We start from the raw sequence: 57671 nt of genomic DNA, 5'->3' as shown, positions 1-57671 counted from the left end.
CCTGTTATTGATAACCAGGCACAGGAACTTGGCCGTATCACCAAAACAATAGCTTTATCAGTTAAAGCCGAGGTGTTGATGACTGCTGCAAGCCCATTGTTTAATGGTAATCCTGACTTTGTTAGCACAAAAAACAAAGATGGCCAACCACTATTTTCTGCAACATACGATCCTGCAAAATGGGTTAGAGCCGCCGCCGCTTGTAAAGAAGCGATTGAGGTTTGTGAAGCAAACGGACTAAAATTATATAGCTTTATACCACCGGCAAGCATTACAGTATTACCAGATTCATTAAGGACAGTTTTAACACTGCAAAATGCAGTAACCGAAAAATGGGACCTAAACACCGAACTGATTTGGGCGCTGAACCCAACATTTGGATGGCAGGGTTATGCTACACCACGTTTAACACAAAAGGGTGTAGTAAACATCTTTTCAAACCCGTCTACGTTTGCAGTACCTCTTTCAACTCAGGAATTATTCTATTCTGATAAAGGTGTGCCGATAAATGAAGATAAAACCTTTGATTATGCAGGCAGGTACAGCATTAAAACAGGTGATGAGGCCAGTCGTTTCTACATTGCTAAAAATTACTCTACCGTAAAAGAACATTTTAACCGTGAGCCTCGCTTTTATGCCAGCCTTGGGTTTGATGGTGGTATTTGGTATGGTAATGGTAAGCTTAACCTTACCGATATGTACCATGTAGAAGCACGTGGTATCGAATCATTTGCGGGCCCTAAGGATATTAATACATTAAATATTACAGGTTACTGGCCAAAAAAACTGGCACATTATCAATCCGTATATGATGATGGCTTTCAAACAATTCAATACCATTTACCTCTTATACGCCTTGCAGGTTTATACCTCTTGTATGCCGAAGCTTTAAATGAAGTTAACGGCCCATCTGCCGAAGCTTATACTTATATTGATAAAGTAAGGACAAGAGCTGGTTTGCCGGGTGTTGTTGAAGCTTGGACAAATTATTCTAAAACCCCGGGTAAGGTTGGTAACAAAGATGGCCTGCGCCAGATTATCCACCAGGAAAGAAGGCTCGAACTTGTTTTTGAAGGGCAAGCCGGCTGGGATTTACGCCGCTGGAAAGAATTGCAAAGTGTATTAAGTTTACCAATGCAGGGATGGAATGTTTATGAATCAGACCCGGCCAACTATTATCAACCGCATACAATATTCACAGCTATTTTTGGGCTGAGGAATTATTTATGGCCAATAAAAGACAACAGCCTTATTGTTAACGGCAATTTGGTGCAGAACCCATATTGGTAGGAATTAGTGTGTGATGAAATTTATAAAAGAAATTGAATTATGAAAAAGATAAATAAATATTTCGCTAAGGCATTGTTTAGCCTGCAGATATTAGCTTTTGTTTGTTTGCTATCAGCTTGTAAAAAGAACGATGGTTACAACACAGAACCCATATCTACCGATAAAACAAAACCGGGTGTAGTTACCAATATAAAAGTTGATAACTATCATGGTGGGGCGTATATAACCTATAGCTTGCCTAACTCTGATAATATTTTGTATGTGCTTGCACAGTATAAAATAAACGACAAAACCTCAAGAGAAACAAAGTCGAGCTACTACACAGATACAGTTAACGTAGAAGGTTTTGCAACCAATAAACCTTATGATGTAACACTTTATACGGTGAGCAGGGCAAACGTGAAATCAGATCCGGTTAAGGTTGTTGTAAACCCAGATGTACCTTACTATAAATTGATAAAACCAACTGTAGCTATCGCCAAAGATTTTGGTGGCGTTAATATACAGGCACTAAATCCTTTTAAAAAGCCTATAGGTATGATATTGATAGCGATGGATAATTCTACCCAGCGGCTTGAAGTAAGCGATCAGCATTATACAAATGTGGATAGCATAAACTATTCGGTAAGGGGTTTCCCATCAGTAGAAAGAAAATTTGGTGTATACGTAACCGATAAATTCGGCAATATATCTGATACAACAATACTTGATCTTACACCGCTTTTTGAAACGCAACTTGATAAAACAAAGTTCTCGGTTTACAAACAACCAAGTGATAGCGAAATAGGCTACGGTTGGGACCTGCCTTACTTATGGGATGGGAAAGTGGACGGTTACTCAAACGGCTGGCACACAAACCCGGGTACAGGCAAGCCAATGCAGTGTACGTTTAACTTGGGCATAAGCGCGCAGTTAAGCCGCCTTAAAATTTACGAGCGCCCGTTAGAGTATGCATTTTTCCACGGTAACCCTAAAAACTTTACCTGGTGGGGCTCAAATGCCGCATCTCCGGTTGATGTTGTTTTGCCACAATCTGCACCGGTTGGTACTGTGGTTGGCGACTGGATCAACCTGGGTAATTACCGTTATCCAAACCCGCCATCGGGCTTAACGCCGGGCTTTACAAATGCAGCTGATGAGGCTTTTGTAAAAGAAGGCGTCGACTTCCTGATATCAGCATCTGCGCCGCCGGTACATTACCTGCGCCTGTTAGTGCATGATACCTGGGGAAAAGGTGACGCTGCCCACTTAATGGAAGTAACCGTTTTTGGAAAGCCGCAATAATATTTGATCAATAATTTAAATAAGAAATTATGAAAAGTCTTTTTCGTATTTGTCTGTTCTCCCTTATTAGTATTGGCTTTTTAAGCTGTGAAAAAAAGGATACAGATTTTAAAAATTTTCTGGGAGATAAAGAGATAACCTATCCGGGTAAAGTTGTAAAGCCACACTCTAAATCTGGTAACTTACGTGCTGCGCTTGTTTGGAACCCAAGCCCCGATCCAAGTATAAGCAAGTATGTTATTTACTGGAATAACAAAGCAGATTCGCTTATTGTAAATTCAACTAACCATAGTACTGCAGATTCTATTACTGCAGTTATACCGGGCCTTAGCGAATATATTTATTCATTCACCATATTTTCGTATGATAATAAGGGTAACAGATCTGTTCCTTTAGATATCAACAACGTTAAAGTTTATGGCCCTATTTATCAAAGCGGTTTACTTAACAGGGTATACAATGCTGCAAATCCCTTTACTGTAACACAAAATGGGAATGTTAAACTTAACTTTTTGCAATCCGATACTGCTTCGTTAAATGTTTCAACCATTATAAAATACACTAACAGGAATGGAGTAGTGGTTGAAAAAAACCTAGACCCTGACAGTATATCCTACACCATTACTGATTATAAATCTGGCGAGCCTGTAAGCTTCCGTTCTGGCTATATACCCGTAAAAGGCGCAATAGATACATTTTATGTGGATAATTTTAGCACTTTCCCGGAAATTACAGGAATAGCAGTGTGTGCTAAGTCATTATTTAAAGAAAATAAATTATCAGGTGATGCTAATACTTACGAACCAGGTACAAGTGTAAGCAAATTATGGGATGGCTCTGTTGGGCCCCAGGGATATCCAAACATTTTCCATGCCGATGGTGGATCAGGTATGCCTCAAACCATAACATTTGATATGGGACGGGTGTACAAAAAGCTTACAAGTGTAGAAGAAACTGGCCGTAATTGTTGTAACAACCCCGACGATTTTGAAATATGGGGGACTGCAGATATTACCAATGCTGCAACAAATCTGTCACCTACCAATTCGGGATGGACTGCCGAAATGCAATCAAAAGGCTGGACGCTATTGAAACATGTGACCAGAAATGATGATGGACAGGCTGCATTGAAAGTTAATTTTGATGCAGATGTACCTCCCATAAGATATATACGTGTCAGAATTAAACATGTTACCACCGGCGACGGTAATTACAGTAACATGAGCGAGATAACTTTCTGGAATGATGTGCTTAACTAACGCTTCCAAATAATCAATAATCAATAAACCATCCTTGCAAAAGGATGGTTTATTGATTATAAAGAGTTTAAATTTGTTGAATATGGCCGTTTGGCCACCACTATTACTATGTTAAAATACCTATTTACACTTGTAGTTTATATATGTTTTCTGTTGCCTGCAACTGCGCAGGTAGTTACTCAGCCTGCAGAAAATATTCTGCCCTATAATAATTATTATACTGTAAGGGGAGGGGTAAATAATTTTCTATCTGTAATTAAGAAAGAAAAATCAGCAACAGTTGCTTTTTTAGGTGGTTCTATCACGTTTAACCCCGGCTGGCGCGATAAAGTTTCTAACTATTTGAAAGTACGTTTCCCAAAAACAAAGTTCAGGTTCATACAAGCAGGTATACCCTCATTAGGTAGTTTACCCCATGCCTTCCGCTTTAAGCAGGATGTGCTGGATTCTGGCAAAGTTGATCTGCTGTTTATAGAAGCTGCTGTAAATGACAGGGTAAACGGAACTGACAGTCTAACGCAAGTGCGTGATCTGGAGGGGATAGTTAGGTACGCTAAACGCAATAATCCCTTAATGGATATTATTCTGATGTCATTTGCCGATCCGGACAAAAACAACGACTATGCAAAGAGCAAGACACCTACAGAGGTGGCTAATCATGAATTAATAGCACAACATTATTATTTACCATCTATAAACCTGGCAAAAGAGGTTTATGATAAAATACAAAACAAGGAGTTTAGCTGGGATCATGATTTTAAAGACCTGCACCCTGCTCCGTTTGGGCAGGAACTCTACTTCGCGACTATAAAAAACCTGTTAGAAACATGTATAGATAAGCCGGTTAACAGGTTAATAGTAAAACCCATCCCCAAGCCATTGAACAAAGCGAATTTTGAACATGGCAGTTATTATAGTATAACTAATGCTTATCATGACAAAAACTGGGTGCTGGATAATAACTGGGCACCCAAAGACAATTTAGGTACCCGTCCTGGATTTGTAAATATCCCTGTATTAGCTGCTGATAAACCCGGTGCCGAAATAACCCTGCCCTTCAATGGGACGGCTATTGGTATGGGCATTGTATCCGGCGCCGATGCTGGTATAGTTTCTTATTCAGTTGATAATAGTGCATATAAAGATATTGACCTTTATACAGCCTGGAGCAATATGTTGCATTTACCATGGTATGTGCTGTTTAATGGTAATTTAAATAAAGGCAGCCATGTTTTAAGGCTCAAAATAGCTAACCATCATAATGTCAACAGCAAAGGTAACGCCTGCCGTATAGTTTATTTTTTAAGGAACGAATAATCCATTTATTTGCGGGATTTGTCCATTTTAAAGCAGGATACAAGCATATATTTTTATCCAGCCAATTAATATTTACCAATTGTTAAACGCACCCTTTTTAAACCGGTGCATTTAACCGCCCGTTGGGGCAAATGCTTATAGATAATGAAAAGATACTTCTACCTGTTTCTCCTCGCTAATTTTATAATTACAGTTGCTTACGCGCAAAATAAACCGCTAAAACTTTGGTATGATAAGCCCGCGTCGCAGTGGGAAGAAACCCTGCCTTTGGGTAATGGCCGTTTAGGTATGACACCTGATGGAGGCATAAAGGAAGAGCACATTGTATTGAACGATATCACCCTATGGTCTGGCGCGCCACAGGATGCAAACAATTATGAAGCATACAAAAGCTTGCCCGAAATAAGAAGGTTATTAGCAGAAGGAAAAAACAATGAGGCGCAGGAGCTGGTAGATAAAAACTTCATTTGTAAAGGAGTAGGTTCGGGTAGTGAACCATTTGGCAAATATCAGGTGCTTGGCGATCTGAAAATCAAATTCAGTTACGCTAACCCGGATAAGGAGTCTGTAAACTACAAGCGGGAACTATCTTTAAATAATGCTATTGCCAATTGTACTTATGTAGTTGACGGCGTTACTTATAAACGCGAATACTTTACCAGTTTTGGTAATGATGTAAGCATTATCAAACTATCTGCAGATAAACCGGGGAGGTTAAATCTTACCATCGCCTTATCCCGCCCGGAAAGATCGGTTACCGTTGAAAAAAACGGTGAACTTCAAATGTCTGGGCAGTTAAAAAGCGGTACCGATAATGGTGGCATGCAGTACTTAACCAAAGTAAAAACGCAATTAAAAGGCGGTAGTTTAAGTAACGATGGCAATCAGTTAGTGATTAAAAACGCTACTGAAGTTATCATCTATGTATCTGCCGGAACAGACTTTAGAAGTGCCGATTATAAAAAGAATGTAGATACGAAGCTGGCTTCGGCCTTAAAAACCAGTTACGCGGTTGAGCGGGCACAACATATTGCCAAATATCAAAAGCTGTTTAAACGTGTCACCGTAAATTTAGGTGCAGGTACCGCAGCTGAAGAAACTACTGATAAAAGGCTGATCAGTTTTCATAAAAATCCTAATGCCGATAAGTTTTTACCAGTGTTATTTTACCAGTTTGGGCGTTACCTTAGCATCAGTAGCACGCGTGTTGGCTTGTTGCCGCCAAACTTACAAGGCTTATGGGCAAATCAAATAAATACGCCATGGAATGGTGATTACCACCTTGATGTGAACGTGCAAATGAACCACTGGCCGGTAGAAGTATCCAACCTGTCAGAACTTAACCTGCCTTTGGCCGAACTGGTAAAAGGAATGGTAAAGCCTGGTGAACGCACAGCAAAAGCTTATTATAATGCCAATGGATGGGTTGCCCACGTAATAACCAATGTGTGGGGGTTTACGGAACCAGGTGAAAGTGCGTCCTGGGGGGTAACCAAATCCGGCTCGGGCTGGTTGTGTAATAATCTTTGGGAGCACTATGCTTTCTCAGAGGATAAGAATTATCTGCGCGATATATATCCGATATTAAAAGGCTCGGCTCAGTTTTATAGTAGCATGCTTACTCCGGATGCTAAAACTGGTTGGTTGGTTACGTCGCCATCATCATCACCAGAGAATACTTTTTACCTGCCAAATGGCAAAACAGCCAGCATATGCGTAGCGCCAACTATTGATAATCAAATAATAAGGGAATTATTTAATAATGTAATTACAGCGGCCAAACTTTTGGGTAAAGATGAAGCATTATGTAAAGACCTTGCCGCCAAACTAAAAAAACTCCCACCTGCCGGCCAAATTGCTAAAGATGGCCGCCTGATGGAATGGCTGGAAGATTATAAAGAAACCGACCCGCAACATAGGCATATCTCGCATTTATATGGCCTGTATCCCGCATCACTAATTACACCCGAAGCTACCCCTGCACTGGCCGAGGCCTGTAAAAAAACATTAGAGGTTAGGGGAGATGATGGGCCAAGCTGGTCAATAGCATATAAATTGTTGTTTTGGGCACGCCTGCACGATGGTAACCGTGCATACAAATTATTTACCGAGATAATGAAACCAACCCTTAAAACCAATATGAATTACGGTGCAGGCGGTGGTATATATCCAAATTTACTATCGGCAGGGCCACCATTTCAAATTGATGGTAATTTTGGTACCACAGCCGGTATCGCAGAAATGCTGATACAAAGCCATGCCGGTTTTATTGAACTATTGCCGGCAGTGCCTGATAGCTGGAAAGCGTCAGGAGAAGTTAAAGGTGTAAAAGCCCGGGGGAATTATACAGTAGATTTTAGTTGGAAAAATGGGAAGGTGATTAATTGTCGGATAATCTCTTCCCGCCCCCGAAAAGTGAAAGTAAAGATTAATGGTTTGCTAAAAATGCTTAATACGGTAAAAGCGTAATATTATATTTTCGCAGTTATATAAACTATACATTATGTTTAAAATTTATACCCGGTGCTTTATCTGCCTTCTATTTTCCCTTGTTTTTATTAAAGCAGATGCTGCTATCAAGCCGCCTGAAAAGATTGAAGTGGTGATCCCTTTTGGGAACGATGGCAAAATAAACTATAACCTAAAAACCGGTACATTCAATGTGTATCAAAACGGTTATGGCATTTTCTCTAATATTTATTCGATTGCTAAGGTTAATGCCGATACCATCAGCTCAAAAAATTATCAGGTAAGAAAGTATACTAAACTGCCCATACAAAATGGTTTTGGCAAGGGCTTTAAACATACTATAGTATTAACGGCCAAAGGCCTGCCGCAAATGAAGCAGGTGTTTTATACCTACCCAGGCAAAAACTATTTTTTAACAGAGATATCCTTCACCGGTACATCACTTAAAACTAATTACATGTCGCCGGTTAACGGGCAGTTCGGTACTGTAAAAGGCGATGACGTGCGTACGCTGTTTGTGCCTTTTGATAATGATACTTTTATCAGTTATAATTCAAAGCCATTTTCTAATAATAACGGCATAAGTTCGGAAGTAGGCACAGTTTTTTCAAACCAGACCAGAGCAGGTATAGTAGCCGGTTCGGTAGAACACGAGGTTTGGAAAACTGGTGTGGATATGGAAGCGGCACAGCCATCAAACCAAATTAAGGTTTGGGGCGGTTACACAGCAGAAGCAGTAACCCGCGATAAGATTGCACATGGTACTATCAGCGGCAATACCATTACATCGCCAAAAATATTTGTAGGTTACTTTAACGATTGGCGCACTGGCATGGAAGAATATGGCAGTGCTAATCGTATTGCCGAGCCACCTTATGTGTTTAACTGGGATAAACCTACCCCGATAGGATGGAACAGCTGGGGTGTTATACAGGAAAAAATCACCTACGATAAGGCTATTAAGACAGCCAATTTCTTTGCAGACAGTATCCCTGCATTCCGTACAGGTAATACCGCGTATATCGACCTGGATTCGTATTGGGACAAATTGGTTTCACATGGCGATTACACTCAACTAAAGCAGTTTGCTGATTATTGTAAATCAAAAAGATTAGAGCCCGGTGTTTACTGGGCGCCATTTACTGATTGGGGCCACGGCGGCGGCCCCGGCAGAAAAGCAGAGGGTAGTGATTATACCTTTGGCGACTTATGGACAAAAATAGGCGATGGCTATAACGATATTGATGGTGCAAGGGCTATAGACCCAACGCACCCCGGCACGCAAAAACGTGTTGCTTACATAATAGGTAAACTTAAAGCCTGTGGTTTTAAAATGATCAAGATAGACTTCTTAGGCCATGCCTCTGTCGAGGCTAATAAATTCTATGACCCAACAGTTACTACCGGGATGCAGGCTTATCGAAAAGGTATGGAGTATCTGATAGACCAGCTTGGTAATCAAATGTTGATATATGCAGCTATATCGCCCAGTATGGCAACAGGCAGGTATGTACATATGAGACGTATTGCCTGCGATGCCTTTAAAACAATAGAGCACACACAATACACGCTAAACAGCGTAAGCTATGGCTGGTGGCAGTCTAACTTATATAACTTTATTGATGCTGACCATGTTGTTTTTAACGATGAAACAATAGGGGCAAACCGTGCGCGTATGTTATCGGCATTGGTTACAGGTACGTGGCTTTCTGGTGATGATTTTACAGTAAACGGCCAATGGACTGCTCGTGTTAAAAAATATTACCAGGATGCTGAATTGATTAAACTGGTAAAAAATGGCAAGGCGTTCCGCCCGGTTGAAGGCAATACGGGTACAGGTGCATCCGAAATATTCACCCAAAAAATAGGCAATAGCTTTTATATGGCTGTGGTTAATTATGGAAAAGACAGCAAAATTTTCGATATATCAGCGCAACGCCTGGGGATAGACCTTTCTAAAGTGATAGGCACAAAAGAAATATTGCAGGATAACGCGATAGATACTAAAGGTAGCCTGCAGTTTAAATTGAATGGGGCAGACGCCGTATTGTACAAATTCACGCTGAAAAAATAAGAGTATGGTTAAGGCGGTAGGTCGTTACATAATTTATCTTTTATTACAGATAAGTATTTATACAACGGCTTACGGCCAAAATATAGCTGCTCAGCAAGCTAAAAAGCACAGCCTTACAATTGATAAGCCTGCGGCAGACTTTTTTGAGGGAGCTCTGCTCGGCAATGGGGGCATGGGCGTTGTGGTTACTACCCGGCCAGATGCCATAGTATTATATTTTGGCCATAATAATGTTTGGGATATTCGTATATCCGAGAAACACCGCGACGAAATTGGTACGTTTGACTCGGTTTTTAATAAAGTAAAGGCACTGCCTTCTACGCTTAATAATCTTACTGATGATACCTGGTATAATCAGTATAACAAATTAACAAGCGATAACTACAGCAAACCTTATCCAAGGCCGTTTCCATGTGGTTCTGTAGTACTTGGTTTCGATAGGCGGGATGTGCAGCTTATAGGGCATACGCTTGATATCTCCAATGGTTTATGTACTGTTAAACTGCTTACGGCAGATAAACAGGAAGTATTCCTGAAGCTCTTTACAGAGATGCAGCAGGATAAATTGCAGATGGAACTGACTGATGCAAACGGCAAGGCTTATCCCAATATATTTAACAGGGTAAAGGTCATGCCTGATCCTTCAACACCTGCTGATTTTCCAAAATATCAGGTAGATGAAAATTTGCCCAATGGTATATTAAGCTTCAGGCAAGTTTTACCCGCACTTGAACCGGAACAGTATAACCGCGAGAAAGGAAACGCGAACGACAAAGCATTCAGCTTAACATTTACGGCAAACACATCACTTGGTAAGGAACCCCGGATGAACTGGAGCGGTAATACCGAACAAATGCCAGACCTGGAGGCCGCCATAACTAATAACAAAGGCTTTTTTGCAACAATTACATTACGGGAAGGCATGTCATCAGTAGTGCCTCAAAATGTGCCACCCGAAGAAAAATTAACATTTGATGGTTTTAATAAAGCTTTGGCCCAAAGTACATCTGTATGGGAAACATATTGGAGTAAATCGGCAGTTAAGCTTGGTGATAATTTTTTAGAACAGATTTGGTATCGCAACCTATACTTTTTTAATTGTGCAGCAAAAGATGGAGTAACCTGTCCCGGCTTATTCGCTAACTGGAGCTACAATAATATAGGTACTGCCTGGCACGGCGATTACCACATGAATTATAATACGCAGCAGCCTTTCTGGATGACCTTTTCCAGTAATCATTTGGAAAAGAATCTGCCCTATGTAAACCTGATAGAACGTTTAATGCCTGTAAGCCGTAACTGGGCCAAAACTTATTACAATTTGCCCGGTGCCTACTTTCCGCATTCGGCTTACCCGGTAAACATGACCATGAACCCATACCCGGTTCCGGATTGGGGCTGGGAAATAAGCGAAACACCATGGGCCGTGCAAGGTTTATGGTGGCACTACCTGTATTCGGGTGATGAAACGTTTTTGCGCGACAGGGCCTATGAGCCAATTAAAGCCGCAGTACAATTTTTAACAGCTTACATGAAAAGGCCCGATGCACATGGCGGCGAAAGGTGGTCTGATAATAAATATCACATATTCCCAACCGTACCGCCAGAGCTGTATGGTTTAAGGCCCGGCTTCAAATACAATTACGATTGTGTAATGGATTTGAGCCTTACCAAATTTATTTTTAAAGCATTTGAAAAAGCTGCCAAAATACTGAAAACTACCGGCCAGGAACAGGCTTTATTGAACGATATTGCCCATATATTATCCAACTATCCCGATTATCCAACCGCAAAATCGGTAAAATATGGTGAAATATATGTTTCGGTACCGGGCGAACATGATAAAGTGGTGTATAATGTGCCCAATGCTTTAGCCCCGGCTTTTCCGGGTGAGGATTTTGGATTGCATTCAAATATAAAGACGGTCAATCAACTAAAAAATACTTACCTAAATCAACAAAACGAGGGTGGTAATGATCTGGTTTTTATAAACCTGCAGGCCGCCCGGATAGGAATGCTTGATCTGGAACAATTTAAACGCCATATAAAATATTCCTTGCTGCCAAACGGTACCGCTACCGATATGATAATGCAAACTTTCGGGCGTTATGATGATAACTCCGATTTTAAATATATGTCTAAAATGGGTATTTGGTTTGAGAATTTTGCTTTGCCGGCAGTAATAAATGAATGCCTGATGCAGAGCTATAATGGCACTATCAGATTATTCCCTAACTGGCCATTATCAAAAGATGCCCAATTTACCAGCCTGCGTGCTGCAGGTGCTTTTCTTGTTTCTGCAAGATTGGAAAAGGGGATTATTAAGCAGGTAACCATAAAAAGCGAAAAAGGGCAGGATCTGTCGGTAATTATCCCCTGGAATAAAGGTTACGCAGAAATCAACCACATTAAGCGTAAAATAGTTGCCGGTAACCTCATCTTAAAAACTCATGCGGGGGAAACAATAACTTTCTATCCATCTAAATAAATTATTGATCGTATGTATATGTAACAGTAATGTTTTAACTTATATTGTAAGTGGAAATAAACTGTTGTATGAAAAAGGTTATTTTACTTGTATTTGGTATAATAATTTGTAGCCATTTGGCTGTTGCACAAATAACATATCCGGATAATAATTTGCCTGCAGATACACTGCGACTATTTGCAAGGGATATTATTTCCACAGGTTTGGCTAACCGCGATTTTACAATCTCGCCCACAGGTGATGAGTTATTTTATACTATACAACACCCTAAATTTATTGTAAGCGTAATTATCAGGTTAACTAAAGTAAATGGCAAGTGGGGTAAGCCGGAAGTTGCGCCATTCTCCGGCGTTTTCAGGGATTTGGAAGCCAGCTTTTCACCGAATGGAAAGACCGTGTTCTTTTCGTCAGACAGGCCGCTTACAGGCAATCAGCCAAAACGCGATTTTGATATCTGGAAAGTATCTAAAACAGCCGATGGCATTTGGGGTAAGCCCGAAAATTTAGGTGCAAACGTTAATACAGCCAAAAACGAATTTTACCCCAGCGTTGCTAAAAGTGGTAACCTTTACTTTACTGTTGAAGCACCTTATGGAAAGGGCGGGGAAGATATAGTGGTATGTTCATACGCTGCATCGGGTTACCTGGCGCCGATAAGCCTACCCCATGGTGTTAATACCTCGCATGGCGAATTTAACGCATTTGTAGACCCGGATGAGCAGTTTATATTGTTCACATCAGACGGGCGTGCTGATGATAAAGGTAAAGGCGATATTTACATTAGTAAAAAGGATAAAACAAATAACTGGCTGCCGGTACAGCACTTGCCGGGCACAATTAACAGTACATCGCTTGATTATTGCCCTTACGTTACCCCGGATAAAAAATATTTAATATTTACCAGCAATCGCTTGCGCAAAGAATGGTATAATGAAAAAGCTGTTACCTATGCCGAACTGAATAGCCTGTTAAGTGAGCCCGGCAATGGCCAGGACGATATCTATTGGGTTCAATTTAACTTATCTGCTTACTAACACTAACACTGTTATAAATTTATTATTGTAAATTAGTTTCGTTATAAATTGCTGCATCTATAACCAGCAACAAAAGGGTAAGGATAAAAACTTGTTATAACATGCAATGTTAAGCTGTTTAGGTATACTTAACATAATGATAATATTGGATTAACATTGCAATGGCATACTTTTGCAAATATCACCACATAAATACATGAAAAATAAACTTAAACCGCTTGTTAAAGAAGCAAGGAAAACCGCGCAAAAAGCAATACAGTTAAGCCTTGTTGCACAGCTAAAAGACATTACGGCCAGATTTGGTGTAGGATCAAAAAAATTAGACAAGCAAATACAGAAAGAGGGGAAGAAACTGGCCAAAAAGTTTGCTAAAGACATTAAAGTAAATGCAGCCGCTTTAGTTAAAGTTGATGAGCCAAAAGCTTTGGAAACACCTAAAGCCATCCCGGCCAAAACTAAAACGGTAGCCGAACCAGTTGTTAAAAAAACGGCAGCAAAAACTACTACATTATAATTACACTGTTATCAGATTTTTATAAGTTCGTTCTTTAGGGCGGATATAACCAGGCCTGTTCTTGATTTTACCTCAAACTTCTGGAACAGGGCCTCGCGGTAGTTATCAATAGTATGCGGACTAAGGTTCATCATATCGGCTATTTGCTTGTAGGTAAGGTCAGAGCAGCACAACTCCAAAAATTTTAGCTCGTTAGGGCTTAAACCTATGGGGGCATTTTTTACAGGCTGATTGTTTTGAATATTACGCAATAACTTGCCCGATACCAATTCATTGATGTAAAAGGACTGAGCAGAAATTCCTTTAATAGCGCTTACCAGATCGGCGGCTTTTGATTGTTTTAGCATATAACCGCCAGCGCCGCTTTTTAGCATGCCAATAATGGGCTTGTCTTCTTCAAACATACTTAAAGCCAGTACGTTTATTTCCGGATAATTTGCTTTGAGCCATTTTGTGGTTTCGTAGCCGTTCATAATTGGCATAGTTATATCCATTAGTATAACATCGGGCAGGGGATAGGTGGGTAGCTTTCTGATCATATCTGCACCGTTATCGGCATCAAACAAAACATTTATCTCGTTAGATTCGGTTAACAAATGTGCAAGTCCCTGGCGGAAGAGCGTATGGTCGTCTACTATGGCAATATTTACTTTATCGGTTTGCATTGTTATTTGTACGGTACGTTTATAGTTATTGTTGCCCCATTCAAAGGGATAGAAATTATAGAAGCTGAGCCATTTATCATGGTGCTTCGTTTTACAATGTTATGCAGGCCCATGCCTGCTTTTCGCTTTAATATCTCATCTACATCAAACCCAACACCATTATCGCGTATAGTTAACCAGAAGTTATCTTCAATTACTTCTAACTTAATAAGTATTTTGGTTGCTTTAGCATGTTGAATAATGTTATTAATGATCTCTTGAAACAGCCGAAAAAGTATGGTTTCTTTAGCACCATCACCAGTAAAAAAAACATTATTGTGCTCAAATGTCACTTCAAACCTATCCAGTCGCTTTAACCACTCCAGTTCAAATTCAATAGCGGCTTTTAAACCCCGGCTTACAATTTCTTCACCATGCAGCAGGCGCGATAACGCCTTTACCTCTTTTATAGATCTTAAGGTAAGGGCTTCCACTAAAGCTATTTTTTCTGCCGTGTTTTGGTTGTCATTAATATTGATAGAACTTAAGGTGATAGTGGTAAGGCTAAGCAACTGGCCAATATTATCGTGCAAATCGTAGGCAACCGTTTTTAAGGTTTGTTCTTGTACCTCCATCTGGGTTTTAAGCAGTTCGTTCTCAAAATTCTGTTGCATCATAACAGTTTCCTCCTGGTGTTTCTTTTTTCTGCGGTTATATGATAATACATACAGAATAAGGAACAAAGGCGCAATTAAGAATATAATGGATGTTAACCCAATGAGGGAGATGACCTCTTTTGACGATATCTGCATATGAAAGCGTATGACCAGAAAATGTACATGATAATATCTAAAATATTGTAAATTATATACCTGATAGACCGGCTAAAGGTGATTCTTTCATACGCGGACAGATAATCTAAAAAGTTATTACAGGCAGTGCTTCCAAAATAAAAGAACAATGTACCGCTAACCCACCAGAACGGGGCCGAAAATATCAAGGGTTCAAAATGCTCGTCCTTTAGTTTAAGGTAGTAAAAATACAGGCTTGCTAATACAAACACTACCGACATTACCGATGCTGTTGTTGATACAAACTGGCTAAAATTATGGTGTAGTAAATCTGTAATATACATAACCGCGAACAGGCCCAGCCAGGTAAACAGCCATATTGGTTTATAGTGATAGGCTTTATACAGGTAAAAAAAGAAATAGCTGGTAAAGCCACACTCAAACAATACATATACATTATATAAGGCATAGTTTGAAGTATGTACAAACTCGCGTATGTATATACCTGCTATTTCAACAGTACAGGTTAATAATAAAAACGGAATAAACAGCCTCCAGGCCGTTGTTTTTTCCTTGTATAAGAAAAAAATTGCGGCCAGGAGGCATAATAACTCTGATACTGTGTTAACTGTAATAAATATCATAGTTGTTTATTAGGGAAGAAGGGTTGCGCCTGTAGCACCGCAATTTACTGGCGGTGGGCAAAGTTCTCCGCGATTTTCTGGTGTACCGCCTACTATAAAGCCTTTCAATGGTTTATTAGCAGTGTTACCTGTTTGGCTTGTATAATAATCTCGGTGAAATTTTTGGTTAACCTTGTTTGTACTGTCTTTGGTAGATACCATTACTAAGGTGTTATATCCCCAATAAGGACGTGGAGGAGTAAGGCCGCCAATTGTTTTCGGATAAATACTGTCATAACTTGCAAGGTAAAAACGGATACCATCACCACCTTCGCTTTTAATTTTGGTGAGCAGGAACTCTAACCTGTCAGCGCTGAACCATACGCAACGTGTGTTTGGCCTCTTTTTTATTTTATTTGCTCCTTTTTCATCATAGCTGGAATCTACAGTTCCGGCATGTTTTTCATAGTTTTTTACATAGGCTTTAGCCATTTTATAACTTAAGCTATCATAATTAAAGCCTGGGGCTGCAGTAGTTAGGTCGGCATGTTGGTTTTGGCAGGCAGTAAACGCCATTGCGGCAACAGCTACATACAATAAGGATTTTTTGAGTGACATATAGTTTCGGATTTAAGTTTACCGAAAGTCACTATTTATATACAGATAAGCAAATTAATGCCTTGCCTTTTTTTCACTTAAACAAGCAGTAAAAAAAGCTGTTTTCACCCTATACTATTTGTAAAATTTAATAGAGTTTTGTTAAGCGAATTTTTAAGGGGAGATAAGGGGAGAAAGAATATTATTCTGTGAGGGTGTCCCTTAACGTTATAATTAATAATTTATTGCATGCAACCTAAATTGATATATATTTACTAAATATTTAACAAAAACTTTTAACCCTAAACCTTATCACTATTATGGATCCGATTCTTGGAGAAGTTAGAATTTTCGCAGGCACCTTTGCACCGAATGGCTGGTTTTTTTGTGATGGCTCAACCCTTCCTATTTCACAGTACGCAGCATTGTTCTCGTTGTTAGGAACAAATTACGGCGGCGATGGCGTGCAAACCTTTAAAGTACCAGACCTTAGAGGCCGTGCGCCGGTACACTCAGGTAACGGACAAGGAATAAATGTGTCACGTTACGAAGTTGGGCAAACTGCCGGTGTAGAAAGTGCTCCCATAACCGCACTGCAAATGCCTGCGCACACGCATACTGTTAATATTAACAGTGTAGCCCCAAGCCAGGGCTTAGCAACAAATGGATTTTTAGGTTTTAATGCTAATCCCGAAACAGGTGACGCATTACCATTTTATTCGGCTACTGCTACGGCAGGTTCAACATTAAATCCAGCAGCACTTACGCCAACTGGTGGAAGCCAGCCGTTTAATATTGTACAGCCTATTTTGGCCATGAATTTTATTATAGCCTGGCAGGGTATATACCCATCAAGACCGTAATAATTAATGATCACAATCCAATTGATTTTTGATAAGTATCGATGAAAATTGGTATAGTATCAAATTCGAAAATATGCATACCCCTGCTTTCGTACCTAAGCAGTAACAAAGCAGGGGTTATGTTATACTTTGGTAAGTCTGCCCATACTGATATCAGTGTAAATGATTTAGCCGGCTTTTGCAGAGCGAATAATATACAGTTCCATGCAGAAGATAATAAGAATGAACTTTACAACTGGCAGCAACTGCACGAACCGGATGTAATATTTTTTACCGGTTATAACCATAAAGTTGCTGTTGAAGAGTTAAGCGGTGTGCCAAAAGGAATATATAACATACACTTTGGTAAACTACCGCAATACAGAGGACCATCGCCGGTTTTTTGGCAGTTAAAAAACGGAGAAGCACAATTGGGCTTAGCCATACACCAGCTAAGTAATAAGCTGGATAGTGGAGCGGTTATTTGGGAGCAGAGTATTAAGAACGAAGAATACCATACATACAACTATATAAACCAGGCGTTTAGCGAATTGCAGGTTAAGGGAGTGTTTGAGATACTTGATAAGTTGAGTAGAAAGCAGCCATTAAATGCAAAAACGCAAGGCGAAACCCAAGCCAAATATTACAACAGGCCCCAACTGGCCGATGTAATGGTGAACTGGGAAAAGATGGAAGCGAAAGAAATACTTGACCTGATAAAAGCGTGCACATCATGGAATAACGGTGTAAGCACTTTAATAAACGGTTGCGAATTAAAAATATTAGATGCCGAAATAGCTTTAGAAAAAGCAAATAATACACCCGGCATAATCAACATAGCAAATAACAAGTTCAATGTAGCCTGCATAAATAGCAAAGCACTAAACATTAACTTTTTCAACATAAATAATACTTGTATCCCGGCCCGGCATGCAGGTTTTTATGGTTTAAAAACAGGGCAGACATTCATAAGTAAACTATAACGGCATTGCCGGTAAAATATAACCTTAATACCTTATCATGAAAAAACTTTTACCTCAATTGAAAAACTTGCTGGCAAAGGACATCAGATCCTTCTTAGCGGCTTTGTTTGTTTTGGTGCTGCTAACCATAAGTGGACAAAGCCAGGCGCAGGTGTACTACGTTACAACCGCAGGCAGCGTTAGTGCAGCTGACACTGAAGACGCGTTATTGCGTGCTAACTACGACGGGTCTTCAAATACAACAGTAGTAAGTAGTATTGCAGTATCGCCCACTTATTCGGCATTAGATCTGGCTAATAACCGGATCTTTGTATATGAGGCTATTGCGGCAAACAGGTCAATTAAGGTACTAAACGCCAGCACAGGCGCAGTTATTACAAGTTTTGCGGTATTGGCGGGTATTAATAACGTAAATGCCTTAAAGTACGACCCGATAAACGATTATATTTATTACCTAACCACCGATGGATCGGCGCTTAGTACAGCTGCTACAGATGCGCTTGTACGTGTTAAGTCTGATGGTACCAACCAAACAGTAATTGCCTCCTCGTTTACACCTTCTCCATTATACCTGGCTCTTGATGTTGCTAATAACCGAGCATTTGTTTATGAATCAATAGCTGCTCAACGCGGTATTAAAACAGTTAGTCTAAGTTCTGGTACAATAACCCAGTCTGCAACTGTAAATACCGGGACAGTCAAAGAAATAGCTTATGATGCCACTACAGATTTTTTGTATTATTTAACATCTGATGATATCGCTCTTAATGTTGCCGTTACAGATGCATTAACCAAAGTTAAACCCGATGGCACAAATACAACAGTTATAAAAAGTGGTATCACGGGTTCGCCTGTATTGTTCGCATTAGATGCAGGTAATAACCGCGCATTTATTTATGAAGGTGCAACTGCCAATAAGGCCATTAAAACTGTTGATCTTAGTTCTGGTAATGTTGTAAGTATAATTTCGTTAAGCTCATATACTTCTGCAAGGGTAGTAACATCCATGAATGTGCCTGCAAGTGCGGTTGTAACTGCTGCATCAACAGCCAGCATATCATCAACATCGGCTACCTTAGGCGGTACTGTAACACGTAGCGAAAGTGCCGTAACGGCACGCGGTGTTATATATAGCAGCAGCAATACATCACCTGTAATAGGGGGAAGTGGAGTTACACAAGCGGCAAATGGTACCGGTACCGGTGCATTTTCAGCAAGCATAACCGGTCTTAGTTCTTCAACAACTTATTATGTGAAAGCGTATGCCACCAGTGGTGCGGGTACAGTGTACGGTGCGTTAACAACTTTCACGACACTTTCAAATGATGCAAACCTTTCGGGCCTATCAATAAGCGCGGGTACATTAACGCCGTCGTTTTCTGCAGGTACAATTACTTATACCGCATCGGTAGCAAATGCTAATTCAACTATTACGGTTACACCAACCAAAAACAATGCAAATGCAAGTATTAAAGTAAATAATGTAGCGGTTAATTCAGGTTCAGCATCTGGTAATATCAGTTTAAATGTTGGTAATAATATTATAACAACTGTGGTAACTGCACAAGATGGTTCTACTACCAAAACATATACTGTAACTGTAACCAGGGCAACAAATCCGCAAAGTATAACATTTAACGCGTTGCCCGCCAAAACCTATGGCAATGCTGATTTTTCGCCTGGCGCAACTGCAAGCAGCGGCCTAACCGTTAGCTACAGCAGCGATAACACCGCTGTTGCAACCATTGTAAGTGGTAATATCCATATTGTAGGTGCAGGTACAGCTAATATCACAGCTTCTCAAGCGGGAGATGTTAATACTTCACCAGCAAGTAATGTGGTACAAGCTTTAAGCGTGAGCAAAGCTGCTATAACTGCTACTGCAAATGCACAAACTAAAATTTATGGCGATAACGATCCAACTTTCACTTATTCGGTAACCACCGGCGCACTTGTATCTGGTGATACATTCACCGGTGCCCTAACCAGGACTAATGCCGGTGTAAACATAGGCGATTATGCAATTACACAGGGCACATTAGCTTTAAGTGCCAATTACAACTTAACATTTGTTGGTGCTAACTTAACCATTAACAAAAGGCCAATTACAATGAAACCCGCAAGCCTTACAAAGGTTTACGGTAATACAGAACCATTCAGAAACGCGTTTTCGCTAACTGCCGGTTCTATAGCATCCAGCGATGGTACAAGTGGCCAATTTGGCCGTATTGCCGGTGAGGGTGTGGGTACATACGCCGTGAATTTGGGTGGAAAAATTGTAGTTAATGTCTCAAATAGTACTATCGTAACTAATAATTATGATATCACAGTAGAGCCTGTAGACTTTACCATTACCGCTAAACCTATTACTGTTACTGCTAACGCACAAACTAAAACCTATGGCAATACCGACCCAACGCTAACCTATGGCACAAGCACAGCGTTAGTAAGCGGGGATGCATTTAGCGGCGCATTGACGCGGGCTACAGGCGAAGGCTTTGGCACATATGCAATAAGTCAGGGTACACTTGCTTTAAGCAGTAACTATACCTTAAGCTTTACCGGTGCAAACTTAACTATCGGTAAAAAAACTGTTAATGTAACAGCAAACGCACAAACCAAAACCTATGGCGATGCCGACCCAACATTTACTTATACTGCCGATGCATTAGTTTCGGGCGATAGTTTTACAGGCTCATTAACCCGTAATGCGGGCGAAACAGTTGGTTCGCATGCTATTACCCAGGGCTCATTAGCATTAAATAGTAACTATACTTTAAACTTTACCGGCGCCAACTTAACTATCGGTACCAAAACTGTTAATGTAACGGCAAACACGCAAACCAAAACTTATGGTGATGCCGACCCGGCGTTAACTTATACTGCCGATGCATTAGCAAGCGGCGATAGCTTTACAGGCTCATTAACCCGTGATGCCGGCGAAACCGTTGGTTCACATGCAATTAACCAGGGCTCGTTAGCATTAAGCAGCAACTATACTTTAAACTTTACCGGAGCAAACTTAACTATTGGTACCAAAACTGTTAATGTAACTGCAAACGCTCAAACCAAGACTTATGGTGATGCCGATCCAACATTAACTTATACTGCCGATGCATTAGCAAGTGGCGATAGCTTTACAGGCTCGTTAACCCGTGATGCGGGCGAAACCGTTGGTTCGCATGCTATTAAACAGGGTTCGTTAGCATTAAACAGCAACTATACTTTAAACATTACCGGCGCTAACTTAACTATAGGTGCAAAAACTGTTAATGTAACGGCAAATGCGCAAACCAAAACCTATGGTGATGGCGACCCAACATTAACTTATACTACCGATGCATTAGCAAGTGGCGATAGCTTTACAGGCTCGTTAATCCGTGATGCGGGCGAAACGGTTGGCTCGCATGCTATTAACCAGGGCTCGTTAGCATTAAACAGCAACTATACTTTAAACTTTACCGGCGCCAACTTAACTATAGGTGCAAAAACTGTTAACGTAACAGCAAATGCGCAAACCAAAACCTATGGTGATGGCGACCCAACATTAACTTATACTGCAGATGCGTTGGCAAGCGGCGACAGCTTTACAGGCTCGTTAACCCGGAATGCGGGCGAAACCCTTGGTTCGTATGCTATTACCCAGGGCTCGTTAGCCTTAAACAGCAACTATACTTTAAACTTTACCGGATCAAACTTAACTATCGATAAAAAAACCGTTAATGTAACAGCAATTGCCAAAACCAAAACTTATGGCGCAGCCGATCCTGTTTTGACCTACACTGCTGACCCATTAGTTGGCAGCGACACCTTTACCGGCTCGCTAACGAGAATTTCAGGCAGCAACGCAGGCTCTTATGCTATTAAGCAAGGTACATTTACGGCAGGTAGTAATTATACGATAAACTTTACCGGAGCAAATTTAACTATCGGTAAAAAAATCGTAAATGTAACTGCAAATGCACGAATCAAAAGCTATGGTGATGTCGACCCTGTGTTCACCTACATAGCAGACCCATTAGTTGGCAGTGATACCTTTACTGGCTCGCTGACAAGGATAGCGGGTGAAACCCTTGGCGCTTATGCTATTAACCAGGGAGCATTAGCATTAAACAGCAACTATACTTTAAACTTTACAGGAGCAAACTTAACTATCGGTAAAAAAGTTATTAATGTAACAGCAATTGCCAAAACCAAAACTTATGGCGATGCCGATCCTGTTTTCACCTACACTGCTGGTCCATTAGTTGGCAGCGATGCCTTTACTGGCTCGCTGACGAGAATTGCAGGCGAAAACATAGGCTCTTATGCTATTAAACAAGGTTTATTTACGGCGGGTAGCAATTATACGATAAACTACACCGAAGCGAGAATAACTATTACCAAACGTAATATCACATTAAATGCAAATGCTGTAAGTGTGCAGTATGGCGATACTGCACCTGCGTTGGGTTATACCCTTTCCGGGACACTTGCTCCGGTTGACAATGTTACGGGCGCATTAACCCGTGTGTCGGGTAGTGCAGTTGGTGCCTATCCAATTTCGCAAAATACATTATCTGTAACCAACAGCGGAAATTACAACATCAGTTTTATTGGTAATAATTTTACTATTACCACAAGGCCAGTTACTATAGCTGCAAATGTAATTAACAAAACATACGGTGATGCTGATCCCGGTTTTACTTACCATATCACATCAGGTTCGTTATTAAGTAGTGACGCCATAACAGGTTCACTGGTACGTGATGCAGGAGAGGCTGCCGGCATGCATGCAATAAACCAGGGCACCATAGCTATAAACAGCGCTAATTACAATCTTACCTTTCAACCTGCTTATTTAGAGATTGGCAGGGCACCGTTAACTATTACTGCTGATAACAAAGCAAAAGTAGCTGGCCAGGCTATCCCAACGCTTACTTACGCTATTACCGGCTTTAAGAATAGCGATGATGAGTCTTCATTTACCACACCGGTGAGTATCAGCACTACAGCGAATAGCAGCTCACCTGCTGGCAACTATCCAATTAATGTATCCAATGCAACAAATTTAAATTATGATTTCAATTTTGTAAGTGGCACCTTAACGGTAAATCCGGCATCAACCAACGCCAGCCTTGCTAGTTTAACTGTTGATGAAGGTGCTATAAGCCCTGCATTTGATGCTAACACATTTGATTATACTATGTTAGTATCAAATACCCAAAGTGGTATTACGCTAACGCCAACTGTTGTAGATGCTACCGCTACTATAACTGTAAATGGCTTGAATGCTACATCGGGTACATCAGTAGCAGTACCTGTTTACCCAGGTGAGAATCCAATACCGGTAACAGTAACCGCGCAGGATGGTACAACCACCAAAAATTATACGCTTACCGTAACTCGCGCTTATGAAACAATTTCCACGCTATCGGCCCTTACCGTAAACAATGGTACATTGAGCCCTGCATTTACTACTGCAGGACATAGCTACACTGTTTCGGTAGCCAATACTGTTGAATCTATAGCATTAAACCCTGTAACCACCAGTACATATAGTTTAGTTAAGATAAATGGAAACACGGTAGAAACAGGTTATGCGCCGCCGCGTTCATTAAATGTTGGCGAAAACATATTTAATATAGAAGTATTTGCACAGGACAGGTCAATTTCTGAAACGTATGTAGTAAAAGTGACCCGTGCTGCGTCAAACAACGCTACCCTGGCATCTTTAACAATATCTCCAAATTCGGTATTGGCAATACAGCAAACTACCCCCAGCCTGGTAGAGTACACAACTTCGGTAAGTACAGGTACAACAAGTATAACCTTAACACCAACGCTTAAAGAAGTAAATGCCACCATGACCATTAATGGTTCGCCAATATTAAGTGGTGTTACTTCAAATCCTATAGCACTAAATACAGGTACCACTACTGTTGATATAATAGTAAAAGCACAAGATGGCGTAACCACCCGAACTTATAGGGTGATAATTAACCGTACCGGTTCCAATATTGCTGGTCTGTCATCTATAAGCGTAACCCCAACCTCGGTACTTACCGTTCAGCAAAGCACAAATAGCCTTGTAGAATACAGCACTTCTGTAAGTAATGCTATAGCAAGTATAAGGCTAACACCAACGCTTAAAGAGGCAAATGGTAGCATAACCGTTAACGGTTCACCAGTTTTAAGTGGTGTAGCTTCAGATCCAATACCACTAAATGTGGGTGTAACTAATATTAATGTTGTAGCAACAGCACAGGATGGGGTAACTACTAAAACATATACAATAGCGGTAACCCGTGCCGGTTCAAACATTGCCAGCCTAACGCATATAAGTATATTCCCGGGCTCAGTATTGGCAATTCAGCAAAATACGTCAAGTCAGGTAACGTATACTACAACTGTAAGCCCGGGCACAGCAAGCATTAAGCTAACACCAACACTTAAGGAAGCAAATGCTACCATGACAATTAATGGTACGCCAGCATTAAGCGGTGTAATTTCAAACCCGATACCAATAAACGTAGGTACCACCACAGTTAACATTGTAGTAACAGCACAGGATGGCATAACAATCAAAACCTATACTATAACAGTTACCAGGCCGTCTACCTTTATGGTTGATAGGACAGATAGTAAACTATTATTTGCAAATAAAGCCGTTAACCCAATGGAACCAACAGATAACGATGGTGTAGTAGTACATCAGGGCGTATCGCCAAATGGTGATGGTTCAAACGACTTCTTGTCTATCGAAGGTATCTCAGCTTATAGCGGTAATAAACTATCAATTATGAACGCTAATGGCGCCCTGGTATTCGAGACAAAAGACTATGGTAAAAATAGCTCGAACTTATTTGATGGTCACTCTAACAAAAATGGTGCTTTATTGAAACCCGGCACTTACTTTTACTCGCTTGAATACAAAGCAGGTAAAGAGAAACGTAAAACGGGGTACATCATATTGAAGTACTAAAACAATAATTGAAAAGGAAATAGTGAAGCAAGAAATAAAGGATATTAAATTAATACCTAACAAAAAACAATTTGTACTTATACTAAGCTTGCTGCTGATGATAACCGGCAGCAAGCTTATGGCTCAGCAACAGATATACAGTTACAGCCAGTATGGAGATAACTTAACCCCAATAAACCCGGCGTACTCTTTATTAGATAAAGCTGGTTCAATAAACGTTGTGGGCCGCAAACGTTTTGTGGGGATAGATGGTGCGCCAAGCAGCTTACTATTAAGCGGAAGTTTGCCATTAGAATCAATTGGCGGCGCTGCCGGTTTGTATGTTTTGAATGACCAAATAGCAGTAGAGCGACAAATTGAGGTTAATGCCTTTTTTGCAAAAAGTATTCAGCTAACCGAAAAAGATTATCTGGCGGTATCCATAAACGCGGGGGTACGTAACTATGTGGGTAACTATTCAACCCTTGATTATTACGACCCGGAGTTTAAAGATGATATAAGGGAAACCAGCCCTAATATTGGCTTTGGTGTTATGTTTTTTAGTGATAAATATTACCTGGGTGTATCTGTACCCGAGCTTACTATTCGTAGTTTGGGAACAGCATCGGTCCAGCAGGCTAATTACCTAAAAAGCCATTATTATTTTACCGGGGGATACCTGGCAAATTTAGCTGAAGATATTAAGTTTAAACCCACCACGCTTGTATCATACGTTAACGGGTCACCGTTACTGGCAGATGTAACCGGTACTATTTATTTAAAAGAGCAGCTGGGCGTTGGCGCAGGTTACCGTACCGATAAAAGAGCGTCGGGTATAATATCAATAACTACCGATACATTTAGGGTTGGATACAGCTACCAGTTTGGTGTGGCATCAAATAACCTGGGCGGTATAAATACAGCCACTCATGAGGTTAGCTTAAGCTACAGATTTGGTAAAACCAGCGAACGGAAGTTGCTATAAAGCTCGCGATAAGTAGGGAAGGAGCGATATCTATTGTTACAATTAACTGTAACCTTGGGATAGGATAAGTGCAACGCGGTGTTGATTTATAAATGATCACATAATTGGCGGATACCGAAAAGCCTTTAACAGAGTAGGTAAATACAACCTTAACCAAAATCACAATGGCCTCACCTATTACCAGCGTTACTGCTGCCGAACAGCAACACATGTTATTTCTTTTTATGCCGCTTAAAAAGAAAACACCAAAAGAAGTGGTAGCAAAAGCACTTTCAAGCATCCAAACCGAAATCAAAAACATCAGTGACCCGCGTGCGGCCACCGGCGTACATTTCTTTATGTTTTACCACTTACTTGATGGTACATCTCCGCAACCTAAATTGCCTGTAACAAGCTTCCAAACCATGCCGGGTAAAGATATGCTTGTTGTGCAATCGTTATACGATGCCGACTTTGCACCATACATCAGCTCGTTTGTAACAAACCCGGTTATTGCCTGGGGGTTAGACCAAATTGTAAATGCTATGGATGAAACTGATATATTTCCTGCATCTGATCCTACATCTGCAATTTCTATTAGGGAAAATGGTGGTGTGGCCGAAAACCCGGATGCATTTAACTGCCTGCTGATGCGTTACAACTTTGCCGACCCAACTATACCCGCATCTGCAAAAACGCCTGAAGGCACCAACTATAAATACGTACTTGGAGTTACATTCCCGGGTTTAACCGTGGGTAAAGTATTACAGAATTATCCTGATGCGCCAACCATATGGCCATTCCCGCCGGCTGACATAGCTTACGAGCAATCAACGCCGCCAACACCCTGCTAATTATCATTCTGATCCCTGCGCAAGCGGGGATATTTAACTTATTTAAATAAAGTACAATGAGTAAATACCTGAATGATATTGCAGATCCGAACGCGCCCAAACTTCAGCTTGATGATATACAGGGTCTGATACTGCGCGGTTATAATTTTGATTACATACGCTACCTGGTTTTTACTATTGATAGTAACAACATACCCGGCGCACGCGAGTTTCTGGGTAAATTATTGCCTGGTACTGGGTCACCTCTTACCATAACTTCGGCCGCCCCATGGCCTAACGGCGTAAAACCATCGTATTGCCTCAATATTGGCATTACCAGTTTTGGCCTTAAAATGCTAATAAACCCCACAGATTACAACACTGTCAAATCGGAGAGTTTCCCGTTATTTGGTTTGTATGATGGCGGCGCGGCTGTTAATGCCGGTGCAGTAGGTGATATAGACGATAGCGCTCCTGCAAAGTGGTGGAAAAGATCGGGAGGGTGGGGATTACCTACCGACCCTAAAGCAGACGGTTCTGAGCTTCACGTACAAATTAGTATCTACACCAAAAGCGATGAGGAACGCGAAGCTTATTATAATACATTGTTGAGCCTTATACCAGTCAAAGATAAAGTTCCGGCATTGGCACTGGCTTTCATGAAAGATTCTAACCCCCTATTAACGGGTCAAAATTATATTCACTTTGGATATAAGGATAGTTTTTCGCAACCCCGCCTTAGCAAAGTGCCATGGAATAACGAATCACAGCGCTTGCGGCTGGGTGTAAGCACCATTGATGACCGGCCTATTGTACCACCATATAACTTTGTGATCACCAAAAAGTACAATAATGGTAAAATTAAGGTACCCAATTATAGGGCGCATCCGCTGATACTTAACGGCAGCTTTGCCGCCTTTCGGTTGCTGTACCAGGATGTAAAGGCCTTTAATGCCTTTATCAATAAAACGCCGGGTGTAGCGCCCGAGTTGGTTGCTGCCAAAATGTGCGGCCGTTGGTTTGATGGTACACCGCTGGAGGTTTCGCCCACAGGGCCAAACCCAAATCTTAAAGATTTTGATTACACCAACTTTAACTACCTAACCCAAACCGATAACCAGCAAGGAGTAAGGCAAAACGATGCATTGGGAGCTTTATGCCCTTACGCGTCGCATATACGGCGTACTAATCCCCGTGATGATAATATGGTTACAGGTAACCAAAACAACCCGGACGGCACACTAAACTATGCCGAAAGCAGAAGGATAATGCGCCGCGCTGGTGCATACGGCCCCGATTATAAAGAGGGTGAAGATGAGGGCACACAACGCGGCTTGGTGGGTTTGTTTATTTGCGCTAATCTGGCTTCTCAGTTTCAGTTTATTATGCAAAGCTGGATAATACGCAACGGTTTCCGTACAACAGACGCCAGCCCCAATAGTAGCGGGTTCGACCCATTGTTTGGTCCGCCAAATGCTACAATGCAGGCCTATAATGAATTTGATTATCTCTCTGGCGAAACTACGCCGCCGCAGTACAAAAAAATAGAAGGCATGGAACGCTTTATCCGCACCGATGGTAGTCTATATCTGTTTTTACCCGGAATAGCCGCATTAAAATGCCTGTCGCAGGGCATCATACCACCACTTGAAAACTCTAAACCCTATTAATACCTTATCATGAAAACAACGCTTTTATTTACCGATGATAACCGGTTGGCCAAAAGGCCGGTATCATACAAAGAGATTGATGAGAAGGCACTGCATGCTGTTGTGCAGTCTGCCGTGAATGTGGAGCTGTTTACCATTCCTTTGTACATGACCTCGCTGTATTCATTGCATGGCATGCACGAGATCAATAGCAAGGATAGCAACTTTTACGAAGGCCGGACATGGCCGGGCATGGCGGCATCCGCTCATCCAAAAAATGCGAACGAAAATGCTTTTAATGCTGTATTCAGCGTGTTTGTGGCCGAAATGCTTCACCTGCAGATCATATCAAACCTTGCTAAGGTAGTTGGTTACGACCCTAAATTTACCTGCGAACCCTTACAGGACGAGAAAACCTACGCATGGAAATGCTACGCGCCTGACGCAACCGTATTGCCTGCAATTTTAGATTTTAACGACACTGTTGCGCCTTATAATAAAATAAAAGTAAAGCTGGGGCCTATGGATGTTGAACAGTGTAACCTGTTTCTGGCCATAGAACAAACCGAGAAAGATGCCGAAAAAATTATCGACCCATCGAAAATGGATAAGTATAATGAGAAGGCGCCTTACAATAATTGGAAAGAAGGTGAGCCATTACCCTATTTTGGTTCGATAGGTAATATGTACCTGCAATTGTGGAACTACCTTTCTATTGAATACGCCGATGGAACAACCTTATGGGATATAGTTTTCAAAAAAGGATTGGAAAAAGCAAAGGCCGCTTCAACAAAAGCCGGCAGCAATGAGGCTGTAAAAACAGCCTTGCAGAAAGAAGTGTTTAACCCGGGCAGGTTAGACCCCACACAAAAAAGTAGTGATGAATACCCACTGATGCCAACCAGTATTGAACATACCGAAAGCGAAAAAGCACTGCTTGATGTATTGAACATGATAAACGGCATTACCGATCAGGGTGAAGGCGGTGGCGTAATTAATGAAATATTGGCTCGTGTAAGCAAAAGCCGTATGCTTAAAACACAACTTACTTTAACATCGGTAAAAGATCAGTTTAGGCCAAGCTGCCCGGTATTGCGTAACAAGTATCCATCGTACTCGGCTACAGGCCAGCAGGTTGAGTCTGCCAAGGCTGAAGCACGGGGCTTTTTTGGAAGTAAGGATCATTATGAAACATTTGCTTATGTATTAGAGCTTATTAACAGCAAAGAAATATATACCTGGGATCAGTGGCATGCCGATGGCAATAAATGGAGCGCAGAATTGCTGGAAACCGTTGGTTATGATCCTAAACGATATCCAAATCTTCCGTTATCAGGGGATATTGCCCAGGCACTTAACAATTTAAAGTTGAACGATACGGATGGTAAAAATTATGATCTGTTCAGCCGTACCTCAACAGGTGCTATCGCTGGTGTTACACGGGTATTGAACGATTTTTTCCAAAACCCAAAAACAGCATTCCCTTACCCTTCCATGGGTGGTTCGGGCGATAGGATGTCCATCTGCTGGGCAATATTCGGTAAAATACCAAATATTGCTTTGGGTGTAATCCCTCCGGGAGAAGCGCCGTTAGATCGCAGCCAGCATTTATATCATGCCTGCCAGGGGCTTAATCTTGATGAACAGATAAAACACGACCCCGCAAGCTGTGCCCAGGTACAGCTATTTCATACTTGCAAAGGCTCTAACGAGTGTAAAGGCGAGGGTGGATGCGGTTTTGTACAGTCGACCGGAGGTGGTGGCGGGTGCGGAGCAGCTACTTCCTATACCTTTCTTCAGGCCAAAGGTGATAAGGTATCGCCATACAGCCCACCGTCTGATAATGCCTGTGGTTCGTTAGGTGGTTGCGCGGTGCCAATTTCGGCTTCGCAGATGTACCCGTCTATCCCTGCACCAAACGAATACAAGATGCAGCTGAACGATTTTGGCCCGGCACCTAAATACCAACCAAGCCCATTTGCAATTGTTGACTATGCAAAAGGCGAACTGGTTTATGATGTAGCATGGAATGCATATGCTGAGGTTCTTAAAAAACGCGGAGTAAAGGTTCCCGAAAAACCAAAACCAAGCGACCTGCGCCTTGCGTTCCCACCATCAACCTAAATAATAATTATTGCATGAGCATAAATACTAAACCACGCCTGGGCCTGCCAAATTTGGGCCTTGGCGTGGGTTTACGAAATAAACATTTTAACTACCTGCTGCAAAACCCGGCGGAGGTAGACTGGTTTGAGATAATCAGCGAGAATTTTATGGATGACTTTGGCTTTGCCAGCCATGTGTTAATGCATGTACGCAAGCAAGTGCCGGTAGTTATGCACGGGGTTTCTTTATCTGTAGGGAGTACCGACCCTATAAACTACATCTATCTGCAAAAACTAAAAGCACTTGCCGAAGTTGTAGAACCCGAATGGATCTCTGACCACCTGTGCTGGACGGGTGTTGCATACACCAATACGCACGATCTGTTGCCCATGCCCATGACCGAAGAAAGCCTTGACCATGTTGCCGAACGTGTATTACGCATTCAGGATTATTTAAAACGCCCGCTGATATTAGAGAACCCATCAACTTATCTTCAGTTTAAAGCTTCAACCATGCCCGAATGGGAGTTTTTGTCTGCATTGGCTAAAGAAACGGGTTGTGGTTTACTGCTTGATGTGAATAACGTTTTTGTATCGGCACATAACCATGGATATGATGCAGTTAAATACATTGATAGCCTGCCGTATGAGCATATTGTACAAATGCACATTGCCGGCCCTACAGATTGCGGCGATTTATTGGTAGATACACACGACCAGCCCGTGCCATCTGAAGTTTGGAAACTATATCAACAGGCACAACAATTAACGGGCGGCGTAAGTACCTTACTGGAGTGGGACGCCAAAATACCCGACTATCCCGAACTGCTGGAGGAACTTTTTAAGGCAAGGGAAGTGCTGAAAGGCAATATCCCCGATGAAGGCGTTTACCGTTCGCCTAATATGCCGGTATCCAATCCTGTCGATTTTCAATTACAAGCATCAAATGGTTAAACAGGATACGGCATTTTTGCAAAATTGGCTGCGTACTGTGGTAATGGCTCCCGGCTTTTTAAAGCAGAAGATCGGGTTAGCTAACCAGATGTATAATGTGAGCGAAGATGATGTAGTATCTGATGAAGGCAAGGCATCGGTACATGCACGTTTAAATGTATACAGTTCGGGCTATATGCTGAGGCTGCTGGATTGTATGTATGCCGATTATGCTATCAGCAAGAAATTTATGGGCGATGAAGTATTCGATAGTTTCGCGAAAGCTTACCTGATGTACCATCCGTCTACCTCGTTCACTTTATACGACCTGGGTAAAGACTTCCCTGATTTTTTGGATAAAACCAAACCTCAAACAGAAGAAGGGGCTGATAATGCATATTTCGATATTCCCGCGACTTTAGCCAGGGTTGAACGTGCCCGGCAGGTTGCCATGCGCGCACCCGGCACAGAAAGCGATATAACTGATATTAATCCTGTAAACATACAGGACATATTTTTTAGTGCACTAAATATCAGCATACCCGATTGCCTGCAGTTGCTGAAGCTTGATTTCCCGATGAAGCAATTCTTTGAATCGGTTTACCGGGAAGATGAGTACGAATTACCATCGCCCCAAAAAACCTTTACGGCTATTAGCAGGAAAAATTACCGCATTGTATTTGAAGAAATTACCGAAATGCAGTACCTGTTGTTGCAGGAATGTAAGAAGCACACCAATTTATACGAAGCTATTTCGGCACTCAGCATCAACCAAAATATCTCATCAGCTGATCTTTTAGCCGACACTTATTTATGGATAGCATATTTTCGTAAATGTGGGTTTATGCAGATTGTTAGTTAAACTTCAGCCTCTATTAATACATCCTCTTGATGCTTCATAGGTGTTTTAGAACGGAACATCATATAGATGATCGCCAAAATGGTAATTACCGCGGTACTGTATAAAATGTACGGTACCATACCAATAACATCCTGGTAAAACCAACCCGAGATCAAAGCCCCCAAACCTATACCTGCTTCTAAAGAAATATACATGGTTGCCATGGCTTTACCACGATATTGGGGATGGCTCATATCTACCGTCCACGCGTTAAGGGCGGGAGAGAGGATACCAGTGGCTACACCATAAATAACACCACCTGTCAATAAACCCATAGCAGTTTTTTCGTAACCTATAACTACAAGAGCGATAACCAGTAATACCAGCCCCGAGTTAATTACGTAGATTCGGCCATATTTATCTGATATCTTACCTGCCACAAACCTTATCAGCAAAGATGCGATGGTGAATACCATAAAAAACAGGCCTTTATTTACGATGCCTAAATGCTGGCTCCAATCGGGGATTACGGTTAAGATAGCGCCGTAAGCCACATAGGATAACAGCGTAACAATAGCAGCAGGCAAAACCTCAACAGCAATGATATCCTTACGTGATATTTTGAGGATGGATAAGCTAAATTTCTGTCTCACTTTCAGTGTCTCTTTCATATTCATCAATATGATGATAGACATCAGCGCCAGAAAAGATGAAGTATAAAACAAAGTATTAAGCGAAAAATAAAGCCTGATGGTACTGCCGATGGCCGGACCAATAGCTAAGCCGGTACTAAAACAAATACCATGAAAACCTAATGCCTCGCCCCAACGTTCACGGGGAACAATATCGGCCACATAGGCAGCCGTCGCCGTCGGTTTAAAACCTGTTGAAAAACCATGCAGTAACCTCAGGAACAGGAAACCCGCTACGCTACCCAGTATGGGATACAGAAAGCCGCATACAAAACATACTATAGAACCGACAGCCATAACTGGTACACGGCCAAGTGTATCAGTTAACCTGCCGCTAAATGGGCGGGAGATACCCGCTGTAAGTGTAAACAGTGCGATAATTAATCCTTTATGCTCGCCACCACCAAGGCTGCTTAAGTAAGAGGGCAGCTCGGGTATAAGCATATTAAAACTTGCCGAGAATAAGAGTGAGCTTAGGCAAACCAGTGCAAAATGTAAATTATAAATAGGATGTGCCGGTTTGGTCATAATAGATAGTAGGGTAGAATATTTGGCAAGTGTACCAAATTGTATTAAAAAATCAGTTGTCGATTTTTGAACATCATGTTTATATCAAGACAGTAACCCTGGTCAGGCCTGTCATCATTAAAACAAAAAAGGGCCTATCAAATAAGCCCTTTTTTCAATTCAGTAGCTGTTAAGCTTATTTTTGCATCACCATAACGCCGTTCATGATAATAGTGCTGCCGCCATCGGCTATTATGTTATAAACTTTTTGGGTGCCGCCGGCATGTTCGTTTTTTAACAGAACAGTATAGGCCTCATATTTGCCGGTTTGCTCGTTAAGGCATAATACATCCTGGCCTACAGCAATTTCACCAATTTTTTGGTTACCCTGTTTGGTAAGCATTGGGTGGTTTGGTGTAGCCTGCAATACCTTGCTGTTCAATTTTATATCTTGACCTTTCACTTGTGCCGATACCAATACCAGTTTGGTTAAAGCATAGTTCTTAGCATTGTGTGTGGTTAACTCTTTAACTTTTACTGCCGATGCTATTTTGGTTGCAGGGTCAACAGTAATAACTTTATCGCCGCTTTTTACATCTTTAAGCAGCTTTTTAGCCCCGCTGGCCATGGTCACCATTTCATCACCCGGGAAACAGATATCGTTACCGTAGGTAGCCGATTCCTCCTTCATATCCTTGCCGCCGTTCAGTAACTTATATTGCTGAAAGCTTAGTTCTTTGGATAGTATATAAGAGAGCTTAAGGATGAAATTGGTTTCTACCTTATTGATATTGTCAATATCCTGAAAGTATTGTTCCCAAACTTTGGCATCGGCAGTAAAATCTGGCACTAAAGCTTTGTATTGCTTACCTTTTTCGTTGGTATAAAAAACCATGGTGCCAATTTCCTGCATGCCTTCTTTGGCTATCAATTTATATAGGTCGATACGCTTTTTTAGGCCATCGCTGCCGGTAATGAAGTAAGGCTTACGGCCTTCATACCTATCCAGCACGTAAGTGTTCTCGAACTTTACATAGGTGTCCTTATCCAAGTCGGCGATGTTAAAAGTTTGCGCCTTGGTATATTCTGCCATGGTAAGCGGCCTTGGGGTTACGGTTTGTGCCTGGCTTAAATAGATAGAGCCCGCTAATAGTAGTGTTAATGTTAGTTTACGCATTTTTTTAGATAAAAGATAAATGGAAGAAAGACAAAGGATGTCCTTTCTCCTTTGTCTTTCGTCCTTACTCCAAATTAAGATAATTCTTTAAATGCTGCTGCAAAGGTTTCCATTTCGTCCATTCGGCCAATGCTTACGCGGCACCAGTCTTTGCCGTTAAATTTCCAGTCGCGGATGCCTACACCTCGTTTAAACATCTCTGCAGAAAACTTTTTACCATCCATTTTTAAAGGGAACATCACAAAGTTTGCCGATGAAGGGATATAATCATAGCCCTCTTTCTTTAGCACAGAATACAGATACTCTTTTGACGCGTTGGTTTTTTTCAAGGTATCATTCAGGAAATCTGTTTCGCGGTAACCGGCAAGGGCGGCAGATAATGTAGTGGCTGATATACTCCAGGCTTGCGTGGTGTATTTTTCAAATGCCTTAATAGTATCCGGCTGAGAGATGATATATCCCAATCGCAACCCGGCAAAACCGTAAAGTTTAGAAAAAGTACGTGCCACAATAACATTGTGCCCGGCTTTAATCATGCTTAACATTGATGCCGCCTGTGGGTCGGGCAGGTAATCAATATAGGCTTCATCTACAAACACGGTTGCTTTTTTAGATACACGTTCGCAAAAAGCTTTCAGTTTTTCGGTATCAACAACAGTAGCGGTTGGGTTATTGGGGTTACAAATGTAAACCAGGCCAGTGTTGGCATCTACCTTGGCTTCCATGGCATCAAGGTCTAATTTATAATCGACGGTTAATGGCACCTTTATCCATTTGCCATCCAATTCTTCGGCCCGTGAAGGCAGATCATCGTAAGATGGGTCGCCGGTTATTACATTTTTACCGCCTTTGGTATAGTTTAACGCGGCAGCTAATAGTAATGGGGTAGAGCCGGCATCCATTAAAATATTTTTCTGCGCTACACCTTCATAAGCTGCAATTTTGCCAGACAGTTGTGATAGCAGCATAAAGGGGTACTGGTAGCTTTTGTCAATGGCTTCGGCTATAGCTTTTTTAGCCGCCGCCGATGGGCCGAAGGGGTTTTCATTAGCTAATAATCTTGCCTTTAGTTCAGGGGGGCCATTTAACACAGCTTCCTGATCGTTTATGTTGCGTACAGACCTGAGCACACGTTTTGGCATAGCCGATAGCTTGCTGATGGTGCCTGAACAAAAAGCCAGTCCCCCGGCTATGAAGGCGCTGGATCTGATCCAGTTTCTGCGGTTAATTGAATTTGCCATTGTAGGTATTTTTTAGTTTAGTTTTAGTTTAGTTTTTTCATCGTTGTGCCGGATATTGTAACCGTTGCCCGTTAACCCTTGCATGCAAAGCCGCTACGGTGCTGCGTGCCGATTCAAATGCCCCGGCCATCCACGCGTTTAAATAGGTTAAGTGCTCGCCGGCAAAATAAACCTGCCTATCTGGCTTTAACAGTGCGGGATACTGGTTTTTGCGGGTATCGGTGTTATAAACCGCCCATCCGCCAAGGCTATATTTTGTTTTATGCCAACTAACCGAGAATGAGTTTTCAAAATCCTTATCATATTGCGAATGGATCAGTCTGCCTTTTTCTAAAGCGAATTTTTCACGGTCGGCGTAGCTTAAAGCACCTATCTTTTGCGCTTTCTCATTAAAATTATAATATCCTATCAGGATGCCTTTTTTACCCAGGTAATCATACGATGGGTAAAATACCTGCGTCAGATCGTTATTGGTATGGGTAATACCGCCATAAATGTGTTCATCTTCTTCCCAAAAGCGGCGTTTAAACTGCAGGCCAATTTTCCCGGTAGGGATGTAACCTATATAATCGATAGCCCGGCTTACATCACCAGAAAAATTATGATTGATATTACTTAGCACAGGCAGAGGAAGGGTGCAAATACACAGGTCGGCATTGATTGAATGTTCGCCTGTGGCATCGGTATACAAAATCTTTACACCTTCGGGCAGGTTGGTTATCTCTTTAACTTCGGTACCCATCTTTAAAAAAGGCGCTATCTTTTTCTCTAATGCCAATGCTATTTTATCCATGCCACCAACAGCCTGAAACATGGTCATCTGCAGTTCGTAAGTATATTCGGCTACATTATAAAAATCGGGATCCATTAAGCCGGAATGTATCAGATCTGCCAATTTATTTGGGTCGCCAATTTTACCGGGTTTATCACCTGCGCCATACATCTCGGTATATCCACGACGCGCCGATGCTTTGTATAGTTTGTCAACATCAAGTCCGCCCTCGGCTTTTAGGTATTCAATAACCTTTTCAGCATCTTCTTTAGTTAATGCACCATCGAGATTGCTATGGTCAATGCTTTTTGCCAGCATCTCGCTCATGTAGCCGCGAATATCGTTGTGTACCTCGCGTACCTTTATCTTTTTGTTTGATAAAGGGCCTTTACCTTCGGCGAAATAGTACGCACCTTCGTTCACATTGTTATAAACCTGTATGGGTACACCCAGTTCTTTGCAATAATGTAGGGTAAGTTCGTGGTTATGCGGTATACGCGACGGACCTACATTAAAGTACTGGCCTTCATCAAAATGTGCGGTAACTGTGGGTTTATCAATCTCTGTTTGGGTACTGCCATTGCGGATGCTCCAGCAACGGCCACCTGCTCTTTGCCGGGCTTCAAGAACAGTACAGCGGTAGCCCAGTTTTGTTAGCTCATAGGCACATGTCATACCTGCTAAGCCGGCCCCTAAAATAACAATGTGTTTGCCGTTGCCTGTACCATCTAAATTAAATGCATGTGCAGGGGCGGGGCGTAATAATCCTAAAGCCAACATGGCGGGGTAGGTGCCGCCCGCAAGCATTGCGCCCTTGCCCAAAAAATCTCTTCGGCTAATTGTTTTCACAAAAAATGGTGGTAAAACTTCTTTATTTGATAAAGATAATTTAATATAATGTTTAATAAAAGAACCAGGTAAATATTTAATTATGATAATATCTATCTAAATAATCTACATTTTTATTAAAAATGTGTTAAAAAAAGGAGAACATGGTTTAACAACAGCATCATGTTCATAATAATGGTAATTTCGTAGCCGGGTTACACCTGTAATAAAGAGAAAATGAAATAACATCGCCCCTAAACAAGGTAATAATACGTGTTTTTAAAATAAGGTATTTTTACTCGGTAAAATAGGCAACTAACTGTTTATCTTTAGTTTATAAACCCTAATTTTAAACTAATGATTAAATATAAGATATGCCATCTGTTTGACGGCTCTTAACACTATGAGAATGTAATTAAATAAATACATAAAGCATATTTCATCCCGTAAATTATGATCAAAGTTTTTATTAGCCACAGCCATCAAGATGAAAAATTCGTAAACCAACTTTTACTCCGGTTGAATAAGGACGGAATAATGACATTGGCAAATGAGAGGAGGATTACTATAAGTGACACTATTGCTGATAGAATAACTAATGCGATAAATAATACAGATTACTTCATTATTGTTCTGTCAAAGAGGAGTGTAAATTCAAAATGGGTTAGTTTTGAATTGTCTGCAACAATAATAAATGAGATATCTATACAAGAAAATATAATTTTACCCATATTAATAGATAATTGCGAAATACCACTTTCATTAAAAGGCAGGATATTCGCGGATTTTCGATTTTCATTTGAGGAGGGTTATCAAAAGCTTCGCGGAGCTTTAATACCTAAAACAACTAAGCAATTTCATGAAATACTGAATTAGAAGAGCATATAAAAGCTAAAGCCTATGAATGGGGGGGGAGTTGCCAAAAAAATCCCTTCGGCTAATTGTTTTCACAAGATGAGCTTTTATTAGAGCATATTGCCAATGCGGTAATTATAATTTCAGTAATTATTGAAAGTTTAATAATTTAATTACCTTTGCTTTAGAGAAAAATAAGTAATAGGGTAGATGGCAGCATTACAGATTGATATAAACGCCTTAATTAAGTTTGCCGGTTTAGCCCAAATAGTGTTGGTAATTGGCAGCCTTGCCATTCCGGGTATCCTTAAGTGGCGGGTTGAATTGTTAAAGGTTCAGCCTTTAATTAAACAAATGTTTTGGACCTACGCAGCTTACATCCTCGTAATAAACCTATGTTTCGGCTTACTTTCTGTATTTGCCTACAAGGAACTGGTTAATGGTTCTGTACTTGCTATGGTAATGACCGGTTTTATTGCAGTTTATGGGATATCACGGGTGTTGATTCAGTTTTTATATTTCGACAGAACCAATTTCCCTGCCGGCGGGTGGAATAAATTTGCTGAGATACTTTTGGTTGCGCTCTTTATATTTTTAAGTATTGCTTATAGCCAGGCCTTTTACATTAACTATCAGCAATTATGAGAACGGAACTGGTATTGCATTTAATTTATTTTGCATTGCTAAACCTTGCAGTTGTGCTGATTGGGTACATTTTTTTAAAAAGAAAAATGGTTTTGGCCGGCTGGATAATGCTTGTGGCAAGTATCCTGCTCATATATCTGTTTTTTTTGCAGGAGCACCCCATACTTAAAATGTTAGCCATAATAGCAACCACTTTTACCGGTATGAAGGTTATAGCGGTAACCGAAGGCTATAAAAACAAACCATTGACACTTAGTTTTAAACAGTGGATTATATATGCAGTTGGATGGGTAGGGATGAGGGCCCAGCCTTTTGAAACCCTGGGCCAAAAACCTTTACCAAATGCCTGGCCAATGGTGCGGTTTGGTATCAGCCGGATCATAGCAGGCTTGTTGCTTATTTTATTTGCGCATGTAGTTGTATCTATACATCTAAACCATAACCTGACTTATATATTGGTGAGTGCAATGCTATTACTTGGATTAAGCCTGATATTGCATTTCGGGTTTTTAAGTATCAGCGCGGGTATGTGGCGTTTCTCGGGGGTAAATACTTACTATTTGTTCAGGCAGCCTGCAAAAGCATTAAGCCTTACCGAATTATGGAGTAAACGCTGGAATATCGCTTTTAGCGAAATGACATCGGTTGCTATATTCCGCCCGCTAAAAAATAAAATAGGAAGCGCGGGCGCGCTAATGGTTGCTTTTATATTCTCGGGGCTACTGCACGAACTGGCATTAAGCGTTCCGGTAAACAGCGGTTATGGTTTGCCATTATTATACTTTGTTATACAAGGCGCGTTGGTATTGCTCGAAAAGATATTCATTATCAAAAAGATCACATTTTTAGAGAATAAATTAATTGCCCGGTTTTGGGTGTTTTTCTGGCTGATAGTGCCTATGCCTTTGCTTTTTCATGAGCAATTTATAAAACAGGTGATATGGCCTTTGTCAGGGCTACATATATAATTACAGACTGTATTTTTAATCTCAAATTCTGTTAGTTTCAATGCCGATAATCACTTTATAAAGAATATCGAAAATTATTAGCTTTGGCTGATCATTAAACCATTTAGCTATTATAATATGCAAGAAGCCTCTCCATTAAATAAAGTTGCAGAATTTCATAAAACATTTAAACACCCGGTTTTAGAACAGCCCACCATTCCATCAAAAGCAAGGTGCGATTTAAGGGTGTCACTTTTGGCCGAAGAGGTTAAGGAGTTGCAGGATGCCATTGCCGATAATAACCTGGTAGAAATTGCCGATGCGCTTTGTGATATTCAATACGTATTGGCTGGTGCCATTTTAGAGTTTGGTTTGGGTGATAAATTTAAGGCCTTGTTTGATGAAGTACACCGCTCAAACATGAGTAAAGCTTGTAACTCGATAGAAGAGGCTAACCAAACCATAGCGCACTATAAGCAAAAAGACAACAGCGAATCTTACTTTAAAGAGGAGGAAGCAAAGTTTTTGGTATTCAGAACGGCCGATAATAAAACATTAAAATCAATCAATTATTCTCCTGCTGATTTAAAAGGGGTACTGTTGTAATTAGAATGACTTAAGAAACTGCGGGTTTTAATTGTTGCAAAACTAATTTGATTTTGATTTGTTTTATTGTAACTTCATCAGTACCAATTACAAACATTCTTAAAAAGGAGGGCATCATGAACATGGTTCGCAGAATTGAACATTGGGGTGATCTTCATCATCCCAAATGGCTTGATATAATTCGTATAATTCTTGGAATGATAATATTTACCAAGGGTATTATATTTATCAGCAGCACAAGTGTTCAGCAAGATTGGATCTTCCACAACAGCACATTTGATTTTTCGGGTTTATTGGCAGTTGTTCTTATACACATTGTGGCGTTTGCCCATGTTATAGGCGGCATGCTTATTATTGCCGGCCTGCTTACCCGTTTGTCTGTAGTTATTCAAATGCCTATTGTATTGGGTGCAATGTTTTTTGTGAACATTACAAAGGGGCTCACTTTTGTTAATACCGAGCTTTGGTTGTCAGTTATTGTTTTTATAATGCTGGTAGTAATATGGATAGCCGGATCAGGGACTTTTTCTGCAGATCACTGGATTCGCGAAAGCAATGCTTATCGCCATAAACGTACCGAAGAATAGATAACAAGTATATTTAATCATACAGCTTAAGCATAAAAAAAGGCCTTCCTGCATACGCAGGAAGGCCTTTTTTTATGCGGGACTACTTTTTATTATACTTTTAATTAAAAACTATCGCTCTTTGGGCATTCGGGATATCATGGTTAACAAAAGGCGAGTTTTTGCTACAGGATGAATAGCCAAAAAGCGATAGTTAATTTTGAGATAAGGTGTTATATTTTAAAAATGAATAATAGGGTTATCCGGGCCCCAGGCCTGGTTAGCAGATATTGTAAACTGCGTAGCGGCAGGCCCGGTATTGAATAATTTACCGGATAATATTGTTCGCTTGTTTTTATAAAACCGCACATTGTTTATTTCTTTTCTTACAATAAGATTATTGGCAGCATCATAGGCTTTAAGGACAATAGTAATTGGAACCTGTGTATTTAGAATATAGCGCTGCAATTTATAATTGGTCTTTCCTATATCAGCAGAGGTAATTACATTGGGGGTGACGTCAGCATATCTTTCATCATCACCAATCATAGTTTCTCCAAATGGTACCTCGTATTCAAATGAAAACCCTTTATACTCGCCACTTCTGCCGGCCTGTATATAAGCTACATTATTAGGAATGGCATCTTCCAGGTTAACTTCCAACTGGCCTACAATCCTGTTTAGGGTAAGGCTATGTGTCGCATCAGTATCGCCAATTGTAACATTACATTTAGCAAAATATATTTCAACAGAGCGGGGTATAGCATCTACACCTTCTGCTACATATACCGCTGCCAGGTCAACATAATTGGTAGTAGGCGACGATTGCCTTATAGGGCGATATATCGGGTCTCCAAAACTCGTTTTATCGGTATTAATAATAATTGCACCACTTGAACCTGTTACCACAATTGTATAATTGCCGGCTGCCAACGAATCGGTGATCACATTAAACGGAGCGGTATTAGTTACATACTCTAAGCCCGGAATACGATTACCATAGTCCTTCCCATCCTGGTGATAGATAGACATGGTATTATTATTAGCATAACGAGTTATCCGTTTAATTTCACTTCCTGCCTCATCATAAACGATATAATGATATTCAGCCAAAGCATCGCTTAGTGCAGATGTACTGGTAGCCATTACACCCTTTTTAGCCATTAAGGCCGACGGCCGTTTTAAATCAATATCGCCTACCGTTTGCGAAAACTGGCTAACGGTGAAGGTTACTTTGTGTTTTTTTGCATTAGCAGTATTAGGAGGGGTATTAGGATTAACGTTCAATTTTGGTAAATCTTTTTTGCAGGATACTGCCAGTAACCCAAAAGCCAGAAAGGCAATTAATAGTTTTTTCATATTAATGTTATTGGTTATAATTTGATTAATAACACAGAATAGACGACTTAATGTGGCTTTAGGGGTATACAAGCCGACAAACTATTTTTTATGTTTCTGTAAAGTTAAATGTTTGTAACTATAGGTTACTACACAATATAATTCACATATTTTTGCTCATATTATACTAATAAAGAGCAAGTTGTAATTTATACAAATAAATATGAAGCATCATTTAACCGTAATTTTAACCATAAAATCGTATTTTTATGCTAAAAATATTAGCATAATTGAATTGTATTTTTTATTTTTGAAAATAAATTAATTAAAATGGAAAACTTAAAGGAGGTTGAACAGCTACGCTTGTTTATGGCTGAAGCGGTTGAAATGCTTGAAGATATTAAACAGAAGTTTGGGTTGTTTGAAAAACAAAGGTACTTCAAGTTCAAGTCTGCCTTAGATGATTTTAACAAACTATCTAACCAACCAGTATTAGACGATTAAAACAATAACTTAAATGATATGGAAGATAACAGCACCCTACTTCAGGTAAGTGCTTATTCGGGATTAATAGGCGCCTTACTTACACAGACTTTAATTGGCTTATTCTCTTACGTTGGTGATAAAAGAAAGTCAGATACTGAGCTTAAAAAAACTTACAGGAATAAACAGGTTGACATAGCCGAGAACTTTTACTATGTGACAGGAGAGAAGATGGCTATTGTTAAAAAGAATATTGGCTATTGGAAGAACTACAATAATTCGAGAAGTGAAAAAAGCCTGGACTTCCTTAACAAAGAGATGATGAAATTAAATACCTACATGCAGAAACTTGATGCGGAGAACTGGAAATATAATCTTATCAGCCTTTACTTTGATGTATCGTTAACAAATGATCTTATGATCGCATCAAACCTAAAATCAAAAGATTTATACCTGAAGGTTCTTGATCTGACGGATGAAATTAAGCATGCTTTAGAAGAATCAAAGGGTGACCTCTATGAGCTTTATACCAACGCTATCAACGAAATGTGTAAGCATTACGAAGATATTTATGCGAAAATGGCTAATGATATGAGTGTTGTAAAATTAGGTTTGCTGACTGAGTTCGGTTTGAAATAGAATGATGAATAGAGGTAATAACTAATCTATAGTACTTTGTTCATTTGCATGTAAAAGCCTTAATTCAGCATCCGGTATTCGTTGGGTGTATAACCAACATGTTGTTTAAAAGACCGAGTAAAATGCTGCGGGTATTTAAACCCTAATTCATATGCTATCTCGCTCACCGATTTGGAGGTATCAAAAATCTTTTCTTTTGCAACATCCATTGTTTTTAGTTGAATATACTCCTGGGCTGATTTTCCTGTTTCCTTTTTGATCAGGTCGCCAAAATAATTTGCTGAGAGGTTTAACTGATCAGCACAAAAACTAACAGATGGCAAACCTAATTCCCTTGGTTTGTCAGAGCCGAAATATTCATTCAACAATTCCTCGAATTTTTGCAGGATTCCCTTATTGACATTTTCACGTGTTATGAATTGCCTATCATAAAAACGCACGCAATAATTAAGCAATAACTCTATATTGCTAACGATCAGTGTTTTGCTGTGCTTATCAATGCCCCGATGCAGTTCGTATCTTATCTTTTCATAACAGTCGTAAATGATCTTCCGCTCGCTCTCAGATAAATGTAGCGCCTCATGTACTTCATACGAAAAGAAATTATAATCTGTAATATGGCGGCCAAGCGATGTGCCTTTAAGCAGATCTGGGTGAAATACTAAAGCTTGTCCTTTTGGCTGGTAAAGCTCGCCGTTGTTCTCAACACCAATTACTTGCCCCGGCCCAACAAATACTAAAGTGCCTTCTTCGTAATCGTAATAGTTACAACCATAATGCAGGTCACCGCATTTGATCTCTTTCAGAAATACGGCATAAAAACCATAATTACTTCGGCGGTTTGGCCTTTTGTCGGCTTTCGAAAGGTCGACTATATTAACCAGCGGGTGCAAGGTTTCATTATTATTAAGTGCATTGTATTGGCCGATGGTGTCGATCCGCATTACATTTTCCATTGCTTTTCGTTTTCTTATTCAAAGATAATCTATCCAATTTTGTTTGTATTAGCTGCATACCCAAATCAGTAATAATGGTAGTTAATACAGTAATTGGTATAACAAAGCCGAAGTTGATACTATCGACATTTGTATGAATTAGTTATTTGAAATGTTTAACAATAACAGTATTCAACATGAGATATAGAAAATTAGGAAATAGCGGACTTGAAGTATCAACACTTGGATTAGGCTGCATGGGCTTGAGCTTTGGCTACGGGCCTGCTACAGATAAAACTGAAGCTATTAAGCTTTTGCGGGCAGCAGTTGAAAAGGGTGTTACCTTTTTTGATACTGCCGAAGCTTACGGCCCTTTTGCCAATGAAGAATTATTGGGCGAGGCACTTGAACCCTTCCGCAAGGATTTAGTGATTGCCACCAAATTTGGATTTGCCGGCGGCGATTCAAAAGCAGGTTTGGATAGCAGCCCAAAGCGCATCAGGGAGGTTGCTGAAGCGTCTCTTAAAAGATTGAGAACAGATCATATAGACTTATTTTACCAACACCGCGTTGACCCGAATGTGCCCATTGAAGATGTTGCCGGCACGGTTAAGGATCTGATACAAGAGGGCAAGGTTAAACAATTTGGTATGTCTGAAGCCGGTGTACAAAGCATACGTAAAGCGCATGCGGTACAGCCGGTGGCCGCCCTGCAAAGCGAGTACTCTTTATGGTGGAGAGAACCAGAAAAAGAGATTATACCAACCCTTGAAGAATTAGGAATTGGCTTTGTTCCATTTAGCCCGCTGGGTAAAGGTTTTCTTACCGGAGCGATAAATGAAAGTACTAAATTTGACAGTACCGATTTCCGCAACATAGTGCCTCGCTTTTCTACTGAAGCCAGGAAGAATAATCAGACCATGGTAGATCTTTTGGCAAGTATCGCGAAAGAAAAAGACGCTACCCCCGCGCAAATTGCTTTGGCATGGTTGCTTGCACAAAAGCCATGGATAGTACCAATCCCGGGCACAACCAAATTGCATCGCCTTGAAGAAAATCTTGGTTCGGTTAAGGTTGAACTAACCGCAGATGATCTCTCTTTGATAGAGGAAGCCGCATCTAACATACAAATTGAAGGCGCGCGCTATCCTGAACACCTGCAAAAAAGGGTTGGAAATTAAACTCGAGGGATTGAACACCGGTGTGAAATTAAAACACTAAATATTACAACAACACCATTAGATATGGAAAATCAAAACCGCAGAAATTTCTTAAAAACAGGTACTATGTTAAGCGCATCGGTTGGATAAAATATGTTCAGTAGTTTCTGCGATCACAAATCGCCGGTAAGGCATTAGCCTTTGTTTTATAGCAAATGCACAATAACAAAACCCTGCTTTACGCAAGCAGGGTCTAATTTGCATAGGGTTGAAGCTCTTAATTAAAAGTGAATTACAGGCGCATCTGGTGCCCAGGCTTGGTTAGCATTGATAGTAAACTGCTGCGAAGCCGGGCCTGTACTAAATAACTTACCGGATATTATGGTTCGTTTATTTTTATAGATCCTTACATTAGGAACAGTCTTTTGAACTATAACGTTAAAGCTGGCATCTAAAGCAATTAGTTTAACATTAATAGGCGTTACAGTATTCACAACAAACCGGTCAGTTTTATAGTTAGGTTTCCCTCTATCAGACGCATTGATTTGGCCGACTTCAGCATCCTGATTTATCGGTTGATCAGCTAAAAAAGTATATCCAAAAGGTACTTCATTGTAAAATAAATAACCTTCTAATTCACCCTCCCGTGCCACACCTATATAAGCTACATTATTTGGTATGGACTCTTCCAAATTAAGTTCAAGCTGCCCAACAATACGATTTATACAAATGCTTTGCGTACTGTTCTGATTACCCACAGTAATCTGTATTTTGCCAAAGTAGATTTCCTGCGATCGGGGCAGAGGATCTAATCCCTGACCTACATATACAGCAGCTCTTGATGAAGAATCGCGATTTAAGGGAGGTAATAGCGGATTGTAAAATGTAAAGTCAGATTCAAAATCGTTAATGTCATCATTATTGATTCCAAGTTCTTTGTTAGAACCGGTTACGACAATGGTATAGGAGCCGGCTGCCAACGAGTCGGTAATTACATTAAACGGATTTGCTGTAGTTGCACCTATTTCTAATCCTGGTAATGTCGGGCTATTGTATTCCTTACCATCTTCATGAAAAATATCCTGAAATCCTGAGTTCTGGGCTGTACGGAAAATTCTTTTTACCTCTTTTCCATTGGCATCATAAACCAGGTAAAAATACTGATTTATAGCTTTACTAAGCGTTGAGGTATCAGCAGCCAGCGATTTAGTGGACATTAGCTGCGATGCTTTGTGTAAATCGATATTGCCTACCGTTTGCGAAAATTGACTGACTGCAAAGTTTACTTTATACTTCTTTGCATTTGCATCAATGGTTACCGGTTTAATGCCGTCAGTTTTCATATCCTTTTTACAGGACGCTGCCAGCAGGCCAACAGCAAGTATGGCCAATAGTGCTTTTTTCATAACTTAAGTGATTTAAAGGTTTAAGATATTTGGTTAATTTTAATTGACGTCCGGTTAATTACTATGGCGTATTATTACCCTAAAGTTAAATATTAACTATTTTTTTTAATACACAACCTTTCTGTTCACCTATACGATATTTATCACAGATTAGAGAAATTCACTGTAAAGTGGTGCTTTTTCATAAACGTGTCTCGGAAGGTTTAAAGCCACGCCGTTACTAATTATTAAAAAATGTGTTTTAGAGATTTCACCTACGCTCTGTCCAATAATTATATTTTCTGGAATTGATAAGTCTATACAATAATAGTCCGAACTAAGTGAGAGTTATAGTTTGGGTTAGGTTAAATGTGGAAGCTGTAGGTGTAGTAGTAATGCTGTGTTGATTTATTTACCGGTTCATACGTTAAGCAAAAAAAGCCTTAAAACATAAGTTCTAAAGCTTTTGATTGGTGACCTGGGAGGGGTTCGAACCCTCGACCCACTGATTAAGAGTCAGTTGCTCTACCAGCTGAGCTACCAAGTCATGAATGCATTTTTGTTGGGGATGCAAATATACAATCTATAGCGGTAACTACTAATGTTTTTATCTTTTCTCTTACAATAGTTTTGATATGTAAACAGCTTGCAAATAAACCTGATTGGCAATTAATTTTATGCAATACTATAAACTTGCCTTGTAAATAAAAATTCCTTCTTACAAGGTACACTTCGCTATTGATGCTTTATAGCTACCTGACTAATTCAAGAATTTTAAAGATTAGGTTTTTATAGAGGAAGTATTTCGTTATCGAGATTGTCCACTTTCTTAAATAGTTCGAGCCGGCTATTTTGCTTTTATTCGATTTTTCTAATGCGGTTGTTATATACATCACAAATATAGATCGCGTTATTTAAATACAACAGTCCTTCAGGGTAACTAAACCTTGCCTGTAATATAGGGCCATCCTGGAAACCACTTAGTGCACCACCTGCAATAGTGGTTACCAATCCCGATGTCGAAATTTTACGTATCCTTTGATTTCCATTATCAGATATATATAACGTGCCATTTGGTGCTAAAGCTATGCCACTTGGGCTGCTAAATTTGGCGCTTGTGCCCAAACCATCAGCATATCCCTCTGCTCCCCCTGCAAAAGTGCTTACTACCCCTGCAGGGCTTATTTTCCTGATCTTGTGATCGTTGCTATCAACCACTACAATCGTACCATCCTCAAGAATTACTATGGCATAAGGATGAACAAATTTGGCAAGTAAAGCCGGGCCATCGGCAGATCCATCCGTACTTCCGGCAATTGTTGTTACAACACCCGCCGGCGTAATTTTCTTGATCTTGTGGTTATATGAATCTGCAACATACAATGAGCCATCGGGAGCTAAGACTATGCCGGCGGGCCCATAAAACCTTGCCTGCTGACCTACGCCATCCACGTCTCCGCGGGTGCCATCTGGAGAACCTGCAGTAGAGCCTGCAAAAGTAGTAACCATTCCATTTTCAATTTTCCGTATTTTGTTATACACTCCGTCACTCATGTATATAATGCCGTCGTTAGTAACTACAAGTGGCCCCATAGAACTGAATTGCGCTTTTAAAGCAGGGCCGTCGCAATAACCAAATACACCGCTTCCGGCAATGGTGCTTACAATCCCATCCGGGCTGATCTTCCGTATTTTGGAGCCCCGAAGTGCCGAAAAATATAAAGAACCATCCGGGCCGTTAGTAATTGCAATAGGTTGAGAAGTCCTTGCAATGTTCAGAGGCCCATCTAAAGTTTCACGCCTGCCGTCTCCAAGGTAAGTGCTTACCGTAGTAAATGTTGGGTCGGGAGTGGCCAGAATAGTATTTTTATTATCTGCTTGTAAGCCGTCTGCTGGAATGCCCAAATCTTTTTTGCACGAGGATAGTAAGAGCATCATTACAGCTCCTGTTAAATATATATTTTTCATAGCCTAAGAATTAATGATGTTCCGTGGTTGTTTTGTTGTTATCTTTTTCGAGCCGGCTTGAAAGGGATTTTATTCTATCTTTCTAATGCGGTTGTTTCCAAAATCACAAACATATATCAGGTCATTTAAACACACCAACCCTTGCGGCAATGTAAACCTTGCCTGCAATACAGGGCCGTCCAAAAATCCTTGCTCACTACCGGCAACAGTTGTTACCAATCCCGATGGTGAGATTTTACGGATCTTGTGATTGTGGCTGTCAGAAAAATAAATCGTGCCATTCGGTGCTAAAGTGATGCCCGTCGGGGCGCTGATTTTGGCGCTTGTGCCCAAGCCATCAGCATCTCCCTCTACTCCGCCTACAAAAGTGCTTACTACCCCGGCAGGGCTTATTTTCCTGATCTTATGATCCTGACCATCGGTTACTACGATTGTACCATCTTCAAGAACTACCAGGTCAATAGGTAAATAAAATTTAGCAAGTAAAGCCGGGCCATCGGCAAATCCTTCGGTACTCCCGGCAATCGTTGTTACAACACCCGCCGGCGTAACTTTCTTTATCTTGTGGTTACCTGCATCTGTCACATACAATGAACCATCGGGACCCAGGGCTATGCCGGTGGGTCCTTGAAACCTTGCCTGCAGACCTACGCCATCAACGTCTCCAATTTCCTGCGCAGGAGAGCCCGCCAAAGTAGTAACTATCCCATTCTCAATCTTCCGTATTTTGCTGGATAATACGTCACACATGTACATAATGCCGTCATTAGTAACCACGATAGCTTGTGGGATCCCTATTTGCGCTTTTAAAGCAGGGCCATTGCAATTACCAATTACACCACTCCCCGCAAAGTTGCTTACAATCCCATCCGGGCTAATCTTCCGTATCGTGTAACCTCCGACGTCAGTAAAGTAAATATAACCATCAGGGCCGATAGCTATATCATTAGGTAAGTTAGCTCTCGCGATGTTCAGGGGGCCATTTAAGACTTCCTCTGCGCCGTTTCCAAGGTAATTGCTTACCGTGGTAAATGTTGGGTCGGGGCTTGCCAGGGCAATATTTTTATTATCTGCCTTTAAGCCGTCTGCTGAAATGCCCAAATCTTTTTTGCAGGATATTAATAAGAGCATTATTACAGCTCCTGTTAGGAATATATTTTTCATAGCTTAGGAATTGAAGGTTTCTTAAAGGTGTAATTTTAACTTTTAAACAAATTTACACGACTTATTTAGCAACCATGTACACATAAAAAGGCACAAAATTGAGGTATGATGTGACGAGGGATATTTTGCTGATTTATTTGAATATCACCAGCTGCAACTATCTTGATTGTAAAATTGGACCTTATTAATCCTGTTATTTACACTTATTATGTCATCCCCCGAGGTATAGCGATAACTACTTAGGGTTAAACTTTTGGTTTGTTTATAGAAGAAGGAAGAAAGCAAGTGCTGAAGGGCTTTTAGCCTTAGCATAGCCTATTTTGCGGGGGGGCTATTGGAAGTCGTAGGGGAATTTCTTTAATATTCGGCCAGCACATTAAAGCCAATGCCGGCAATACTAACTTTTTCCCATTTATCTTGACTGGTGTCGCGGGATATAATAGAGCCGCCGCCAAATAAACTTAAATTAGCCGAGAACATAACGCCATGGCCTTTCGCGTTCTGGATCCACTCCAGGCTTACAAAAAACTTGTCATCAACATAAATGTTATATGGCTCAAGGTTAACATTCAAATTTTGCTGGCCTTTTTTTACGGTTACAAATATATTTTGATTTTGCAGCAATTGATCAGGCATGCCATCTTTCACCGAATAGAAATTAAGCCTAAGTTTTACAGAGTCTGTTATCTCGCTTGCAATAGCAGTGTTGAACTGTTTTATGTAGATGGGCGATTTTTTTATCTTAATGATGGATCCTATCTCATATCCCAATCTATTATCCCTGAAACCTGCGTTGCTTGATTTGGATTGTGTGGTATTGCCTAATATCACCTCTTTCCACTTGTGGTTATTAACCTTTACCTCTTTTAACTGGGTAACAGCAGGTTGTAGTAATAAGGTTTTATGTGTGTTAGCATTCTTTAAAAAGTTTGCTACCTGGTAGGTGAGGGCCTTATAGCCGATCATCGATAGTTTTAAGCTATCGGTATCATGGTTTGCTAAATTAAGCTTATAACGGCCCGCGCTATCGGTAACGGTACCTACGCTTTTGCCTATAATACCAACATTAACATATGGTAACGGCAAATTGGTTTTGGCATCTTTTACAAGACCTTCAAATATCTGGGCATTAGCAAACAGGGAGGGGATAAGAAAAAGGGCAACAAACAGTATACGTTTCATATAGGCGTAAGACGTGTTTGTTGCCCTATTAGTTACGCTATAGCGTACATTTCTTCGCGTTGTTTTTGAACCACTTCGCTGTTAATGTATTCGTCGTAGGTCATTAGTTTATCTATTGCACCGCCCGGTGTTATTTCAATAATACGGGTTGCAACAGTTTGCACCAGTTCATGATCCCGGGAGGTGAAAATGATATTACCCCTAAAATCTTGCATGCCGTTGTTTAACGCCGTGATCGACTCCAGATCAAGGTGGTTGGTTGGCTCATCTAATAACAACATGTTGGCAGATTGCAGCATCATGCGGCTAAACATGCAGCGCATTTTTTCGCCACCCGATAAAACGTTGCTTTTCTTCAATACCTCTTCGCCGCTAAATAGCATACGACCTAAAAATCCACGGATAAACTGGTCATCCTTTTCGCCGGCCGAGTATTCACGCAACCAGTCGATAAGGTTCATGTCCTTACCTTTAAAGTATTCAGCGTTATCAATAGGTATGTCGGCCAGGTTTACGGTAACTCCCCATTTAAAGCTGCCGGTATAATCTTTATCCTTGCCGGTTAAAATATCATATAGGGCAGATGTAGCTAAACTGTTTTGCGACAGGATAGCAATTTTATCGCCCTTGTTAGCCATAAAGTCAACGTTGGCAAACAGCACTTCGCCGTTTAGGGTTTTGCCAAGCTTTTCAGTTTGCAATACCTGATCACCAATCTCGCGGCCCTGGTTATTAAATATAATTCCCGGGTATTTACGGTTCGATGGCTGTATCTCGTCAAGGTTGATCTTGTCTAAAGCTTTTTTACGGCTGGTTGCTTGTTTTGATTTGGAAGCATTAGCGCTAAATCTGCGGATAAACTCCTGCAATTCCTTTACGCGGTCTTCAGTTTTCTTGTTCTGATCGCTGCGTTGTTTTAATGCCAACTGGCTCGATTCGTACCAGAAAGTGTAGTTACCGGTGTAAATGGTCATCTTCGCAAAATCGATATCTACAACATGGGTACACACGGTATCCAGGAAGTGCCTATCGTGCGATACAACCAGTACTATCGCTTCATACGATGCCAGGAAGTCCTCCAGCCATGTAATGGTGTGGATGTCCAGGTCATTGGTAGGCTCATCCAGTAATAAAATATCTGGTTTACCAAAAAGGGCCTGCGCTAATAATACGCGTACCTTTTGGGTGTTATCAAGGTCTTTAACCAGTTTATAATGAAACTCTTCTTTAATGCCAAGGTTACTCAATAGGGTAGCGGCATTGCTTTCGGCATTCCAGCCGTCCATTTCGGCAAAAAGGTTTTCCAGTTCGCCGGCGCGTTCACCATCAGCATCGCTAAAATCTTCTTTAAGATATATAGCGTCTTTCTCCTTCATAATGGCATACATTTCCTTATGGCCCATCATAACAGTTTCAATTACTGTAAATTCATCAAACGCGTAGTGGTTTTGGCTTAATACAGCCATACGTTCGCCGGGGGTAAAGCTTACCGACCCGCTGCTTGGGTCAATTTCGCCCGATAATATTTTTAGGAAGGTTGATTTGCCCGCGCCGTTAGCCCCAATTATACCATAGCAATTGCCCTGGCTAAACTTAAGGTTAACATCCTCAAAAAGGGTGCGTTTTCCGTAACGTAAAGATAAATTAGATACCGTAATCATGCTGCACTTATATTTTGCGCAAAAATACGGTAAATACTTAATTTATTTTAACCTTAGAATATTTTAGATATTTAATGTTTTGTCGGGATTAATCTTCTTAAGGCCGACAGGTTTTGAATTTTTAATGTTTCGTACACAGTAAAAAGTTTCTTTTTAGGAATATTATTTCATTGTAATAAATAAAATACAATTAAATTGTTTTTTGAAGTAACAATTGGGCAATAGGATACGTACAAGTGTTTACCCTTAAATTAATTTATATGACTATTGTATTAACAAGCCTGTTTATTGTAAATGCACTGGTGGTAGTGCACCACTTAAAAGTTAAACGGTCTTAGCCCACGGAAAAACGAGGCTCAACTAATTTAGCAGGTTTGCTAAGTTAGTTGTTTCCTCGTCGACAAGCTTTTTTAGCTGCCCCGAAGCAAGCATCTTCATCATCATATTAAGGTCTGCAGTAATAGTGAACACAGCCTGTGTCGCATTACCGGCCTCCCTTAATTCCCATTTCAATTCTACATCAAACGGCGGTTTTTCTGCAGGGATAATCCTGATAAGGCTATCGGCCACACGTTCATCTATCTTTATCGAAAGCTTGGTGATGTTTTGAATATTAAAGCTGGCCACATCAGTGGTTGATGTCCAATCGGTAATATTATTGGGCATTAGCTTGCGATGGTTGTTCATATCAGCTAAAAACGAATAAACCTGTGCTATTGGTTTGTTAACAGTAACTGTACTTTCAAAAACACTCATAATAATATTATTGTCCCCAGGTTGAGGGTTGTGTGCGCCATTTTTTTAATACTTCGGTATCGGCAGCAGAAATATAATTGTGCTGCTCGGCATACTTTAATAATGCATTATAGTTAGATAGAGTAATGAACGGGCATTTAGCTTCTTTAAAGTTTTCGGTCGCTATATCAAAACCATAGCTAAAAATTGCAGCAAGGCCGGCAACTGTGTAACCGGCATCGCGCAGCGCATGAACAGCCTGTAAGCTGCTTTTGCCGGTAGATATCAGATCTTCAATTACCACCACACGCTGGCCCGGTGATATTTCGCCCTCTATTAAGCTGCCAGTGCCATGCTCTTTAGCTTTCGCGCGAACATAAATGAACGGTAAGCCCATTTCTTGTGCAACCAATGCACCTTGTGGGATACCCGCGGTAGCTACACCCGCAATACAGCCAACCGAGCCAAACTCTTCCTGTATGGCCGATGTTAATTGCTGACGGATGTAAGTACGGATAGTAGGATGCGATAACGTGATACGGTTATCACAATATATTGGGGATTTCCAGCCGGAAGCCCATGTAAAAGGATTATTAGGTTGTAATTTTATTGCTTTAATTTGCAGCAGAAATTCCGCTACTTGCTGTTCGGTCTCACTATTAGTAAACATGGCTCAAAAATACAGAATTTATATTAACGAAAAAGTGATTTTACTCACCGTGAAAACACCCAAAAATGTGGCGCTATATCAAAAGGTTGATGGTGAGCACTTTGATTTAAAAATTGTTTACCATTGGGTGGATAAACAACCGGGCAAATTATTTTATGTGCTTTGCGATGATGCAAAAGCTTTCCTGAAAAAAGTTATAAAAAACAGCGCGGTAATTGAAGCCGCGGGTGGGTTGGTGATCAACCAGAACGGCGAACATCTTTTCATTTATCGTAACGATAAATGGGATTTGCCAAAAGGTAAGATAGAGAAAAAAGAAAAGACCAAAGTAGCTGCCGTGCGCGAAGTAGAGGAGGAGTGTGGCATTAAGGTAAACACCCTGGAAGAAAAGATCTGCAAAACCTACCATACCTATATCTATAAAGGCGAAGTAGTGCTGAAAAAAACGCATTGGTTTAAAATGGGCTATAAGGGCAAGACCAAATTAGTACCCCAGTTAGAAGAAGGTATTACGGATGTGCGCTGGTTTAAAAAGGAAGATGTAGCCACTATAGTGAAAAACACGTTCCCGTCTATCATAGATGTGCTGGAAAAGGAAGGCTTTATTACAAATATGGCAAAGCTTCTTTCGGAATAAACTGGGAAACATCGCCATTGTACCGGATGATCTCTCGTACAATGCTGGAACTGATGGATGAGTAGCCCGGCTTGCTCACAATAAAAATACTTTCAATTGCGGGCTCTAAAGCGTGGTTCATTTGGGCTATGGCTTTTTCGTACTCAAAATCTGATACGGTACGTATACCGCGTATCATATAATCGGCACCTATGCTTTTGCAAAATTCAACGGTTAGGCCGTCATAAGCAACAATATGGATCCTGTCGTCGTTTGCGAAAACGGCACGCAGCATATCCTCGCGTTTACTAACGCTAAGCAAACCTTGTTTACTGCTGTTTGCACCAATGCCAATGTAAACTTTATCAAACAAGCCTACAGATCGTTTTACAATATCAACGTGGGCTTTGGTAACCGGGTCAAACGAGCCAGGGAAAAGGGCTATCTTCATATAAGTGATAACGTTATTGCTTATTCAAAAGTAATTATAATTATGATAACGATATGTCATTTCGACGAGGTACGAGGAGAAATCTTGTTAGAAATAGCATATCGGCTACAAGCAGGTAATAACAAGATTTCTCTCTATCGTTCGAAATGACATCATGGAATTAATCCAATAACCCATTTATCTGCGCGTATTGCAGCAGCATCATGGTTTTGGCATCTTTTATCTCTCCGCTTTTTACCATATCAAGCGCTTGGGTAAATGGCAATTCCAATACCTCAATATGCTCGGTTTCGTCCTCTAAACCACCGCCATCGCTTACTTTCATATCTTTAGTGTATTCGGCAGTAAAAAAGTATAATATCTCGGTAACCGAACCAGGCGACATATACGCCTCAAATACTTTTTGTACCGATGATATTTTGTAGCCTGTTTCTTCTTCTGTTTCCTTACGGATGCAATCTTCGGGGTTATCTTTATCCAGTAAACCCGCGCAGGTTTCTATCATGTAGCCCTTTTCGTTACCATTTAAGTAAGTAGGCATCCTAAATTGGCGGGTAAGTATCACCGTTTGGTTTGCTTTATTGTAAAGCAATATAGTAGCGCCATTACCGCGGTCGTAAGCCTCGCGCGAGTGTTGCTGCCATTTGCCATCCCGACCTAAAAATTCATAGGTTACCTTTCTTAACACATACCAATTATCTGACAGGACAGTGGTTTGCAGGTTTCTTATTTTTTCATTCATAATGAAGAATAGGTTAGGCTTTAAAGAACGAGAACGATGAATGCCCGTATTTGCGCTGCTCCACAAAGGCAGGGTGGTTACTTAGGTTTTGCAGCGATTGGTGCTCAACAATAAGCATCCCGCCTTCAACCAGCAGGTTTTTCTCAAATACTATCTTGGGTATCTCGGGTATCTTGTTCAGGTCGTAAGGTGGGTCGGCAAATATCAGGTCGTATTGCTCGGTTTCAAGTTCCAGGTATTTAAACACATCGGCCTTAAAGGTTTCAATTTGCGTTAAACCATGCTGGCGCGATGCATCCTTTAAATAATGTACGCATTGTATGGCGCGGTCAACGCCGGTAACTTTTTCCGCTCCGCGCGATGCAAACTCCATAGCAATGTTGCCTGTACCGCTAAAAAGGTCGAGCACTTTTATATCTTCAAACTCGATTTGATTTTGCAGAATGTTGAACAGGGCCTCTTTTGCAAGATCAGTAGTTGGGCGTACCGGTAAATTTTTTGGCGGATTAAGCCTTAAACCCTTTAGTTTTCCTCCGATGATGCGCATAGCGATAAAGCCGCAAGGCCTAATATTTTATGAGATTCAACGCGTGCAGGCAGGTCAAGTACTTGTATGCCGTTTAAGTTTACCTCGCCAAAAAAGTTTTTAAGGTAAGTGAAGTACCTATCGGTATCGTTAATATCCCCGCTAACAAACAGTTGGATGTCTTCGGGTTTAATTTCCAGTTCGGTTGCTACCAGCGCGCAAAAATAAGCCAGCTCTTCGTGGTTCTTAAACGTAAAAGTGTTATAAAAACGCAGCTTACCATTTATGAAATTAACAAAGGATACGGTATCGGTGCCAATGTGTAAATACAAGTTGGTGCTTAAAGGGTGGTTATTGGCTATAGATTTAACCCAACCGGCATCAGTATAAACAGTTTGGTTATTATCAAGGTCTTTTGTGGCATCGGTTAATATTTCGTCAACCTTGTAAATAATAACGTTTTGATTGTCTAACGCCTCTGTACAAATTTTCTCGGTCTCGTGTACGTCAAGTAAACGGGCTATATCATTAATGCGGTTGCTATCAAATAAGCTATTTGGGAACAGGGTGAAGCCGGTAGCGTGTAAACCTGTAATTACCTGTTTGTAATTGGCGGTTAAAATATCACGCAGTTGCTGCGGGTTGCGCAATTCATCCAAAGAATAGCTTTCGGCCCAGGCTAAAAGCTGTTTGCCGGAAATTA

The 57671-nt window shown here is 40.7% G+C and carries 48 protein-coding genes and 1 tRNA gene (1 of these 49 running past the window's edge); 27 read left to right on the top strand and 22 right to left on the bottom strand.

What is annotated here, in order from left to right; translation table 11 throughout:
* The 9 genes from JWQ85_RS04250 to JWQ85_RS04210 all read left to right on the top strand — a co-directional run.
* Positions 1–1290: the 3' portion of a RagB/SusD family nutrient uptake outer membrane protein gene (locus JWQ85_RS04250; protein WP_299464434.1), read on the top strand. It extends 621 nt beyond the left edge of the window; 1290 of the gene's 1911 nt are visible here — the last part of the coding sequence; the start codon falls outside the window, past its left edge; the stop codon is at positions 1288–1290.
* A gap of 39 nt (positions 1291–1329) precedes the next feature.
* Positions 1330–2574 (top strand): DUF5000 domain-containing lipoprotein, encoded by a 1245-nt coding sequence (locus tag JWQ85_RS04245; RefSeq protein WP_299464431.1) that lies wholly within the window; start codon positions 1330–1332, stop codon positions 2572–2574.
* A gap of 29 nt (positions 2575–2603) precedes the next feature.
* Entirely contained in the window at positions 2604–3833 is a 1230-nt protein-coding gene (locus JWQ85_RS04240; RefSeq protein ID WP_299464428.1) for a DUF4998 domain-containing protein, read from the top strand.
* A 108-nt stretch (positions 3834–3941) separates the two neighbouring features.
* On the top strand, positions 3942–5150 hold the full coding sequence (locus JWQ85_RS04235) for an SGNH/GDSL hydrolase family protein (protein ID WP_299464426.1): 1209 nt from the start codon (positions 3942–3944) through the stop codon (positions 5148–5150).
* A 144-nt stretch (positions 5151–5294) separates the two neighbouring features.
* Positions 5295–7619 (top strand): glycoside hydrolase family 95 protein, encoded by a 2325-nt coding sequence (locus JWQ85_RS04230; RefSeq protein ID WP_299464423.1) that lies wholly within the window; start codon positions 5295–5297, stop codon positions 7617–7619.
* Between the two features lie 34 nt (positions 7620–7653).
* Complete coding sequence (locus JWQ85_RS04225) at positions 7654–9693, top strand: alpha-galactosidase (RefSeq protein ID WP_299464420.1); 2040 nt, start codon at positions 7654–7656, stop codon at positions 9691–9693.
* A gap of 4 nt (positions 9694–9697) precedes the next feature.
* Positions 9698–12181, top strand: a complete 2484-nt coding sequence (locus tag JWQ85_RS04220; RefSeq protein ID WP_299464417.1) for a glycoside hydrolase N-terminal domain-containing protein — start codon at positions 9698–9700, stop codon at positions 12179–12181.
* A 68-nt stretch (positions 12182–12249) separates the two neighbouring features.
* On the top strand, positions 12250–13215 hold the full coding sequence (locus JWQ85_RS04215) for a hypothetical protein (protein WP_299464414.1): 966 nt from the start codon (positions 12250–12252) through the stop codon (positions 13213–13215).
* 196 nt (positions 13216–13411) lie between these two features.
* On the top strand, positions 13412–13729 hold the full coding sequence (locus JWQ85_RS04210; protein WP_299464411.1) for a hypothetical protein: 318 nt from the start codon (positions 13412–13414) through the stop codon (positions 13727–13729).
* A gap of 11 nt (positions 13730–13740) precedes the next feature.
* On the opposite strand, the gene JWQ85_RS04205 is transcribed toward JWQ85_RS04210, so the two are convergent.
* The 4 genes from JWQ85_RS04205 to JWQ85_RS04190 are packed head-to-tail and all read right to left on the bottom strand — an operon-like array spanning position 13741 to position 16405.
* Positions 13741–14394, bottom strand: a complete 654-nt coding sequence (locus JWQ85_RS04205; RefSeq protein ID WP_299464408.1) for a response regulator transcription factor — start codon at positions 14392–14394, stop codon at positions 13741–13743.
* Positions 14395–14396: 2 nt separating this feature from the next.
* Complete coding sequence (locus tag JWQ85_RS04200) at positions 14397–15185, bottom strand: ATP-binding protein (protein ID WP_299464405.1); 789 nt, start codon at positions 15183–15185, stop codon at positions 14397–14399.
* On the bottom strand, positions 15143–15808 hold the full coding sequence (locus JWQ85_RS04195) for a hypothetical protein (protein ID WP_299464402.1): 666 nt from the start codon (positions 15806–15808) through the stop codon (positions 15143–15145). The genes JWQ85_RS04200 and JWQ85_RS04195 overlap by 43 nt, the downstream gene beginning before the upstream one ends.
* Before the next feature lie 9 nt (positions 15809–15817).
* On the bottom strand, positions 15818–16405 hold the full coding sequence (locus tag JWQ85_RS04190; RefSeq protein WP_299464399.1) for a hypothetical protein: 588 nt from the start codon (positions 16403–16405) through the stop codon (positions 15818–15820).
* A 299-nt stretch (positions 16406–16704) separates the two neighbouring features.
* On the opposite strand from JWQ85_RS04190, the gene JWQ85_RS04185 reads away from it, so the two are divergent.
* The 9 genes from JWQ85_RS04185 to JWQ85_RS04145 all read left to right on the top strand — a co-directional run bounded on the left by JWQ85_RS04185 (position 16705) and on the right by JWQ85_RS04145 (position 32498).
* Positions 16705–17247 carry a phage tail protein gene (locus JWQ85_RS04185; protein WP_299464396.1) on the top strand — a complete coding sequence of 181 codons (543 nt, stop codon included), beginning with the start codon at positions 16705–16707 and terminating at the stop codon, positions 17245–17247.
* A gap of 41 nt (positions 17248–17288) precedes the next feature.
* Entirely contained in the window at positions 17289–18209 is a 921-nt protein-coding gene (locus tag JWQ85_RS04180; protein WP_299464393.1) for a formyltransferase family protein, read from the top strand.
* A 37-nt stretch (positions 18210–18246) separates the two neighbouring features.
* Complete coding sequence (locus tag JWQ85_RS04175) at positions 18247–25173, top strand: MBG domain-containing protein (protein ID WP_299464390.1); 6927 nt, start codon at positions 18247–18249, stop codon at positions 25171–25173.
* 22 nt (positions 25174–25195) lie between these two features.
* Positions 25196–26137: a PorP/SprF family type IX secretion system membrane protein gene (locus tag JWQ85_RS04170; RefSeq protein ID WP_299464387.1), complete on the top strand. Its 942-nt coding sequence runs from the start codon at positions 25196–25198 to the stop codon at positions 26135–26137.
* Positions 26138–26301: 164 nt separating this feature from the next.
* Positions 26302–26970, top strand: coding sequence for a hypothetical protein (locus tag JWQ85_RS04165; RefSeq protein ID WP_299464384.1), 669 nt, complete (start codon positions 26302–26304; stop codon positions 26968–26970).
* Positions 26971–27026: 56 nt separating this feature from the next.
* On the top strand, positions 27027–28619 hold the full coding sequence (locus JWQ85_RS04160; RefSeq protein WP_299464382.1) for a hypothetical protein: 1593 nt from the start codon (positions 27027–27029) through the stop codon (positions 28617–28619).
* Positions 28620–28628: 9 nt separating this feature from the next.
* Positions 28629–30722 carry a ferritin-like domain-containing protein gene (locus tag JWQ85_RS04155; protein WP_299464379.1) on the top strand — a complete coding sequence of 698 codons (2094 nt, stop codon included), beginning with the start codon at positions 28629–28631 and terminating at the stop codon, positions 30720–30722.
* Positions 30723–30736: 14 nt separating this feature from the next.
* Positions 30737–31657: a DUF692 domain-containing protein gene (locus tag JWQ85_RS04150; RefSeq protein WP_299464376.1), complete on the top strand. Its 921-nt coding sequence runs from the start codon at positions 30737–30739 to the stop codon at positions 31655–31657.
* A complete protein-coding gene (locus JWQ85_RS04145; RefSeq protein WP_299464373.1) occupies positions 31650–32498 on the top strand; it encodes a DNA-binding domain-containing protein in 849 nt (282 codons plus the stop codon). Before JWQ85_RS04150 ends, JWQ85_RS04145 begins: the two co-directional genes overlap by 8 nt.
* Here JWQ85_RS04145 and JWQ85_RS04140 read toward each other — a convergent pair.
* From JWQ85_RS04140 to JWQ85_RS04125, 4 genes are all read right to left on the bottom strand, one after another.
* The gene (locus tag JWQ85_RS04140; RefSeq protein ID WP_299464371.1) at positions 32495–33697 is read right to left on the bottom strand and encodes an MFS transporter; all 1203 of its coding nucleotides are present in this window, start codon (positions 33695–33697) and stop codon (positions 32495–32497) included. The genes JWQ85_RS04145 and JWQ85_RS04140 overlap by 4 nt on opposite strands.
* A gap of 175 nt (positions 33698–33872) precedes the next feature.
* Entirely contained in the window at positions 33873–34853 is a 981-nt protein-coding gene (locus JWQ85_RS04135) for a Hint domain-containing protein (protein ID WP_299464369.1), read from the bottom strand.
* Positions 34854–34927: 74 nt separating this feature from the next.
* The gene (locus JWQ85_RS04130) at positions 34928–36094 is read right to left on the bottom strand and encodes a histidinol-phosphate transaminase (protein ID WP_299464367.1); all 1167 of its coding nucleotides are present in this window, start codon (positions 36092–36094) and stop codon (positions 34928–34930) included.
* 37 nt (positions 36095–36131) lie between these two features.
* Positions 36132–37715: an FAD-dependent oxidoreductase gene (locus JWQ85_RS04125; protein WP_299464363.1), complete on the bottom strand. Its 1584-nt coding sequence runs from the start codon at positions 37713–37715 to the stop codon at positions 36132–36134.
* A gap of 432 nt (positions 37716–38147) precedes the next feature.
* On the opposite strand from JWQ85_RS04125, the gene JWQ85_RS04120 reads away from it, so the two are divergent.
* From JWQ85_RS04120 to JWQ85_RS04100, 5 genes are all read left to right on the top strand, one after another.
* Entirely contained in the window at positions 38148–38570 is a 423-nt protein-coding gene (locus JWQ85_RS04120; protein ID WP_299464360.1) for a toll/interleukin-1 receptor domain-containing protein, read from the top strand.
* 189 nt (positions 38571–38759) lie between these two features.
* A complete protein-coding gene (locus JWQ85_RS04115; protein ID WP_299464358.1) occupies positions 38760–39194 on the top strand; it encodes a hypothetical protein in 435 nt (144 codons plus the stop codon).
* A complete protein-coding gene (locus JWQ85_RS04110) occupies positions 39191–40162 on the top strand; it encodes an MBOAT family protein (RefSeq protein WP_299464356.1) in 972 nt (323 codons plus the stop codon). The genes JWQ85_RS04115 and JWQ85_RS04110 overlap by 4 nt, the downstream gene beginning before the upstream one ends.
* Positions 40163–40279: 117 nt before the next feature.
* The gene (locus tag JWQ85_RS04105; RefSeq protein ID WP_299464354.1) at positions 40280–40747 is read left to right on the top strand and encodes a nucleoside triphosphate pyrophosphohydrolase family protein; all 468 of its coding nucleotides are present in this window, start codon (positions 40280–40282) and stop codon (positions 40745–40747) included.
* Positions 40748–40863: 116 nt separating this feature from the next.
* A complete protein-coding gene (locus JWQ85_RS04100; protein WP_299464351.1) occupies positions 40864–41334 on the top strand; it encodes a DoxX family protein in 471 nt (156 codons plus the stop codon).
* 219 nt (positions 41335–41553) lie between these two features.
* Here JWQ85_RS04100 and JWQ85_RS04095 read toward each other — a convergent pair whose 3' ends face one another.
* Positions 41554–42672 carry a hypothetical protein gene (locus JWQ85_RS04095; protein ID WP_299464348.1) on the bottom strand — a complete coding sequence of 373 codons (1119 nt, stop codon included), beginning with the start codon at positions 42670–42672 and terminating at the stop codon, positions 41554–41556.
* A 309-nt stretch (positions 42673–42981) separates the two neighbouring features.
* Here JWQ85_RS04095 and JWQ85_RS04090 point away from each other — a divergent pair, with 309 nt between their 5' ends.
* Complete coding sequence (locus JWQ85_RS04090; RefSeq protein ID WP_299464345.1) at positions 42982–43155, top strand: hypothetical protein; 174 nt, start codon at positions 42982–42984, stop codon at positions 43153–43155.
* Between the two features lie 18 nt (positions 43156–43173).
* Entirely contained in the window at positions 43174–43773 is a 600-nt protein-coding gene (locus tag JWQ85_RS04085) for a hypothetical protein (RefSeq protein ID WP_299464342.1), read from the top strand.
* A 59-nt stretch (positions 43774–43832) separates the two neighbouring features.
* On the opposite strand, the gene JWQ85_RS04080 is transcribed toward JWQ85_RS04085, so the two are convergent.
* Positions 43833–44729, bottom strand: coding sequence for an AraC family transcriptional regulator (locus JWQ85_RS04080; RefSeq protein ID WP_299464339.1), 897 nt, complete (start codon positions 44727–44729; stop codon positions 43833–43835).
* Positions 44730–44905: 176 nt separating this feature from the next.
* Here JWQ85_RS04080 and JWQ85_RS04075 point away from each other — a divergent pair, with 176 nt between their 5' ends.
* Complete coding sequence (locus tag JWQ85_RS04075; protein ID WP_299464336.1) at positions 44906–45889, top strand: aldo/keto reductase; 984 nt, start codon at positions 44906–44908, stop codon at positions 45887–45889.
* Between the two features lie 260 nt (positions 45890–46149).
* On the opposite strand, the gene JWQ85_RS04070 is transcribed toward JWQ85_RS04075, so the two are convergent.
* From JWQ85_RS04070 to pyrE, 8 genes are all read right to left on the bottom strand, one after another.
* A complete protein-coding gene (locus tag JWQ85_RS04070; RefSeq protein ID WP_299464333.1) occupies positions 46150–47274 on the bottom strand; it encodes a hypothetical protein in 1125 nt (374 codons plus the stop codon).
* A gap of 450 nt (positions 47275–47724) precedes the next feature.
* A tRNA-Lys gene (locus JWQ85_RS04065) sits at positions 47725–47800 on the bottom strand.
* Positions 47801–48111: 311 nt separating this feature from the next.
* Entirely contained in the window at positions 48112–49221 is a 1110-nt protein-coding gene (locus JWQ85_RS04060) for a hypothetical protein (protein ID WP_299464331.1), read from the bottom strand.
* 69 nt (positions 49222–49290) lie between these two features.
* Positions 49291–50385, bottom strand: a complete 1095-nt coding sequence (locus tag JWQ85_RS04055; RefSeq protein WP_299464328.1) for an SMP-30/gluconolactonase/LRE family protein — start codon at positions 50383–50385, stop codon at positions 49291–49293.
* 357 nt (positions 50386–50742) lie between these two features.
* Positions 50743–51567 (bottom strand): carboxypeptidase-like regulatory domain-containing protein, encoded by an 825-nt coding sequence (locus JWQ85_RS04050; protein WP_299464325.1) that lies wholly within the window; start codon positions 51565–51567, stop codon positions 50743–50745.
* A 32-nt stretch (positions 51568–51599) separates the two neighbouring features.
* Positions 51600–53228, bottom strand: coding sequence for an ABC-F family ATP-binding cassette domain-containing protein (locus JWQ85_RS04045; RefSeq protein WP_299464322.1), 1629 nt, complete (start codon positions 53226–53228; stop codon positions 51600–51602).
* Between the two features lie 360 nt (positions 53229–53588).
* On the bottom strand, positions 53589–53984 hold the full coding sequence (locus tag JWQ85_RS04040) for an SRPBCC family protein (RefSeq protein WP_299464319.1): 396 nt from the start codon (positions 53982–53984) through the stop codon (positions 53589–53591).
* A 7-nt stretch (positions 53985–53991) separates the two neighbouring features.
* Positions 53992–54633, bottom strand: coding sequence for an orotate phosphoribosyltransferase (gene pyrE, locus JWQ85_RS04035; RefSeq protein ID WP_299464316.1), 642 nt, complete (start codon positions 54631–54633; stop codon positions 53992–53994).
* A 49-nt stretch (positions 54634–54682) separates the two neighbouring features.
* Here pyrE and JWQ85_RS04030 point away from each other — a divergent pair, with 49 nt between their 5' ends.
* Positions 54683–55270, top strand: coding sequence for an NUDIX domain-containing protein (locus tag JWQ85_RS04030; protein ID WP_299464313.1), 588 nt, complete (start codon positions 54683–54685; stop codon positions 55268–55270).
* Here the strand turns inward: JWQ85_RS04030 and coaD are convergent.
* From coaD to JWQ85_RS04010, 4 genes are all read right to left on the bottom strand, one after another.
* Positions 55239–55700 carry a pantetheine-phosphate adenylyltransferase gene (gene coaD / locus JWQ85_RS04025; RefSeq protein ID WP_256537188.1) on the bottom strand — a complete coding sequence of 154 codons (462 nt, stop codon included), beginning with the start codon at positions 55698–55700 and terminating at the stop codon, positions 55239–55241. The genes JWQ85_RS04030 and coaD overlap by 32 nt on opposite strands.
* Before the next feature lie 160 nt (positions 55701–55860).
* Positions 55861–56442, bottom strand: coding sequence for a GDP-mannose pyrophosphatase NudK (gene nudK / locus JWQ85_RS04020; protein WP_299464302.1), 582 nt, complete (start codon positions 56440–56442; stop codon positions 55861–55863).
* A gap of 13 nt (positions 56443–56455) precedes the next feature.
* A complete protein-coding gene (gene rsmD / locus JWQ85_RS04015) occupies positions 56456–56989 on the bottom strand; it encodes a 16S rRNA (guanine(966)-N(2))-methyltransferase RsmD (protein ID WP_299464299.1) in 534 nt (177 codons plus the stop codon).
* A partial coding sequence (locus JWQ85_RS04010; RefSeq protein WP_299464296.1) for a DUF3822 family protein occupies positions 56965–57671 on the bottom strand: 707 nt, incomplete at its 5' end. The genes rsmD and JWQ85_RS04010, both read right to left, overlap by 25 nt.

It is taken from the genome of Mucilaginibacter sp. (assembly GCF_028288105.1).
Classification (GTDB): Bacteria; Bacteroidota; Bacteroidia; order Sphingobacteriales; family Sphingobacteriaceae; genus Mucilaginibacter.
The sequence above is the reverse complement of the archived record's forward strand: the minus strand, read 5'-3'. Positions and strand labels throughout refer to the sequence as shown.

Excerpts from the sequence above, each read along its gene's own strand:
- JWQ85_RS04165 (WP_299464384.1), top strand. The coding sequence starts at position 26,302 with ATGGCCTCACCTATTACCAGCGTTACTGCTGCCGAACAGCAACACATG.
- JWQ85_RS04230 (WP_299464423.1), top strand. The coding sequence starts at position 5,295 with ATGAAAAGATACTTCTACCTGTTTCTCCTCGCTAATTTTATAATTACA.
- coaD (WP_256537188.1), bottom strand. The coding sequence starts at position 55,700 with ATGAAGATAGCCCTTTTCCCTGGCTCGTTTGACCCGGTTACCAAAGCC.
- JWQ85_RS04220 (WP_299464417.1), top strand. The coding sequence starts at position 9,698 with ATGGTTAAGGCGGTAGGTCGTTACATAATTTATCTTTTATTACAGATA.
- JWQ85_RS04160 (WP_299464382.1), top strand. The coding sequence starts at position 27,027 with ATGAGTAAATACCTGAATGATATTGCAGATCCGAACGCGCCCAAACTT.
- JWQ85_RS04210 (WP_299464411.1), top strand. The coding sequence starts at position 13,412 with ATGAAAAATAAACTTAAACCGCTTGTTAAAGAAGCAAGGAAAACCGCG.
- JWQ85_RS04120 (WP_299464360.1), top strand. The coding sequence starts at position 38,148 with ATGATCAAAGTTTTTATTAGCCACAGCCATCAAGATGAAAAATTCGTA.
- rsmD (WP_299464299.1), bottom strand. The coding sequence starts at position 56,989 with ATGCGCATCATCGGAGGAAAACTAAAGGGTTTAAGGCTTAATCCGCCA.
- JWQ85_RS04055 (WP_299464328.1), bottom strand. The coding sequence starts at position 50,385 with ATGAAAAATATATTCCTAACAGGAGCTGTAATAATGCTCTTATTAATA.
- JWQ85_RS04060 (WP_299464331.1), bottom strand. The coding sequence starts at position 49,221 with ATGAAAAATATATATTTAACAGGAGCTGTAATGATGCTCTTACTATCC.
- JWQ85_RS04105 (WP_299464354.1), top strand. The coding sequence starts at position 40,280 with ATGCAAGAAGCCTCTCCATTAAATAAAGTTGCAGAATTTCATAAAACA.
- JWQ85_RS04145 (WP_299464373.1), top strand. The coding sequence starts at position 31,650 with ATGGTTAAACAGGATACGGCATTTTTGCAAAATTGGCTGCGTACTGTG.
- JWQ85_RS04115 (WP_299464358.1), top strand. The coding sequence starts at position 38,760 with ATGGCAGCATTACAGATTGATATAAACGCCTTAATTAAGTTTGCCGGT.
- JWQ85_RS04100 (WP_299464351.1), top strand. The coding sequence starts at position 40,864 with ATGAACATGGTTCGCAGAATTGAACATTGGGGTGATCTTCATCATCCC.
- JWQ85_RS04175 (WP_299464390.1), top strand. The coding sequence starts at position 18,247 with ATGAAAAAACTTTTACCTCAATTGAAAAACTTGCTGGCAAAGGACATC.
- JWQ85_RS04135 (WP_299464369.1), bottom strand. The coding sequence starts at position 34,853 with ATGCGTAAACTAACATTAACACTACTATTAGCGGGCTCTATCTATTTA.
- JWQ85_RS04040 (WP_299464319.1), bottom strand. The coding sequence starts at position 53,984 with ATGAGTGTTTTTGAAAGTACAGTTACTGTTAACAAACCAATAGCACAG.
- JWQ85_RS04240 (WP_299464428.1), top strand. The coding sequence starts at position 2,604 with ATGAAAAGTCTTTTTCGTATTTGTCTGTTCTCCCTTATTAGTATTGGC.
- JWQ85_RS04225 (WP_299464420.1), top strand. The coding sequence starts at position 7,654 with ATGTTTAAAATTTATACCCGGTGCTTTATCTGCCTTCTATTTTCCCTT.
- JWQ85_RS04245 (WP_299464431.1), top strand. The coding sequence starts at position 1,330 with ATGAAAAAGATAAATAAATATTTCGCTAAGGCATTGTTTAGCCTGCAG.
- JWQ85_RS04070 (WP_299464333.1), bottom strand. The coding sequence starts at position 47,274 with ATGAAAAAAGCACTATTGGCCATACTTGCTGTTGGCCTGCTGGCAGCG.
- JWQ85_RS04080 (WP_299464339.1), bottom strand. The coding sequence starts at position 44,729 with ATGGAAAATGTAATGCGGATCGACACCATCGGCCAATACAATGCACTT.
- JWQ85_RS04195 (WP_299464402.1), bottom strand. The coding sequence starts at position 15,808 with ATGATATTTATTACAGTTAACACAGTATCAGAGTTATTATGCCTCCTG.
- JWQ85_RS04200 (WP_299464405.1), bottom strand. The coding sequence starts at position 15,185 with ATGCAGATATCGTCAAAAGAGGTCATCTCCCTCATTGGGTTAACATCC.
- JWQ85_RS04090 (WP_299464345.1), top strand. The coding sequence starts at position 42,982 with ATGGAAAACTTAAAGGAGGTTGAACAGCTACGCTTGTTTATGGCTGAA.
- nudK (WP_299464302.1), bottom strand. The coding sequence starts at position 56,442 with ATGAATGAAAAAATAAGAAACCTGCAAACCACTGTCCTGTCAGATAAT.
- JWQ85_RS04130 (WP_299464367.1), bottom strand. The coding sequence starts at position 36,094 with ATGGCAAATTCAATTAACCGCAGAAACTGGATCAGATCCAGCGCCTTC.
- JWQ85_RS04140 (WP_299464371.1), bottom strand. The coding sequence starts at position 33,697 with ATGACCAAACCGGCACATCCTATTTATAATTTACATTTTGCACTGGTT.
- JWQ85_RS04075 (WP_299464336.1), top strand. The coding sequence starts at position 44,906 with ATGAGATATAGAAAATTAGGAAATAGCGGACTTGAAGTATCAACACTT.
- JWQ85_RS04155 (WP_299464379.1), top strand. The coding sequence starts at position 28,629 with ATGAAAACAACGCTTTTATTTACCGATGATAACCGGTTGGCCAAAAGG.
- JWQ85_RS04190 (WP_299464399.1), bottom strand. The coding sequence starts at position 16,405 with ATGTCACTCAAAAAATCCTTATTGTATGTAGCTGTTGCCGCAATGGCG.
- JWQ85_RS04045 (WP_299464322.1), bottom strand. The coding sequence starts at position 53,228 with ATGATTACGGTATCTAATTTATCTTTACGTTACGGAAAACGCACCCTT.
- JWQ85_RS04150 (WP_299464376.1), top strand. The coding sequence starts at position 30,737 with ATGAGCATAAATACTAAACCACGCCTGGGCCTGCCAAATTTGGGCCTT.
- JWQ85_RS04050 (WP_299464325.1), bottom strand. The coding sequence starts at position 51,567 with ATGAAACGTATACTGTTTGTTGCCCTTTTTCTTATCCCCTCCCTGTTT.
- pyrE (WP_299464316.1), bottom strand. The coding sequence starts at position 54,633 with ATGTTTACTAATAGTGAGACCGAACAGCAAGTAGCGGAATTTCTGCTG.
- JWQ85_RS04235 (WP_299464426.1), top strand. The coding sequence starts at position 3,942 with ATGTTAAAATACCTATTTACACTTGTAGTTTATATATGTTTTCTGTTG.
- JWQ85_RS04085 (WP_299464342.1), top strand. The coding sequence starts at position 43,174 with ATGGAAGATAACAGCACCCTACTTCAGGTAAGTGCTTATTCGGGATTA.
- JWQ85_RS04095 (WP_299464348.1), bottom strand. The coding sequence starts at position 42,672 with ATGAAAAAACTATTAATTGCCTTTCTGGCTTTTGGGTTACTGGCAGTA.
- JWQ85_RS04205 (WP_299464408.1), bottom strand. The coding sequence starts at position 14,394 with ATGCAAACCGATAAAGTAAATATTGCCATAGTAGACGACCATACGCTC.
- JWQ85_RS04185 (WP_299464396.1), top strand. The coding sequence starts at position 16,705 with ATGGATCCGATTCTTGGAGAAGTTAGAATTTTCGCAGGCACCTTTGCA.
- JWQ85_RS04110 (WP_299464356.1), top strand. The coding sequence starts at position 39,191 with ATGAGAACGGAACTGGTATTGCATTTAATTTATTTTGCATTGCTAAAC.
- JWQ85_RS04180 (WP_299464393.1), top strand. The coding sequence starts at position 17,289 with ATGAAAATTGGTATAGTATCAAATTCGAAAATATGCATACCCCTGCTT.
- JWQ85_RS04215 (WP_299464414.1), top strand. The coding sequence starts at position 12,250 with ATGAAAAAGGTTATTTTACTTGTATTTGGTATAATAATTTGTAGCCAT.